Here is a 57671-nt window from a genome sequence, read left to right on the forward strand (position 1 = left end):
GCAGGAAGACCACAACGAGGATCTTGTTGTCGAAGGGATTGTTGCCAACCAGTTCCAGCCGCGGGCCAGCCTGCCCAAACAGCTGGTTAGGGAGCTTACCGAGGAGGGCTTGCCGGTTCTGCCTGTGCGTCTCTCGAGTTCCGTGAAGATGAAAGAGTCCCACCAGAGCCGGCAGCCCCTGATTCACATGGCACCCAAGCACCCACTGACGCGCCAGTACGAGGACCTGTTCCGGGTTCTGCATGGCGAAACCGTGGAGCTTGAGCCGCTTAACGATTGAAGCGAGACTGATATGACCGAATCCGGTAACCCGGTCGGGCAGGTTGCGGACTGCCTTCTGAACATTGAGATGGAGTTGCGGCAGCTGGGGCTCTGGGAGTCAGAGCCGCCACCGGACGAGGCGTTCCAGAGTGCGCAGCCCTTTTGCATCGATACGCTGGAATTTACCCAGTGGCTGCAATTTGTTTTTGTGGAAAGAATGAAGATCATCATCGAAAACGACCACCCGTTGCCCTCGGCCTCCGGCATAGCGCCGATGGCCGAAGAGCATTTCCGGGGGCGACCGGAGTCCGGTAACAGGCTGGTTCGGGAGCTGGAGGTGATCGACCGCCTGCTTAGCGGGGAGTGATCAGTCCAGTCTCATTGACAGGTCGACAGCCTTTAAATCCTTGGTCAGCGCGCCAATCGAGATGAAGTCCACGCCGGTTTCGGCGATCGGCACCAGGGTGTCGGCATTGATTCCCCCGGATGCCTCCAGCTTTGCTTTGCCACCCGTGGTAGCGACCGCGGTCCGCATGTCTTCAAGTGAGAACTCATCCAGCATGATGATGTCTGCACCCGCTCGAAGGGCTTGTTCCAGCTCGTCAAGGTTCTCGGTTTCCACCTCCACCGGTTTGCCTGGCGCAATCCGGTGGGCGGCTTCAATGGCCTGGGCAATGGAGCCGCAGGCGGCAATGTGATTTTCTTTGATCAGGAAAGCATCCCACAGCCCGATCCGATGATTGAAGCAGCCGCCACAGGTTACAGCGTATTTCTGGGCCAGGCGCAGACCCGGCAGGGTTTTACGGGTATCCAGCAGTCGAACACCGGTGTGCGCAACCCGGGCGGCATAGCCGGCGCAGGCGGTCGCAACGCCAGACAGGGACTGGAGCCAGTTCAGAGCCGCGCGTTCGGAGCTCAGCAGGCTTCGTGCCGAACCCTGCATGGTAAACAACACCTGATCCGGTGACACGGTCTCGCCATCGGCCACCTGCCAGTTGAGCTCAACGGCCGGATCCACCTGTCGGAAAACCTCGTCCACCCACTCCCTGCCCGCGATGGTGGCGGTTTCCCGCGTAATTACCCGCCCTGTTGCGTGTTTGTCGGCGGGTATCAGTCTGGCCGTGATGTCGCCATCGCCGATGTCCTCCCGCAGACTCTGGGCAACATTTTCAATTCTGGCCTGGCGAAGGAGTTCAGGGGGGATCATAGGGCAAAAAGTCCGGTGCAGTGGGTTGTCGGCGTTTCAGGCTGCCAATTCTAAAGCGCCGCTGGTGAATCGCCAAACTCTTGGGGCAGGGCTGCTAAACTGTGATGCACGTCAGGTCTACACAAAAGGTGACAAAATCTGACACAACCTGACGTGGGCAGCTCGTATCATGTGAAGTGGAGAAATAAACAGGCAATTGTGTAAGACAGGGCGGAGCAGCGAGATGGTGCACGATAACAAGGTTGTCAGCTTTTCAGGCCAGAAACCGCCCGCCCGGTTTTCTTTGCCTGCGTCCCTCGTGCGCCTTCGTGACGCATCGGGTCAGTCCCTCAAGTCCGTTCTTGCCAGTTTTTTCGATCGTGCCGATGATGCCCTGTTTGAACTCGCCGACAGAGCCGGCTCCAACCTCGACCAGACCGCCTACTTTGATGCCATGCGGGAGCTCAGGCTTCGTCGCAAGGCCATGGTGGTCTCGATCCTCCAGTACGTCAGCCAGGCTTTCAATGAAATCGGCAGGTTCCAGCCCCAACAAAGTGCCAGGTCCCTGGATGAAGTTGACGAGGACTCTCTCAGCCTCGTTGATCATTCCCAGCTTGAGCAGCAGGTGGCAGTCGACAATCTCATAAATAAACTCCGGAACCGTTATACCGAACAGATCCGTCTGCTTACCGTCCGGGTCGGGCATCTGGTGCCGGGCATCGAGCTGAAAGACGCACAAATGCCGCTGAGCCCTGAAATCATCTGTGGCGGTGTTGCCGAGGCCTGTGCAGACCTCGACATTGATATCCGGGCCAAGCTGGTGGTTCTGAAGCTGTTTGATCGCCTGCTTGCCGATACCCTCGGGGATTTCTACAAAGAAGCCAATCGCACCTTGATCAGTGAAGGCGTAATGCCTGACATGAAACGACCGCCCACCGGCAAGGTGCCCTCCCGCTCTGGTCAACGTGGGTCAGGAGAGAGTTCAGTGCCGACCAGTGCCAGCGGTCAGGCGGATTCTGCCAGCGAGAGTCAGGGTATGTCTCAGTCACAGGCCACTTTCTCGGAGCTCAGCGCGCTGTTGCATCGCGGTGAGTCCAATGCTGTCACTGGTGGATCCCCGGTCGGCGAAAGCTACATTGACACCGACAGGCTCATGGCCCGTTTGACTGAAGCGCAGTCGAGTAGCAGGCAATGGGGTGAAGGTACCGTTGTACCTCTGAACGAGCAGCTTCAACCCATCCTGCGTTCCGGCGACGGCAACAGCCTGAGCGTTGGGCAGGTCGACAGTGACGTGATCAATCTGGTTTCCATGCTGTTCGACTTTATTCTGGAAGATCGCCAACTGCATCCGGTGATGAAAGCATTGATCGGGCGCCTGCAGATTCCGGTGCTGAAAGTGGCGCTGAGTGACAAGAACTTTTTCAACCGGGGCGGTCACCCGGTTCGAAAACTGCTTAACGAGCTGGCACTCTCGGCCATTGGCTGGACCGAGAAGAAGGCCGGGCAAAGAGACCCGCTTCGGGACAAAATCGAATCAGTGGTAGATCGGGTTCTGTCTGAGTTCACTACCAACGTCTCCCTGTTCGAGGAGTTGCTGAAAGATTTCAGCCACTTCATGGATCTCGATCGCCGACGTCGTGAGCTCGTCGAGCAACGTCTTCGGGATGCTGAAGAAGGGCGTGCTCGTCAGGAGCGGGCGTCCCAGGCGGCGGAAGGCCTGGTTCAGGAGCTGACAGAACAGCGGGACGTACCCGAACCGGTTGCCGGCCTCCTGAGCGAAGCCTGGACCCGGTACCTGCAATGGGTTGTCCTCCGGGAGGGCGAGGAAAGCGACCGGTGGCAGCACGCCCGGAACCTGACCGAGCAGCTGGTCTGGAGTGTGGATCCGCGCCCGGTCACTGATACCACCAGGTCAGATTTGCTGAGGGCAATACCGGCCATTGTGGACGACCTTCGCAAGGCACTGCAGGATATTTCCTGGGACCCGTTTGCCACCGATGCGGCCATTCGCGACCTTGAACTTGCCCATGTGGACGTTTTCCAGCGATTGGTGACGGCTCCGTCCAGGCCGGAATCACCTTCGGAACCAGAGGATCTGCTCGTTCCGGAACCCGCTGCTGAGCAGCCCGTCGAGCCCCCTGAGCCGGCGGCCGAAGACGCTGTCAAAGCAACGCCCTCGCCGGCCGAGCCTGAAGTGCCTGTTTCTGTGGTCAGCGAGACTGCCTCCCAGGCTGACGCTGAAACGCAGACTGCTTCAGTATCTCCAGAGTGGCTGTCAAAGGCCGAAAGCCTGCGTGTGGGTTCCTGGATTGAGCTTACCCGCGACGAAACCCGGGTGCGCTGTAAGCTTGCGGCCTTTATCAAGGCTACTGGCAAATATATCTTTGTGAATCGCAGTGGCGCGAAGGTGGCAGAGTATCTGCGTCAGGAACTGGCCGCCGACATGGAATCCGGGAAAATCAGCATGCTGGATGATGGTCTGATCTTCGACCGGGCACTGGAGTCGATCATCGACAACCTGCGCAGCAGCCGCAAGGACTGATTCGTAGCAACCGTGGCAACTTTGTGATTCAATCAGAGGCTGTAATGCTCTGAAACTTTTGGAATTACTTTGCCCGATTCAGACGTTTTTTCCGAACGCCCTACCGCCTCCGGTATCGATGGAAATTCGCTTCGCGAAACCGGGCGGATTTCCTTCGCCCGCTGGACCCCTTCGCCGAATTTCGGGCCTCGTCCGGATGGAGCGGGCATCTCTCTTCTGGTCGTCCACAATATCAGCCTGCCTCCGGGCCAGTTTGGTGGCCGCGAAATAGAAGACTTCTTCTGCAACCAACTCGACCATTCTGCGCACCCCTACTTCAAGACTATCGAGGGCGTCCAGGTGTCTGCGCACCTGCTGATTCGCCGCGATGGCGCGCTGGTGCAGTTTGTCAGCCTGCTTGATCGGGCCTGGCATGCCGGCCGATCGTGTTTTGAAGGGCAGGAGGAATGCAATGATTTTTCCATCGGGATTGAGCTGGAAGGGACCGACGACACCCCTTACACCACCGAGCAATATCGCATGCTGGCGAAAGTGGCGGACCTGATTATGACGGCCTGGCCGGATATCACGGCCAATCGGATTACCGGGCACTGCGACATTGCGCCCGGCAGGAAGAGCGATCCCGGCCCGGCTTTTGACTGGCGGTATTTCCGGTCAGCCCTGGAAATAGTCCGAGGATCGGGGAGGAACGTCTGAATGGTATTTGTTGTGTTTCTTCTGGCCTACATGGTACGCAGGCGTCTGGATTCCCTGGACATGCTGTCTGGCGATGAGGTCTGGCGTCGTTGGTTCCGCTACGGCAGCCGGGTCAGGGCGGGCCATGAATCGGGGATAGCGACCGGGCTGGCACTGGTCCTGTTTCCGGCCCTGATACTGGGGCTTGCGGAATACCTGCTGGTGTCTTCTGGCTGGAGAATGGCGGCTTACCCGCTGGAGTTCCTGGTGCTGGTCGTCCTTATGGGAACGCCGGGCTGGCGACAGGTACTGCGGGCCTATGCGGAGGCGTGGCACCGGGGAGACATGCAGTCGGCCTGGCATCATGTGAAAGACCTTCTTCCGGCCGATGAACGGGGAGCCGCAGTGTCTCCCGAGGCCATGCACCTCTCCCTGTCCAAGGCACTGATGGTTTCGGTGTTCCAGCGCTTTTTTCGGTGGCTTTCTGGTATGTGGTTGGCGGTATCGGTCTCGCGGTCCTGGCGCGTGGGCTGGTAGCGCTCGCCGAGCAATGGCCGCAGGCGCCGGCCAGGCCGAGGTTTGCAAAGATGTCTGACCTTGCCGGCTGGATTCCTGCCAGGCTTTTGTCGTTAACGTTCGGAATTGCCGGAGATCTGGCCGGCTGGCTGCGTGAAACTCGCCAGACTCTGACCGGAACCTCCAAAAAAGCGGGCGAGGTACTCATGATTTCGGCCAACGGGTCGTTAACCGGGTATGCACTGGATCCAGCGAGGTTTTCCCGGATTCACCCGGATGAGTGGACAGCGTTTGGGGGAAGGAGTCTGCGAGCGGTAAGGGATCTGCTGAACAGAAGCATGCTGGTATGGATATGCATACTCGCCCTGCTGGTTATTTCCGGCGTCGTTTAGCCCGGATTTTATAAAACATTACAGTTTAACAACAAATAAAGCTTAAGTTTTTAAGACTTTAGGCGACAATAGAAGAAAAGAATTAACGTTCAGTGGTTATTTGCCAGCACGAGGGTCCCTGTGAAGCAACTCATTAATCCTGCCATTGCCCTGATGAACCGGCTGCCGATGGTCTACAAGTTCAGTCTCATCAGCATTCTGTTTCTTTTACCAATTGGTGGGCTGTCCTGGCTTGCCATTTCCGAGCTGAATCGCTCGGTTCAGACCATGACCCGGGGTGTCGAGGGGCTGGAGCAACTCCAGCAAGTGGATCGGCTGGTGGATGCGGCGATGGATTATCGAGACTATCGCTCACCGGCGATCATCAAGGATGAGAGTGCCATTACCGCAGTTTCCGAAGAAGCGGCCACTGAGATTGATAGCCTTTTGGCGGCTCTGACCGCAGAAGAGCGCTCGTTCGATACGACTGGCTCCTGGGCCGATCAGGTTGAAGGCCTTCGCCAGGAGTGGGAAGCATTGCGGGCCGATGACAATTATCAGGGCAGCTTCGATCCTCAGTTCAAGTATTATCAGGAATTCGTCCAGAAGGCACAGGCGCTGCTTTCGGCCACCATTGAAATCTCTGGTTTGGGGCAGGGGGCCTCAAGAGAAAACCAGTTGATTCTGGGCCTGGTCCAGGACTCTCTCCCGGCTGCACGCACCGTGATCGGTCGGGCAAAATCCTACGGAATCTTCGCATTGGTCGAGGGGCAGGTAGGTTACGCCCTGAGCGAAACCCTGAACGAAATCTATGACCAGTTGACTAATCGCACCTCCTTGCTTTCACCGGCCTTGGCTCTTGCTTCTGAAGCATCGCCGGCCCTTGCCAATCAGGCAGGCAACGCCATTCAACGGGTTGACGAGAGTTTGATGGTGGTTCGGGATCATCTGGATCTGAACGTGATAACGCCCATGCGTCTGGAAATGCCCTGGACCGAATACGACGATCTGATGTCCGGGCAGTTGGCCCACTACGACGACGTCAAGACGGCTGCCTTCAGCGTGGTCGACTCGAACCTTCGCGCACGGCTCGAGAGTGAGATCAACCAGCGTCGCCTGATCGTGGTTGCCCTGATCGCCGTGCTGCTTGTGGTTGTCTATCTCTACATCGGCTTCTTCATGTCCGTACGTACTGCCATCAACCGCTTCAGCGAAGCCGCGCGGAACGTTGCCGCCGGCGACATGACCACGCACATCAGTTTGCGCAACCGCGATGAGCTGGGCGAGTTGACGACGGAATTCAATAACATGACCGACCGGATTGCCGAGCTGATCCGCTCTGTCAGCCGGACGACGGCGGACGTAGACCAGCAGGCCACCCGGGTCAATGACACCGCTGCGGCCAACAGCGAAGCGGTTGCGCGTCAGATGGAAGAAAGCGGCCAGATCAATGAAGCCATGAACCAGATGGTTGAGGCGGTTCATGAAGTCACCGAAAGCGCGCACCGGGTTGCGGACAGCGCGAGCAATGCCGAACAGGACACAGAAACCGGCCGGGGCGTGGTGGCCGACACGGTTGAAACCATCAACAAGCTGGCGGGTGAAATCTCAGGCGCGGTGGAAGTGATCAACCGGGTCAGCAAGGACAGTGACAACATCAGTCAGGTGCTGGTCGAGATCAAGGCCATCGCCGAGCAGACCAACCTGCTCGCCCTGAACGCCGCGATCGAGGCGGCCCGAGCCGGGGAGCAGGGGCGTGGTTTCGCGGTGGTTGCCGATGAGGTTCGCTCGCTGTCACAGCGCACGCACAAATCGACGGAAGAAATCGAAGGCATGATTTCCCGGCTCCAGAGCGGCGTCAAGGACGCGGTGTCGGCCATGACCAACAGCCGGGACGTGACCGAGGCAACGGTGCAGAAGTCCGGAGAGGTGACAGAGGCCCTGGATAGAATCGCCAAGGGCATCTCCGTGATCGTGGATATGAGTCACCAGATCGCCCAGGCCGCCGAAGAGCAGTCTGCCGTCGCGAAAAACGTGAACTCGAACGTTGAGCAGATTGGCGAGCTGGGCCATAAAACAGCCGCCAATGCTGAAGAAACCCTGGGTTCTTCCAGAGAAATGTCGCAACTGACAGCGTCGCTTCAGCGTCTGGTGGAAGCGTTCAAGGTCTGACCAGCGGACCTTTGCGCGCGATCAGGCGCATAAAAAATCCGGCCCTCAGAGGCCGGATTTTTTTTGTTCCCAGAGAATCTCTTCGCCACCCTCGCGCCGGGCCAGTACGCGGGCGATGACAAACAACAGATCCGATAGACGGTTCAGGTAGTGTCGGGAAGCGGTGTTGATCGAGTCCTCATGGCCGAGGGCGACGACAACCCGCTCTGCACGACGGCAGACCGCCCGGGCAAGGTGACATTGGGCGGCGCCGGGACTGCCGCCGGGCAGGACAAAATTCTTCAGCGGTGGCAGGCCTTCGTTGTGCCGGTCCAGGGTGCCTTCCAGCCATTCGATGTGTTCGTCACCAATCACACGGCTGCCGGGGATGGCAAATTCGCCCCCCAGGTCAAACAGATGATGCTGAATGCGGCGCAGGCTCTCCACCAGTTCGTCGTCGCTGTCCAAGGTTTCGATTAGCAACCCGATATGGCAGTTGAGTTCATCAGCGGTGCCCATGGCTTCAACTCGCTGGGCATTCTTGGCAATCCGGTTGCCATCGGCCAGGCCCGTGGAGCCATCGTCTCCGGTGCGGGTGTAAATCTTGGAAAGGCGGTTGCCCATCAGTCTGCTCCTGTTAATGTGACGACAGTTGTTGTACCCGTTCGGTCAGCATTTGGTTCACCGGCGTGTCGATACCGAGTTCTTTTCCGAGTTTTGCCAGATACCCGTTGATAAAGTCTATCTCGGTTTGGCGTTTCCGGAGAACATCGGCACGCATCGACGATGTGTTGCCGGCGGTGTTTTGAGCGACCTGTTCAATGCGTTGGCGCAGGGAATCCGGTGTTTCCGTAATCTGGACGGCGGCGCTCATCAGCTCTGACAATTCCCGGCAAAGTTCCTCGATGGTGTCCTGATATAGCCCTGCAGACAGGATGTCGCCATTGGGGCAGTTCAGGATCGCGGTGTAGGGATTGATGCCCGCATTGATGATCAGTTTCTGCCAGAGTCGCTGGAGGATGGCCGGCTCCCGATGAATGGCCAGGCCGGAGTCTTCCAGCATGGCGACCGCGCGGTCCACCGAGAATCTGGCCTGCTCCGTCAGCGGACCCACCCAGGTATCGCCGGTACCGGCATGGACGAGAAGCCCCGGTTCAGGTCGATTTGCGCCCTCGGTGGTGCTGGCGGCCAGGATCGGGCGCTCCGGCCACCGCTCGGCGACAGATTGCTGGCTGCCCAGTCCGTTCTGGAAAAGCAGGATGGGGGTGTCAAAGGGTAATTGGTCGATCACGCCTGCCACGGCGCTCAGGGTATCACCGGCCTTGGTTGTTACCAGCATCAGGTCCGGCGTGTCGCCGGTCCTGAGGAAGGGAATCTGTATGGAGGATTCCGGCCCCTCAAAGGGCCGGAAACGGTAATCGACGCTTGAGTCGGTGGTCTCGCCCGGTCTGGCCACGAAGGCAACGCAACCGTTGGGTAGCATTGCGCCCCAGAGCCTGCCCAGAGAGCCTGCACCGAGAATACCGATCATGCCGGTTACATGGCCTCGATATCGGCCCTTTGCTGGCTCAGGCGGGCCTGGCTGCTTTGGGCGTCCCGGAGTTTTTCCTGTTCCTTCTCGACCACCTCGGCTGGAGCCTTGGCCGTGAACTTCTCGTTACCCAGTTTACCCTCCAGGCGACCGATCTCTTTCTGCAGGCGTTCCAGCTCCTTGTCCAGACGCTTGAGTTCGGCATCCTTGTCAATCAGGCCGGCCATGGGGACCAGTACTTCCATGTCCCCCACCAGTTGAGTGGCAGACATGGGGGCTTTGTCACCCTCAAACCAGTCGAGGCTCTCCAGCTTGGCCAGGGAGCTCAGGAACTGGCGATTGTCATTCATGCGGCGCTGATCCTCGGCGTCTTTGCCGCGCAGCAATACCGGAATCTTCTTCGCCGGCGAGATGTTCATTTCGCCCCGGATGTTCCGCACGGCAACGATCACGCCCTTGAGCCATTCAATATCAGCGGTAACCGCTGAATCCTGCTTGGTGGCATCCGGTTGCGGGTAGGCCTGCAGCATGATGCTGTCGCCGGTCTTGCCGGCCAGGGGCGCGATCCGCTGCCAGATTTCCTCGGTGATAAACGGCATCATCGGGTGCGCCAGGCGCAGAACGGATTCCAGTACGCGCACCAGGGTGCGACGGGTGCCACGTTTGGCTTCGGCACTGGCGTCTTCATCACTGAGCACAGGCTTGGACAGTTCCAGATACCAGTCGCAGTATTCGTTCCAGATGAACTCATAGAGCGCGTAGGCCGCCAGATCGAAGCGGTACTGGTCCAGGTGACGGATCACGTCCTGCTCGCAGCTTTGCAGCTCGCTGATGATCCAGCGGTCTGCCAGAGACAGTTCCACGGGCTCGTCATTCACACCACAGTCTTCGCCTTCGGTGTTCATCAACACGTAGCGGGCTGCGTTCCAGAGCTTGTTACAGAAGTTGCGGTAGCCTTCCAGGCGCTTCATGTCCCAGTTGATGTCGCGGCCGGTCGTTGCCATGGCGGCAAGGGTGAAGCGCAGGGCATCGGTGCCGTGGGCGGTGATACCCTCCGGGAATTCCTTTTTGGTGCGCTTGCCGATTTTCTCTGCCAGCTTGGGCTGCATCAGGTTGCCGGTTCGTTTCTCCAGCAGGTCATCCAGGCTGATGCCGTCGATCATGTCCAGCGGGTCGATCACGTTGCCCTTGGACTTGGACATCTTGTCCCCGTGCTCATCACGGATAAGGCCGGTGACATAGACGGTATGGAAGGGTACCTGGGGGGTGCCGTCTTCGTTCTTCATGAAGTGCATGGTCATCATGATCATCCGGGCGACCCAGAAGAAAATGATGTCGAAGCCGGTGACCAGCACGTCGGTCGGATGGAAGGTTTTCAGGCGCTCGGTGATCTCTGGCCAGCCCAGGGTGCCGAACGTCCACAGGGCAGAGCTGAACCACGTATCAAGAACGTCTTCATCCTGCTCGAGGGCGACATTGGCGTCCAGGTTGTGCTTCTGGCGCACTTCATCTTCGCTGCGGCCCACGTAGATATTGCCGTCGGCGTCGTACCAGGCCGGAATGCGGTGGCCCCACCAGAGCTGGCGCGAGATGCACCAATCCTGGATATCGCGCATCCAGGCGAAGTACATATTCTCGTACTGCTTGGGTACGAACTGGATACGACCGTCTTCCACCGCTTCAATGGCCGGCTTGGCCAGGGTCTTGGCATCGGCAAACCACTGGTCGGTGAGCATGGGCTCGATAATCAGGCCCGACCGGTCACCGCGGGGGACGCTGAGCACATGGTCCTCGATATTCTCGACCAGCCCCTCGGCCTCCATATCGGCAACAATTTGCTTGCGCGCCGCCTCGCGGGTCAGACCAGCGTAGGCACCCGGCATGGTGCCATCGAGTTCGGTGTTTTCGGTGCCGTCGGCATTGAACACCTCGGCCACGTCGCGGATGTTGGCGTTCTGGGTCATGACGTTAATCATCGGCAGGTTGTTGCGCTTGCCCACGGCATAGTCGTTGAAGTCGTGGGCCGGCGTGATCTTCACGCAACCGGAGCCTTTCTCCGGATCGGCGTGATGGTCGGCAACGATGGGGATACGACGGTTCACCAGCGGCAGCATCACGTGCTTGCCAATCAGGTGCTGATAACGCTCGTCTTCTGGATGCACGGCCACGGCCGTGTCACCGAGCATGGTTTCCGGCCGGGTAGTGGCTACGATCAGGTAATCCTTGCCATCCTGGGTTTGCGTGCCGTCAGCCAGCGGGTAACGCAGGTGCCAGAAAAAGCCCTTTTCTTCCTTGTTTTCCACTTCCAGATCGGAGATGGCGGTGTGCAGTTTCGGGTCCCAGTTCACCAACCGCTTGCCGCGATAGACAAGTCCCTCGTCGTACAGGCGGATAAACACTTCCTGAACGGCTTTGTAGAAGCCGTCGTCCATGGTGAAGCGTTCGTTGTCCCAGTCCACGGAATTGCCAAGGCGGCGGATCTGGCGGGTGATGGTGCCCCCGGAGTGCTCTTTCCAGTCCCAGATGCGCTTGATGAATTCTTCCCGGCCCAGATCGTGGCGGGTCTTGTCTTCTTCCGCAGCGAGTTTGCGCTCAACCACCATCTGGGTGGCAATGCCGGCGTGGTCGGTACCAACCGTCCACAGTGCGTTACGGCCCTGCATACGCTTGAAGCGGGTGAGGGTGTCCATGATGGTGTGCTGGAACGCGTGGCCCATGTGCAGGCTGCCGGTTACGTTGGGCGGCGGGATCGCGATGCTGTAGGACTGGCCTTCACCGCTGGGGCGGAAGTACCCTTTGGATTCCCAGTTTTCGTACCACTGGCGCTCGATGTTTTCTGGCTGGTAGGTTTTTTCCATGGGGTTCTGCAGTGACCGTTGGTTGATTCACAAGGGAAAATTGAGACGCACGATTATACATGGTCGCCCTGTTTGCGGCGAACCTAACGCTTCCTCTGATCATGCATCCGGGGTTCAATCCCCAGTGCCCGCAATTGCTTGAAGTGTGACCGCGCCTGATTAAGAACATTCGGGTCGTTATGGGCAACCAGGGCCAGTCGCTTGAAACGGTCGGCATCCGCCGGCAAGGTTGCGGAGAGAATGATCACGGTATCCCAATCCTCTGGCGCCGGCGGGCAAAGCAGAATGCCAACGGGGTCGGAGCAGGTTGTGGCAGAGTCCGGAACAACGCTATGGGGGATGAATGCGTCCGGGCTGAAGTTCCAGAGCAGGTCGTCCAGCTCTTCTGCGTGTTGCATGGTATCGCACACGACGCACACGCGGTCGCCTTGCTGCCAGGCTTTGTCCACGAGTTTTGCAGCGTGGAGATTGCGGGCGGCGGGCGTGTTCTGGGCAAGGATGTGAAACCAGTAGCGCTGGTTCCGGTCTTCCTGTCCGGAGTGGCCGGCAGCTGGGCTGCCGGTCTCCGAGGAGCTGGAGGGCTTACTTTCCTGCATGGGACATCAGGTAGTCGACCAGCATGGGCACCGGGCGACCGGATGAGCCCTTGGCTTTGCCGGAGTGCCAGGCGGTGCCGGCGATGTCCAGGTGCGCCCAGCGATAGTCCTTGGCAAAGCGGGAAAGGAAACAGGCCGCTGTTATGGTCCCTGCAGGGCGGCCACCGATGTTCGCCATGTCGGCAAAGTTGCTGTCGAGCTGGCTCTGGTATTCGTCCCAGAGCGGCAGGCGCCATGCCCGGTCACCGGCACGCTCGCCGGCGGCAAGGAGCTCATTGGCCAGCTCATCGTTGTTGGCCAGCAGTCCGGTGGCGTGATTGCCAAGAGCAATGATGCAGGCGCCGGTCAGGGTTGCCAGATCGATGACGGCGGCCGGGTCAAACTTCTTCACATAGGTGAGGGCATCGCACAATACCAGGCGCCCCTCGGCGTCGGTGTTGAGGATTTCAACAGTCATGCCGGAGAGCGTGGTCACAATATCGCCAGGGCGGGAAGCGCCGCCATCCGGCATGTTCTCTGCTGCGGCAATCACAGCCACCACGTTGATCTTGGGTTGAGTTTCGGCGAGCACTTTCATGGCGCCGAAGACACTGGCGGAGCCGCCCATGTCGTACTTCATTTCATCCATGCCCTCGCCGGGCTTGAGGCTGATACCGCCGGTGTCGAAGGTGATACCTTTGCCCACAAGTACGTGGGGCTTGTCCTTGGCCTTGCCACCACGGTATTCCATCACGATCAGTCGCGGCGGTTGGGTGCTGCCTTTGCCCACGGCCAGGATGGTGTTCATGCCCATCTTTTCCATCTGCTTTTCGTCAAGCACTTCGGTCTTGATGCAGTCGTAATCCTTAGCCAGCTTCTTGGCTTGCTGAGCCAGCCATTCCGGGTGGCAGATGTTGGGCGGCGTGTTGCCCAGATCCCGGGTGAGATTCATACCACGGCCGGTGGCCAGACCGAGGTTGAAGGCATCCTTGAGGGCCTTGCCGGCACTGGAGGCATGCACAATAGCTTTGTTGAGCTTCCGGGCGGCGGGTTTTTCGCTCTTGAAGTCGCTGAAGGTGTAAAGCTGATCTTCAAGGGTCCGGCCAATCAGGCTGAGGCGGGCTGCTTCAGAACTCACAGCTTCTTCGCCGGTTACAGGGGTATCTGCGAGGGCGATCGCGACGCTTTTGGACGGACCGTCCTTGAGCGCGGTCATCATCGCGATCAACGCTTTACGGTAGTTGGCGGGGCTGCGATCTTCATCCTTGCCAGTACCAACCACAAGCAGGCGAGTCCAGGGCTGATCGGTCAGGGGAATGGTCAGCGTCGTGGCATTCTTGCCGGACAGGTCACCGGCCTTCTGGAGTGTCTTGATCATCCCGCCCAGAGCCTCATCGGCCTGATTCGTCGAATCGGGCCAGGTGCCTTTCTCAGGCAAGCCAACTACGAGACAGTCTGCTTTGGTGCTGGCGATGGCTTTACTGCTCAGGCTGAAATTCATGGCAACTCCTGTTGATTGTTCACGAGGCTCCCGCCGGCGGCGGGAATCGTTCTTGATTGTGATCTAGTCTAGCATTGGGGCTTGCGGGGAAATTATCAAGCGATTGGCGCCGCTTCCGTGCCTGTATGTGCCTTCATGCCGGTGTAATGCCGCTACTCTGTCATTCGGCACCAAGGTTACATAGAATACGCGCAGTTCCCAGCGACCTCCACGTTTCAGCGGATACCGCCAGAGAGACCGATTTGAGCATCATTTTCCGTTACCTCATACGCCAGATCATGATCAGCATGGTTGCCGTTTCGGGCATCCTGCTGCTGGTGTTTATGAGCGGCCGTTTCCTGAAATATCTCGACAGTGCGGCCCAGGGCAGCATTTCGGCCGGTGTGCTGCTGGAGATCATGGCCTTCCGGTTTCCGGGTTTTCTTGAGCTGATTCTGCCCCTCGGGTTGTTCATCGGCATCCTGCTCGCCTATGGGCGTATGTATCTCGAAAGCGAAATGACGGTCCTGTCCGCCTGTGGGGTGAGTGACAAGGCACTGTTGGGAAAAACGCTTCTGGGCAGTCTGCCAGTGATGATCATTGTCGGTGCCATGAGTCTTTACGTGTCGCCCTGGGGAATGAATCAGGTTCAGGAAATTCTGAACGAACAACGAAAGGCAACCGAGTTTGAAATGCTTGCGCCCGGGCGCTTCCAGGATTTTTCCTCTGGCGGACGGGTGACCTACACCGAGGCTTTGAGTGAAGATAAACGCCAGTTGCAGGGCGTTTTTATCGCCGAGTACGCACCGGACGGGCGTGGCCTGACGATCATAACCGCAGATTCCGGCTCCCAGCTGATCGATCCGGAAACCGGCAGCCGTTTTCTCATTCTGGAAAACGGTGGTCGCTTTGAGGGCGCCGCGGGCCAGTTGAATTACAATGTGATCGATTTCGAAGCCTACGGTCTGAAGATCGAGGGCGGCGAGGCTGGCACCAAGCAGCGGGAAGAGGGCGCCAGTACCTGGAGCCTGATGCAGTCAGACCGCCTGGAAGATCGTGCGTTGCTGCACTGGCGATTTTCGCTGCCGCTCATCGTGCCAATCGTAACGTTGCTGGCAGTGAGGCTGAGCCGCGTGAATCCGCGCCAGGGCCGGTTCTTTCATCTGTTACCGGCAATGCTTGTCTACATTACTTATCTGGGCCTACTCATTGTAGCCCGGGACTGGCTGGCGGCCGGCAAGGTCCCGGAATGGCTGGGCATGCTCTGGGTCCACGCGTTGTTCCTCGGCTTCGGGCTATGGCTTCAGTTCGGCCCCGCGTGGTTGTACCGCCGGCGCCTGATTCGGGATGGGGGTGCTCGTGCGCAAAATTGACGGGTATGTAATGCGCTCGGTTGGCGGCGCGATGTTCCTCGTGATGATGGTGGTGTTGTCCCTTGATCTCATTTTTGCGTTCATCGCCGAACTGGATGACATCCGCAACAACTACCAGATCCTGGACGCACTCTGGTATGTCTTTCTGACCCTGCCAAGACGAATCTACGATTATCTGCCGCTGGGTGCCTTCATGGGTTGCCTGGTGGGCCTGGGTTCTATGGCCAGTTCCTCGGAGTTGACGGTTGTACGGGCTGCCGGCGTATCGCTCAAGCGTATTGTCTGGTCCGCAATGAAGCCGGCGCTGGTTATCGTGGTTCTGGGTGTATTGATAGGCGAATATCTGGCTCCGCCTGCCGAGCGTGTGGCCCAGAGTTACAAGGCGGTGGCATTGGGCGCCGGTAGCAACGTGGCGTCGGCTTCGGGGGTCTGGCACAAGGAAGGGGATTCATACATCCATCTGAATGCCGTGCAACCGAATGGCGTCCTGCATGGGGTGTCGCGTTTCCAGTTTGATGATGATCGGCAGCTGCTGGCCGCAAGTTTTGCGGAGCGAGCGATTTATCAGGGCGACCACTGGTTGCTCGAGAATGTTCGCACCACGAGCTTCGAGGATGATCGGACAGTGCGGGTTGACGACCGGACCCTGCGCTGGGAAACCGGCCTCTCGCCCGGCGTTCTCAGCGTGTTGATCGTGAAGCCCGAGAATCTTTCGATGACCGGACTCTACACATACGCCACCTATCTTGGCGAGCAAAGCCTGAACGCCTCCCGCTATTGGCTGGCGTTCTGGAAGAAGGCGCTCATGCCTCTGGGAACGGCGGTCATGGTGCTGGTGGCAATATCCTTCATCTTTGGGCCATTGCGCTCGGTCACCATGGGATTCCGGGTGTTTACCGGGCTGTTGGTGGGGCTTCTGTTCAAATATATGCAGGATTTTCTTGGGCCAATGAGCCTTGTATACGGGTTCAACCCAATGCTTGCGGTGCTGGTGCCCATCGCGGTAAGCGCCGTGGCTGGTGGCATCCTGATGCGGCGGGCTGGTTGACCAGCCCTGCTATCCCACCGGCTAAACCATTACTTTTTGGTCGCTTCTTTGGGTATGGATACAACCACGCTGTCAGAGAGGCGGTCGGTAATGGACAGACCATTGATCGGATAGAACAGCGCAACAATAGCCGGGATGCCCAGAAACAGGGTGGCAGCTCCGAGGTAGTAGCTTCCCAGAAGTGTCAGGAAGATCACAGCCGCCGCCGTCACGTAACGCCTGAGCGCCTTGCTCCAGCTCACCGAAGTACCATCAATGTTTTCAATGCGAATCCGCCAGACCTGCATCCCCAGGGTCTGGCCAATGCGCGTCCAGAAATAGGCAAAGAACAGGTAAAGGATGAGGAACAACGTGAACGTCAGCCCCGGGTCCCCGGAAAGCTGGCCTGCCTCGGCCATCTGTTCGTACCTGTCCCAGCCGGTGATCCAGCCGGCCACCATGGTGTATCCCCAGGTAGCGACAAGCAGCACGGCAATGCTGATCAAACCGTCGTAAATAATGGCAAGGGCACGTTTGAGGGCGGTGGCTGGTGGGAATAGTTCCTCGGCGTCATGGAAGCGTCGGGGCATGGAATCTCCTGTGATGTTTCACGTTTTTCCTGTTCTCGGCGTGTGCTAGAGTAGCGGATTTGCACAAGCATGTAAGTATCCGTATTCAATCGCGGACCGGGCGGCATTTCCGTCGGGTTTCTGGAAAGGTATCAAAGGGCTATGAAAACCGCAGAGTTGCGACAGGCATTCCTCGATTATTTCAAGCAGCAAGGTCACACCATTGTTCCAAGTAGTTCGCTGGTACCTGCGGACGACCCCACATTGTTGTTTACGAATGCGGGAATGAACCAGTTCAAGGACCTGTTCCTGGGTCGTGAAGAGCGCGACTACACCCGGGCAACCTCGTCCCAGAAATGTGTCCGCGCTGGCGGCAAGCACAACGACCTCGAAAACGTCGGTTACACCGCCCGTCACCACACCTTCTTCGAGATGCTGGGCAACTTCAGCTTCGGTGATTACTTCAAGCGGGAAGCCATCAACTACGCCTGGACATTCCTGACAGGCGAGAACTGGCTGAACCTGCCCCAGGAGAAACTCTGGGTTACCGTTTACGCGGAAGACGACGAAGCCTTCGACATCTGGAACAAGGAAATCGGCGTGCCGGCAGACCGTATCGTCCGTATCGGCGATAACAAAGGCGGCCGTTACGCCTCAGACAACTTCTGGCAGATGGGGGACACCGGTCCCTGCGGTCCCTGCACCGAAATCTTCTACGATCACGGCCCGGATGTCGCTGGTGGTCCCCCCGGATCACCGGAAGAGGACGGTGACCGCTACATCGAAATCTGGAACGTGGTGTTCATGCAGTACAACCGCACCGCTGACGGTGAGATGTTGAAGCTGCCCAAGCCGTCTGTTGACACTGGCATGGGTCTGGAGCGCATCACGGCGGTTCTGCAGGGTGTTCACAGCAACTATGAAATTGATCTGTTCCAGGATTTGCTGGCAGCTGCCTCACAGATTCTGGGCGGTGCCGCAACCACGGAAGCATCTTTGCGCGTGGTCGCGGACCACATCCGTTCCTGCGCCTTCCTGATCGCGGACGGCGTCATGCCCTCAAACGAGGGGCGCGGTTTTGTGCTGCGCCGTATCATTCGCCGCGCCGCCCGCCATGGCAACAAGCTGGGTGCAACCGGGCCGTTCTTCTACAAACTCACCGGTGCACTGTGCGAGCTGATGGGCGAGGCCTTCCCGCAGCTGGTCAGCAGCCGCAAACAGATTGAAAAGGTTCTGTTGCAGGAAGAGGAGCAGTTTGCCAAGACGCTGGACAAGGGTTTGCGTCTGCTTGAGCAGGATATTGCCGAACTCAAGGGTACCGAGATTCCGGGTGAGACAATCTTCACGCTTTATGACACCTATGGTTTCCCGGTCGACCTGACCAACGACATCGCTCGCGAACGAGGCCTGACGCTGGATTACGAAGGTTATGAGAAGGCGATGGAAGGTCAGCGCGAGCGCGCCCGGGCAGCCAGCAAATTCGGGATCGACTACAACGCCGCGGGCCTGCAGCTTGAGGGCAAGACCGAGTTCACCGGTTACGAGCACATTGACGGCCACGAGAAAATCCGTGCAGTCATCGTGAACGGCGAGGAAAAGACCGCCGAAGCCGGTGATGAGGCCGTTGTGGTGCTCGAGCGCACGCCGTTCTATGCCGAGTCTGGTGGCCAGGTCGGCGATACTGGTCTGCTGACCTGGAGCGGCGGCCGGTTCAAGGTAACGGACACCCGAAAGGAAGGGGATAACCACCTGCACCTTGGCACCCTGATCGAGGGCGAGCTGTTTCCGGGGCTGGAAGTCGATGCGCGGATTGATCACGCCCGTCGCGAGCGAACCAAGCGTAACCACTCCGCTACGCACCTACTGCACGCGGCCCTTCGCAAGGTACTGGGTGAGCACGTTAGCCAGAAAGGTTCACTGGTGGATCCGGATAAACTGCGTTTCGATTTCTCCCATTTCGAGGCCGTTACTCCGGAGCAGCTTCGCGAGATTGAGCGCCAGGTGAACGAGCAGATCCTGGAAAACAGCCCGGTCCAGACCGAAATTACCGACATGGAAAAGGCCCAGGAAAAGGGTGCCATGGCGCTGTTCGGGGAAAAGTACGGTGATGTGGTTCGGGTACTCAGCATGGGTACCGACAATTACTCTGTCGAACTGTGTGGTGGTACGCACGTTTCCCGTACCGGGGACATTGGTCTTTTCCGTATTACCTCTGAAAGTGGCATATCATCCGGCGTCCGTCGTATCGAAGCCGTTACCGGCATGGGCGCGCTGGACTGGATCGACGGCACCGAGCGTACCCTTCGCGAGGCGGCCCGCCTGGTGAAAGGCTCCCGCGAGTCGGTCATTGAAAAGGTCCAGCAGACGATTGACCGCAACCGTCAGCTTGAGAAGGAAGTGGACGCGCTGAAGGCAAAACTTGCTTCCTCGGCCGGTACCGATCTGGCCAGCACCGCTGTCGACGTCGGCGGGCTCAAGGTGGTGGCTTCCGAGTTGGAAGGTGCTGACCGCAAGGCCCTGATGGAAACGGCCGATCAGCTGAAGAACAAGCTGGGCGAGGGCGTTGTGGTTCTGGCCAGCGTGGAAGATGGCAAGGTGACTCTGGTTGCCGGTGTTACAAAATCGGCCACGGGCCGGATCAAGGCCGGGGACCTCATGAAGCATCTGGCCGCCCAGGTCGATGGCAAGGGCGGGGGGCGACCCGACATGGCTCAGGGTGGTGGCAACGATCCATCCAAGCTGGAGGATGCCCTGGCGGGTGTTGCCGGCTGGGTCGAGAAAAATATCGCTTAAGCAACTGTTTTTGTCGGCGGGCTGGGGTTTATAATCCCGCCCGTTTCTTCTAAGTGGCGGAGTGTCACTCCGCTGTGAGTCCCCGTTTCGGATATTGGGAAAATAATGGCTCTGTTGGTTCAGAAATTTGGTGGCACATCGGTTGGAACAACCGAGCGTATTGAAGCGGTAGCCGAGAAGGTGAGCCGTTTTCGGAAGGAAGGTCATGATGTTGTTGTCGTGGTTTCCGCCATGAGCGGTGAAACCAACCGGCTGATCGCCCTGGCCAACAACATCATGGAGGAGCCGACACCGCGTGAGATGGATGTGCTGGTATCCACTGGTGAGCAGGTAACCATTGCGCTCCTGTCCATGGCGCTGCAGAAGCTCGGTTGTGAAGCACGGTCCTACACCGGTTCTCAGGTGCGCATCCTGACCGACAGCAGCCATACCAAGGCGCGGATCAAACAGATCGATGAGCAGCGCATGCGCGAAGATCTGGATGCTGGTCGAGTGGTTGTGGTTGCCGGATTCCAGGGCATCGACGAGAGTGGAAACATCACCACGCTCGGGCGTGGCGGCTCCGATACCACAGCGGTGGCTCTGGCGGCAGCGCTCAGGGCAGACGAATGCCAGATTTATACTGACGTTGACGGTGTCTACACAACCGACCCAAGGGTTGTCGACACTGCGCGCAGGCTTGAACGGATTACGTTCGAGGAAATGCTTGAAATGGCGAGTCTGGGTTCGAAAGTGCTCCAGATCCGCTCGGTAGAATTTGCAGGTAAATACAACGTTCCATTAAGGGTTCTTTCCAGCTTCCAGGAAGGCGAGGGCACCCTGATTACTCTTGAGGATGAAAACGCCATGGAACAACCGGTTGTTTCCGGCATCGCTTTTAACCGTGATGAAGCCAAACTGACCATTGCCGGCGTACCGGACACCCCGGGCAGCGCGCTGCGTATTCTGAAGCCGGTGAGTGACGCCAATATCGAAGTGGATATGATCGTGCAGAACGTGGGTGAGGATAACCGCACAGCCTTCACGTTCACCGTCCATCGCAATGATTTCAAGCGTGCGAAAGAAGTGCTTCAGCGTGTTGCTGACGAACTGGGCGCTCGTGAAGTGGCCGGCGACAGCAAGATTGCCAAAGTCAGCATCGTGGGTGTCGGTATGCGTTCTCACGCTGGTGTGGCAACTCAGATGTTCGAGGCGCTGTCCAACGAGGGAATCAATATCCAGATGATCTCCACATCAGAAATCAAGATTTCCGTGGTGATCGACGAGAAATACCTTGAGCTTGCGGTTCGCGCGCTTCACAGTGCATTTGAACTGGACAAGCCCGCGGTATCGGAAGAGGCCTGAAAACCGCAGATAAAAGGTCGGTCTGCGGGGCCTCCGAAAAAAGGGCATCATATACTGAGCCTATGACAAACGTGCACCGTATAAGGGAATGTGCGTCTACAGATCAGTAAGTGATCCCACTATAAAAGCAATAAATAGATCAAAAAACCATTTATCGGAACAGGTAGCTCTGGATAGGGAGTAAGGGATATGTTGATTTTGACTCGCCGCGTGGGCGAAACTCTGATGGTCGGCGACGATATCACCGTCACCGTCCTGGGAGTGAAAGGCAATCAGGTGCGCATTGGCGTCAATGCCCCGAAAGAAGTCGCGGTACACCGTGAAGAAATCTACCAGCGGATTCAGTCGGAAAAAGGCTCTGAAGAGCCCGAGCCCGGCAACAGCTGAGAGACAGAAAGCCGTTCAAGGGAAACCTGAACGGCTTTTTTGATGGTGTGGGGAAACGGGCCCGAAAAATCTCGTGTCAACCCTATGAAAACAGAAAAATTATGGTAGTATACGCCCCGTTCTCAAGGAGAGGTGGGTGAGTGGCTGAAACCAGTTCCCTGCTAAGGAACCGTACGAGCAATCGTACCGAGGGTTCGAATCCCTCCCTCTCCGCCATTTCCTTTTTTGAGGAAAGCGAGACAGGTTGAAGTAGCACTCAACCACAGCAAGTGATCAATGTGCGGCTGTAGCTCAGCTGGATAGAGTACCTGGCTACGAACCAGGCGGTCGGAGGTTCGAATCCTCCCAGCCGCGCCATCGATCAACCTGCCACAAGTTTTAAGCGGCTGTAGCTCAGCTGGATAGAGTACCTGGCTACGAACCAGGCGGTCGGAGGTTCGAATCCTCCCAGCCGCGCCATATTAAGATCAAGACGCCTCAGTTTGTGAACCTCACAGGCTGAGGCGTTTTGCTTTGTATAGCTGGGAGGATTTGAACCGATAAGAGGTTCGACCGAAACCCACGCAGTGGGTTGAGGAACGCCGGAGCCACGCGACGGCGACCCCGAAGGGGTGAGGGCCTAAGGCCCGAATAATCCTCCCAGCCGCGCCATATCAAATAAAGAACCCCGCCTCGTGCGGGGTTTTTTATTTGCATCTCCTGCTGACCCATGGACAGCATAACCTCGCCTGACTACTTTATTTAGTAAAACCTCCTTGCCCATCAACCTCTCGGCGTGTGCGTCTTGAGAGGCCATTTGAGCGGGCATTGACTCAATGAGTCCCTGATTGGCTGACTGGATTTATGTCCAAAGATTGGGATCCCCACAAGTCCGTACCGCCCCCCGTTCATCGAGTCGAACGAAAGGAGCCTTTGCCCTGGCAAACGCCAAAAGCGGCGGAGGACGACCCGGAAGCACTTGAGCGCGTTCAGGCACTGATTGCGAGTCCGGGTTATCGTCAGGCGGACCGCGATGTTGAGTTTCTCAACGAGGAAGACACCCGTGGTGTTCGCCTGCAAATTGACTATCTGAAACCCGAACTTTTGCTTAAGAAGCATGGAATCGAGCACACCATCGTAGTGTTTGGTAGCACTCGCCTGCATCAACCCGAGGCGGCACGCCGTAAAGTTGCAGCTCTCGAGGAGGCATCGGCGGGCAGCCCTGAAAACGAGGACCTCCAGTGTCGTCTGCAAGTGGCAAAGGCGATTGAATCGAAAAGCCGTTACTACGAGGAAGCGAGGAGATTGGGAAGGTTGGTTGCGGAATGCGGGGAGGGCCCCGAGGATTCTCGTGTGACGATGGTTACGGGCGGTGGGCCGGGTATCATGGAGGCGGCAAATCGGGGCGCTTTTGACGTGGGGGCCAAATCTGTCGGTCTAAATATTACGTTGCCCCATGAGCAGTTTCCCAATCCCTACATTACCCCGGACCTGTGTTTCCGGTTTCACTATTTTGCCATGCGTAAACTCCACTTTCTGAAGCGGGCAAAAGCACTCGTTGCCTTTCCAGGGGGCTATGGCACGCTGGATGAGCTGTTCGAAACGCTGACACTCGTGCAGACCCGGACCATTGCGCCGTTACCGATCGTTCTGGTAGGTGAATCGTTTTGGCGCCAGGCAGTGAATATCGATTTCCTTGTCGCTGAGGGTGTGATCGACGAAGAGGATCGTGAATTGTTCTGGTATGCCGAAACCGCTGAGGAAATATGGGACGGAATCCGACACTGGCATCGGGCCAGCGGCAGCCCTCTGCCTAACAACAATTAAGGGAAACAGGCTGATGGAAATTTCATTTCACGGAGCCGATCTGGGCGTAACCGGATCATGTCATCTGGTCCAATGCGGCGGCCAGAAGATATTGATCGATTGCGGCCTTTACCAGGGAGGGCACGAACTGAATGAAGAAAATCGGGCGCCGCTTGGTTTTGATCCGGCTGATATAGATTACCTTTTGCTCACTCACGCCCACCTCGATCATTGCGGTCGAATACCGCTTCTGGTGAATCGAGGTTTTCGGGGCGAAATCATCACCACCGCTGCAAGCAGAGAGTTGGCCAAGCTGGTTATGCTGGATGCGGCAGGGCTTCAGGAAGAAGAGGCTGAGAGACAGGCCCGAAGACATGCTCGACACGGGCACAATAAAGAAGAGCTGACTGGCCCGCTATACACAACGCTTGATGCGCTCAACAGCCTCGATCATTTTGGGCGCACAGCGACGTATGGGGAGGCTATAGCCCTTGGAAAGGGCGTTCAGGCGACTTTTTCTGATGCCGGGCATATTCTGGGTTCCGCATCTGTTTTGCTGGAACTTGAAGAGGAAGGAAGAAAGAGGCGGGTGTTGTTTTCCGGGGACCTTGGCTACCAGGGGCGCGCTATACTGCGGGATCCGAATCCGCCTTCAGATGTGGATGTGGTCGTGATGGAAACAACCTACGGCGATCGTCTGCACAAGTCGCTGAGGCCATCCGTTGAAGAGCTCTATGAGGCAATCAACAGCACGTTCGCAGCTGGCGGAAATGTCATCATCCCTACCTTTGCCCTGGAACGAGCCCAGGAGATTCTTTATTACCTTCGGGAGGGTATCAAGGCTGGAAGCCTCTCTGGATCAATTCAGGTGTTCCTGGATTCCCCGATGGCAATCTCTGCGACAGAGATCTTTCGACGTCACCCGGAGTGCTATGACAAAGACGCCTGCGAACTGTTCAGTGAAGGACACGATCCTTTTAATTTTCCCGGCCTCCACTTCGTGCGTCAGACGTCCGAGTCGATGGCTCTGAATCGGCTGGGAGGTGGGGCCGTCATAATGGCAGGTTCCGGGATGTGCACGGGTGGCAGGGTTCGTCACCACCTCAAACATCACTTGTGGCGCAAGGACTCCAGTATCGTGTTCGTGGGCTTTGCCGCCAGGGGCACGTTGGCGAGGCTCATCGTGGATGGCGCCAAAGAAATTCGACTGTTCGGCGAGGAGATTCCGGTACGAGCCAACATCCATACCATTGGAGGATTTTCCGCCCACGCCGACCGCGATGAGCTCTTGGCCTGGCACCGTCGAACCGGGAGTCCGGCTCGAACGTTCCTGGTCCACGGCGAGCAAGATACGATGGAGTCGTTTGCTGCGCAGTTGAGTAACACGGAGGTCATCATGCCAGGCCTACACGAGGAGTATTCCCTCTAGTTTGCTGGCCACTGCCAAGTGCAAGAAAACCAGGGGGGCGAGGTGAGCGTGCCCCTTTTTGTTATCAGGAACCTACAGCCGGAATCGCGCGACCAGATTCTGCAAATCGCTGCCGAGTCTGGCCAGTTCGCTGCTGGAGCTGGCGGTCTGGTTCGATGAGGCGGCGGACTGATCGGTAACATCCCGAATGCTGGTAATGTTCTGGTTGATTTCCTCGGCCACCGAAGTCTGTTGTTCGGAAGCTGTGGCAATCTGACTGTTGTACTGTTTGATCTCCTCCACAGCACGGGCAATGCGCTCAATGGTCGTTCCGGTTGCCGTGGCACGTTCAAGGGTGTTCGAGGCCATGGTGGTGCTGGACTCCATCGCGGACACCGAGTCACCGGCGCTGTTCTGAAGTGACGTTACCAGAGTCTCGATTTCCTGGGCCGATGATTGTGTCCGCTGTGCGAGAGAGCGCACCTCATCGGCCACCACGGCAAAGCCGCGGCCCTGCTCACCAGCCCGGGCTGCCTCAATAGCGGCGTTCAGCGCCAGCAGGTTGGTCTGTTCGGCGACGGATTTGATCACATCCAGAACGGTCCCGATGTTGGCGGTTTCTTTCTGGAGTCCCTGGATGGTCTCCATGCTCTGGCTGACTTCGCGTGCCAGATTGTTGACCTGATCCACGGTCGCGCGGACTTCCCGCTCGCCGTCGCTGGCCTGGCTGGCCGCATCGGCGGCCACGGAAAAGGCCTGTTCGGCGCTGCGGGCGATCTCACTAACGGTTGCGGTCATTTCGTTCATGGCGGTAGCAACCTGATCGGTTTCCTGCTTCTGACGATTGATGCCATCGCTGGTCTGGCTGGTAACAGTTGAGAGTTCTTCTGCCGAGGCTGCAATATTGGACGCCCCCGACTCAATACTTCTTACCAATTCCCGGAGGCTGGTCACCATGGTAGCCAGGGCAGCCATCAGTCGTCCGATCTCGTTGGTACCGCTGGCCTTGATATCTACGGTCAGGTTGCCGGAAGCCACCTCGGAGGCGATGTTCACTGCCTGGTTAACGGGGGAGACGATGGCGCGGGTAATGAGCAGGGCCATCAGGATGCCAAGAATAAGAGCGATACCGGTTGCGCCGAAGATCAACCAGGAAGCCTGCTCACGATCAGCCTCCATTTTCTGAGCCTGGAGCGCCCGTAGGCCATTAGCCTGCTCGATGGCATTTCTCGCAGTGCTGACCATATCATCAGACAGCTGCTCTCCCGTGTTGGTCAGATCCACAACCGCTCGAAATTCGCTGACGTAAGTGTCGAGCGCTGCATTGATCTGCTTTTTCTCGTCGTCAGTGATTGCCGCTGATTTCAGAGGGCCCTGGACTCTTTTCGCGTCCTCAAGATACGCCTTCACACTGGCGTCGTCCTGCTCGATGAGGAATTTGCGTTCCGAGCGGCGCATGTCTTCAAAAATGGCGGAGGCAAAGAACAGAGAGCTGTGGGCCTTCAGGGAAGATCCGAAGATGCGGGCACTGGTTTCAAGGCGTTCGAGCGCTGCGTCCCGTTCATCAATGTTGGTTTCAACCTCGCCCATGAGCCGCTGGTATTGTTTTACGTCTGTCTGAATCTGTCCCAAGGTTTCAATATCTGCGGGTGCAACGAGTAGTGGCTTGATCTTACTTATCAGGTCCAGAACCCGGTCGCCCTGGGCCTGAGTTCGGGCAACAGCCTGCGCCTCACCGGTCAGCAAGAAGTTCTTCTCCTCAACCCGGGCTTCGGTCAGGTTGGTGTTTACCTGCCCGAGCATGGCAACAATGTTCGAACGTTGGCCATAGCTCTCCAGGGCCCGATCACCTACCAATCCAACTACGATGGTCAGCAACAGGAGAACCGCAAAGCCGCCAGCCAATCTGGTCCGGATGGTCATGTTGGTGAAGAAGCTCGAGACTGTCATGGTTGTCCTTACTTGCTTGAGGGCAGCATCAAAGCGTGGTTTTGCCTCATTTTTAGCACGAGGCAGCAAACGAAATTGATACACCGAGGAAATTTGGAATCTTTTATTTGCAACTATTAAGGCCGCTTTTATCAAAAGAATCCAGAGGCATACCGTAACAGATAGTTTCTGGACGAGTTTATTTGATACGGAAATGCAGTCATTCGCCGAAATAAAAAATCATTAAGCAGTGAGCCTACAAGGACTCGAGGGTGAACACTGCCTGATTGGTATTGAGGTCTGCTCGACTTTGAGCGTGCGACAAAAAGTCACACCTATCGATTTGGTGGCTAGACAGGGACGACTGGCTGCAACTGCGAGTGGTGTTATGGAGTTTTCTTTCACAGGTAATTGTCATGAGACTCCTGTTGGTGGGGGTCTCATGGCTGAGTATACGGCCGATCGCGATGTTGCACCTTTGCGCTTCTGGCAAAAGCATGAGAACTGTTCGTGCTAGATTGTTCTACTAGTTGTAACTAAAAAGCATTTGCTTATCAGTTTTTGTGCTTTACGATTGTGAATGAACGGTAATCTTGAACTGCTCTATGTTTTGGATTTTCTGAACTGCATTAGGGAAAGCATTATGACTACTACAAAAAATGATTTTGCGAGAAATCGACTTGCTAGCGCCGTGTTTTGTTCCATGATTGGCCTGCCGTGTGTGGCTGTTGCGGCAACGATGGAGGGAGTGAACGAAGAAAACCTTGCGGTTCCACCGGTTGAAGGTAAAACCCTGGTGTATACCGATACAGAGGGAACTGCCAGCTTTGGGTGGCTCGATCCGGTTAACGATTTTGGCAATGTAGGGTTGGGGATCAAGGTCTATAACGAGCCGTTCACCGCCCAGCAGACATACGATTTTGCCGGTTGCCTGATGGCCCAGCCCGATCGTGCCCCCGGCGACAACTGTACAGCCCCGCCTGATTCCGGAAAGCGTTTCAAGCTCAAAACAACCGAAACCAATGGTCCCATCGACATCGTTGTCGACGTGTCAGCCGATGATTCTGTAAGTCTCTACCGGGTGATTGGCAAGTTTTCCAATCTTACCGACGCCTCCAATTCGGTTGGCGGTGATTTGAATGCGATCCGTTTCGAGCTCGGTTTTGGGGTTGGAAGCGAGTTTATGCGTTCATCTGTTGGTGATGGCCTCGGCTTTGGTTTCGCTGGTAATGACAAGCTTAGCATCGGGCCGGTTGGCAAATACCCCGGTGGTCTTTTTGGCGGAAGTAAAGTGGAAGGCCTTCCGTTCTTCAGTACCGAAGTTGCGCCTTTCACGGAATCGGTAGGAACGGCTGCCGATGGAGATGTGCTTGAAACCAATGGCACCATTGCCACGCAGTACAGTTCTTTGTTTGGTGATTGGCGGACGCTGAGCGAAACGCCCACGGGATGGTTTATTGATCACGACGGTAATCCGGCCAACGACTCGATCCTTCTGGCTTATAACGCCGGAACGGCTTCCGCGCCGGATTGGCAGACTTATGAAAAAGTCTTTAGTACGACAGTTGAGGTAGATGCCGATGGCGACAATACGGTAGATACTCTCGCTGATCGATGGGATCCCAACAGCATTAACTTCGACCCGAGCGTAGCCGATGATGTAGGGCCAATTGTGGATACCTTGGGTGAGGGGGATGCCCAAGATACTGTACCTGATGCAATTTCATTGAATCAGTCTTCTGCTGCTGGCCTGTATGTTGCCGATTACAACAATACGGGCGAGGGTTTCAAAGTCCTGATCGATGGCGAGGCTGTAGCCATTGATGCCTTCGCCGAGTGGGCTAATCAACCTCCGAAAGTGCTCAATACTTCAGACGGCTCCCTCTACGCTACATGGAGGTCTGATGAGGGTGAGGATGGGTTGTATGAGTTGGCAGACGGCTCGTTCGAAACTCTTGAGGCTGTAAACGCGACGATTCTGGCTGATGAAGCGGCATATGAACGCGTTGCCGGTTATGTTCAAGGCCCGATTGAAGATCTCGCCAACGTCAATATCAACCCCACAATTTCAGTGGGCGCGGCTGCCAATTGGCCAACCTGTACTGGTGATGGTGTGAGTACGACTTGTAGCTTCACGTTCAGGGTTACCGGTCTGAATGGTGCAGTTGATGATCCGATGATTCCAGATACTCCGGTTGAACCCGAGCCTGAAGAGCCCACTGCAGCGTCCAGTAGTGGCGGCGGTACCATCTTTGGTTGCACCGCAGGCAAACCAGGTGCTCCGTTCGATCCGGTTCTGCCGGGCCTGGTGCTGATGGCGATGGGCGGCTTGTGGGCGCGTAAGCGTCTACGCAATGCCTGAATAATCTCGAGGTAAAAGGCGCAAATAAAAAGCGGGGCTGACAATCAGCCCCGCTTTTTTGTGGCCCGGAACAGCAATGTCCGACTACTGGCTGTTTGATCCTTTCATCTTATACTGCTGATTCTTGCCGTTACCGCCACCCCCGGCGCCTTGCCCATTTTGCTGGCCCATACCCTGGCCCATGCCTTGCCCGTTCTTCTGGCCCATGCCCTGGCCTTTACCCATGCCTTGTCCGGAACCCTGTCCCATGCCGTTCCTGAGCTCAACGCCACGCTCTCTGGCTCGTTCCATCATCCGTTCATGGTGGAGCTGGCGGTACTTCGCACGCTCGGCGTCGGTGTTCAGGTTGCGCATGGTTTCCCGGTGCTGTTGCAGCTCTTGCTGGGTCATCAGTTCCCGTCCGAAAACCTGGTCGTCCGATTGGGCGGCAACCGGCATACTGGCCAAAGACGCCAGTAACGTGGCGCCAGCTATCAAGCTCAATGATTTTTTCACTCTCATGGTTAATCCCCTTCGTTCTATGGATATAACTAAAGTATAGGCCAAGTCAGAAGTTTTGGGGTTATGAGTAGTACCTATGTATTTCCCGGGTGCATGTAGTACCAAAAGGGTGTATCTGCGGTTGAGTAGTGCGTTACCACATCAGATCATCAGGGATTTCGTAGCCTGCGTAAGGATCATCCTCGCCTGCATCGTCCTGTTTGCGATCATGAAGTACCACCACGGCGCTCTCATCCCGCTCCATGATTTTTCGGGCAACACCTTCCGCCACAATCTCGTAGTTATCGTTCACGAAAACAATTGCCAGGCGGCCGCGGGATAGCTGATCGACCATAGTGTCGTCTACGAAGAGCTTCTTGATCTTTTTGTCATGAACAAACTGATAGGAGGTTTCGCCGCGGCTTCGGTCCAGCCGGTTGGTTTCTACCAATTGCCGGATCTGGGCCTGGATGGCTTTCTTTTCGGCAGCGCGCTGGCGCTCCAGGTTGAGTTGGCGATCCCGCTCTGCTTTTTCCTCACGGGCCTGACGTGCACGGATCTCGGCCTCGTTAACTTCCACAGCCCCCTTGGGTTGCTGCTTTCTTTTCTTCCGTTTTTCGCTGCGAATGGCCTTGGCTTTTTTCTCGTCGGCAAGGCCGGCCTTCAGCAATTGATCCTGCAGGGATGCCATCAGTAACTCCGTTCTTTCGTTGCATATTCTGGTATCATTTCGGCCTAGTATACGCCCTCATTATTGCCTTCATAACCAGCTTCCGCTGAATCCGGGATTTTCTTCTATGTCTTCTTTTAACGACTTTGGCCTGTCTACCGCCATGTGCTCGAACCTTAACCAGCTGGGGTTTGCCCAACCCACGGAGATTCAGGCGAAGGCCATTGCCCCGGGGCTGGCGGGAAAAGACATCATTGCCATGGCCAAAACCGGTAGCGGAAAAACGGCGGCGTTTGGCATCAGCCTGGTTGAGCGGCTCAATCCCCGTCTGTTCGCGGTTCAGGCGCTCGTGCTGTGCCCGACCCGTGAGCTGGCAGACCAGGTCGCCAAAGCTATCCGTGAGCTGGCGAGGGCCCGGGACAATATCAAGGTGCTGACTCTGTGTGGTGGTGTTGCCATCGGCCCCCAGATCGGGTCCCTGAGCCATGGCGCTCACATTGTTGTGGGTACCCCGGGCAGGATTCAGGACCACCTGCGAAAGCAGACCCTCTCGCTGGTGCGGCTTAAAACCGTGGTGCTTGATGAGGCGGACCGAATGCTGGATATGGGGTTTCAGGAAGCGATGGAAGACATCCTGTCCCAGACTCCGCCATCACGCCAGACCATGATGTTTTCGGCGACCTGGCCGGCGCCCATCCGTGAATTGAGCAAGCAGTACCAGAAAAGCCCGGTAGACGTTCGGGCCGAGGACACCGGTGACAACCCGGACATTGAAGAGCTGTTCTACGAAGTGTCGCCACAGTCCAAATCGGATGCCATCGTAGCGCTGCTTTCCGAGCGTCAGCCCGAGTCCTGCATCGTTTTCTGCACCACCAAACAGCAGTGCGACGACATGGCGGCGGAACTCGGTGAGCGGGGTTTCTCTGCGCTGCCTTTGCATGGCGATCTGGAGCAACGGGATCGAGACAGCGTGCTCGTGCGCTTTGGCAATCAGAGCTGCTCCATCCTGGTTGCCACCGACGTGGCTGCCCGTGGCCTCGACATAAAGTCTCTGCCCCTGGTTATCAACGCCGAGCCCGCGCGGGATCCTGAAGTTCATACCCATCGGATCGGGCGCACCGGCCGGGCGGGGGAGCAGGGTCATGCCGTTACCTTCTGCACGCCGGCCCAGGGGCACAAGATTACCCGCATTGAGTCCGAAAGAGGCCGCAGCGTGACATGGGGAGACACAGAGAAACTCCTGGCGACGCCGCTGAAATCTGTCGTGCCCGCCATGAAGACCCTGTGCATTGCCGGTGGTCGCAAAGACAAGGTCCGTCCTGGCGATGTCCTGGGTGCCCTGACGGGCGAAGCAGGCCTGCCTGGCAAAGCTGTCGGCAAGATTGATCTGTTTGATCATCAGTGTTTTGTCGCGGTAGAGAAGTCGCTTGCAGCTAAGGCATTGGCCAGGCTCGAAAGTGGCAAGGTCAAGGGGCGGAAAATACGCGTTCGATATGCCTGAATGAGAATTGCTTCGTCTGTATAAATGCGTGTCTTTTCGGGCCGCGACGCTCGGAAACCCCGTATAGATTTTTGCATTCAGGTTGCCCGGGCACCCTGAAAACGGTAAATTACGCAGGATTTTGCCCCCCGAATTGTCGCGGAAGCGTGTTAGACCTTAGTCTAACTGGTCAGTCCGGGCACAGATCGGGAGAAATATAAATCAATACAGGTAGCTGTTCGATATGAATGACCTGATGTCACAAGCCGTCGATCTGATGATTGCCGGAATGGGGTTTGTATTCGTGTTCCTCATTATTCTGGTGTTCGCGACACTCCTCATGTCCAAGCTCATAGGACGGTTTGCGCCGCCAGAGCCGGCAACCCCGGCCAAAACGCCACGTGCCAAGCCGAAGGCGCCCGCGTCGGTTGACCCTGACACCGCCGAGGCCATCAAGAAGGCGATTGCACAATTCCGGTCCCGCCACAAGAAGTGAACCGGTAAAAGACTAGAACCTTTAAACAGAAGGCTGACACGATGACTGACACAAAGAAACCGCTGGGGATTACGGACGTTATCCTGCGTGACGCCCACCAGTCCCTGCTTGCCACCCGTATGCGGCTGGATGACATGCTGCCAATTGCCGAGAAACTCGACAAGGTAGGTTTCTGGTCCCTGGAATCCTGGGGTGGCGCTACCTTTGATTCCTGCATTCGCTACCTGGGCGAAGATCCCTGGGAGCGCATCCGCGAGCTGAAAAAAGCCATGCCCAACACCCAGCAGCAGATGCTGCTGCGCGGTCAGAACCTGCTGGGCTATCGTCATTATGCGGATGATGTGGTGGACCGTTTCTGTGAGCGTGCCGCTGAAAATGGCGTTGACGTATTCCGTATTTTCGATGCGATGAACGATCCCCGTAACCTGGATCGTGCCATTAAGGCCGTACGCAAGACCGGCAAGCATGCCCAGGGCACCATTGCCTACACCACCAGCCCGGTGCACACCATCGAGATGTGGGTAGAGCTGGCGAAAGAAGTTGCCGACATGGGTGCGGACTCCATTGCGATCAAGGACATGGCCGGTATCCTCAAGCCGTACGTGGCCTATGATCTGGTCAGCCGTCTGAAGAAAGAGCTGGACATTCCGATTCACATGCAGTGCCACGCCACTACCGGCATGTCGACTGCCACCGCCATCAAGGCGGCGGAAGCCGGTATCGATAACGTGGATACCGCGATTTCCTCAATGAGTATGACCTACGGCCATTCGCCCACTGAAGCCGTGGTTGCGATTCTTGAGGGTACAGACCGTGATACGGGCCTGGATCTGAACCTGCTGGAAGAAATTGCCGCTTACTTCCGCCAGGTGCGTAAGAAGTACGCGAAATTCGAAGGCAGCCTGCGTGGCACCGATTCCCGCATCCTGATTGCCCAGGTACCGGGTGGCATGCTCACCAACATGGAAAACCAGCTGCGTGAGCAGAACGCCAGCGACAAGTTCGATCAGGTTCTGGACGAGATTCCCAAGGTTCGAGAAGACCTGGGCTTCATCCCGCTGGTAACCCCGACTTCCCAGATCGTCGGTACCCAGGCGGTACTGAACGTTCTGACCGGCGAGCGCTACAAGTCCATCTCCAAAGAAACTTCTGCGATCCTGAAAGGCGAGTACGGTGCTGCACCGGCGCCGATGAACAAGGAACTGCAGGAGCGTGTTCTGGATGGCAAAGAGCCTGTGACCTGTCGTCCGGCGGATCTGCTTGAGCCGGAAATGGACAAGCTGACTGACGAGCTCAAGAAGCTGGCCGACGAGAAGGGCATCAAGCTGTCTGACAACGTTGAAGACGACGTTCTCACCTACGCGCTGTTCCCGCAGATCGGCCTGAAGTTCCTGGAAAACCGTGACAACCCGGATGCGTTCGAGCCGGTTCCGACCGCTGAAAGCGCTGCTCCGGCCGCGAAGTCTGAAGGCCCTGAGACCTACACCGTTGAAGTGAATGGCAAGAAGTTTGTGGTTGCCGTTTCCGAAGGTGGAGAGATCAGCCAGATTCAGGGCGAGGGCGGTGCCGCTTCCGCTCCGGCTGCTTCCTCAGCTCCGGCACCCGCAGCGGGTGAAGGCGAGCCTGTGGTTGCACCGCTGGGCGGCAACATCTTCAAGGTTCTGGTTTCTCCGGGTGAAACCGTGGAAGAGGGCGATGTAATGATTATCCTCGAGGCCATGAAAATGGAAACCGAGGTTCGCGCGCCGAAAGCCGGCACAATCGGCGAAGTCTTCATCAAGGTCGGTGATGCCGTCTCTCCTGATGATGAAATGCTGACAATCGCATAAGGGCCAGCATTCCATGGATAAATTAATGACGCTCTGGACAGGCAGTGGCCTGTTCAACATCGAGATCGGCCAGGTGATCATGATCGCCATCGGTCTTCTTCTTCTTTTCCTTGCCATTCGCAAGGGGTTTGAGCCATTGCTTCTGGTACCCATCGGGTTCGGCGGCATCCTGGCGAATATTCCGGAGGCAGGCCTTGCCCTGACTGCGGCGGAAAATGCTATCCACTTTGCCCTGAAGAATGAGGCAGGCCAGATTCTGGCCGCCCTGGCCGCTCCTCTGGATGTTGCCTATCAGGCCGGGCAGGCAGTAACGCCCGAGCTGAAAGAAGCCTTCAAGGTGGCCGTAAAAGAGGCCAGCTACTCCGAAATGGCGATGGCCAACTCCCTGGCCCAGGATTTCGGTTACGGCAATGGCATGCTGTATAACTTCTACTCCGTGGTTATCGGCAGTACCGTTGGCCCGCTGTTGATCTTCATGGGCGTGGGCGCCATGACCGATTTCGGTCCGCTGCTGGCTAACCCCAAGACGATGCTTTTGGGCGCTGCTGCCCAGTTCGGCATCTTTGGTACCGTAATCGGTGCTGCCCTGCTGGACTGGACCGGTGTTCTGGATTTCAACATTCTGGAAGCGGCTGCCATTGGCATCATCGGTGGTGCTGACGGCCCAACCTCCATCTATGTTGCCAGCGTTCTGGCGCCGCACCTGCTGGGTGCGATTGCGGTCTCTGCCTATGCCTATATGGCCATGGTGCCGATGATCCAGCCGCCGATCATGAAGGCGCTGACCTCTCCTGAAGAGCGCAAGATCAAGATGACGCAGCTGCGTCCGGTCAGCAAGAAAGAGAAGATCGTCTTCCCGCTGGTGGTTCTGATTGCGGTCGTTCTGTTCCTGCCGGATGCGGCACCGCTGCTCGGTATGTTCTGCTTCGGTAACCTCATGCGTGAGTGTGGCGTGGTCGAGCGTTTGAGCGACACGGCCCAGAATGCTCTGATCAACATCGTGACCATTTTCCTTGGCCTGTCCGTTGGTTCCAAGCTGATGGCAGACAAGTTCCTGGACGCCCAGACCCTGGGTATCCTGGGCTTGGGTATCGTGGCCTTCGGTGTGGGTACTGCCTCGGGTGTTCTGATGGCGAAGCTGATGAACAAGCTGAGCAAAGAGCAGATCAACCCGCTGATCGGTTCTGCCGGTGTATCTGCGGTGCCGATGGCAGCGCGGGTCTCCAACAAGGTGGGCCTGGAAGCCAACCCGCAGAACTTCCTGCTGATGCACGCAATGGGCCCGAACGTGGCCGGCGTTATTGGCTCTGCGGTTGCTGCTGGTGTGATGATAAAGCTTTTGAGCTGATTATCGGCCCGCAGTACAAAAACCCCGCCTCTGTGCGGGGTTTTTGTGTCTAATGGAAATTCCTGGAATTCACGGGTAACGACTGAATCAGGTGGCTGAGGTCCGAAAGCCGCCCGGCCATCACATGAACAATGTCCCCCTGTCGCTCCAGAACTCCCTTCACATGCAGCAATCGCGCAGTCAGTAACGGCTTGCGCTGCCGCCGTGCTGTTTCCAGCCAGACCACCACGTTCACGTTGCCGGTTTCGTCTTCCAGAGTGACGAAAGTGACGCCGGAGGCGGAGCCTGGACGCTGGCGGCCAGTGACCAGGCCAGCAACCTGCACCGGAATGCCGGCTTTGGTACTTTTCAGTTGTTCGGCACTGAGGCAGAACTTCAGATGGCCCTGGTCCCGCAGTAACGCCAGAGGGTGACGCTGCAGGGTGAGGCCCTGGCTGGCGTAGTCGGCCAGCACATTCTGGCCTTCGGAGGGTTCCGGTAATTGCTCACAGTAGTCCGGTTGATAGTCGACAGCGGTCTCTTCAGCGAACAGTTCCGTGGGCTGCTCGTGATCAAGCAGTTGCCAGTAAGCCTGGTGGCGATTGGCGGTGAAGCCCGGCATGGCGTTGGCCCCGGCCAGCAGCTCCATATCCCGCTGGTTCAGGGCGGCCAGTCGGCGAAGCTCGCTGGCAGAGCGGTAGCCCTCTGCTGGCCGGTTCTGGTGGATACGCTCGGCGCCGTAAACGGACAGGCCCTGAATAATTCTCAGGCCCAGGCGCAGATGGCGGTTTTCGCCTTGCAGGGTGTGGTCCCACTGGCTGGCATTTACATCCGGCGGTAGCACGGTGACATTGTGCCGGCGGGCATCCTGCACCAGTTGTGACGGGGAATAGAACCCCATGGGCTGGCTGTTGAGCAGGGCGCAGTAGAAGGCTGCCGGGTAGTGCCGTTTGATCCAGGCCGAGACGTAGACCAGCAGGGCAAAGCTGGCGGCGTGGGATTCGGGGAAGCCATAGCCGCCAAAGCCGCAGATCTGCTGGTACAGCCGTTCGGCGAAGTCGGCATCGTGGCCACGCTCGAGCATACCGGTGACCAGCTTTTCCCGGAACGGGGTCAGGTCGCCATGGGATTTCCAGGCCGCCATGGCCCGGCGCAACTGGTCGGCTTCGCCGGCGGAGAAGCCGGCCGCCACCATGGCCAGTTTGATCACCTGTTCCTGGAAGATGGGCACACCGAGGGTGCGCTCCAGCACCTTGCGCACGGCATCGTTCGGGTAATCCACCGGCTCCAGGCCGTGCTTGCGGCGCAGGTACGGGTGCACCATGTCACCCTGGATGGGGCCCGGCCGCACGATGGCCACTTCGATCACCAGGTCGTAATAGGTTTCAGGTTTCAGGCGGGGCAGCATGTTGATCTGGGCCCGGGACTCCACCTGGAAAACCCCGATGCTGTCGCCTGTCTGAAGCATGGCGTAGGTGTCACGGTCTTCCTGGGGAATGTCCTGTATCCGGAAAGGCTGGCCTTTCTCATCGCTGATCAGTTCCAGCGCTTTTCGAATGGCGGAGAGCATGCCAAGGGCCAGCACATCCACCTTCATCAGCCCCAGGCTCTCAAGGTCGTCCTTGTCCCACTGGATTACAGTGCGGTCGGTCATGGCAGCGTTCTCTACCGGCACCAGTTCGGCCAGTGGCCCGGCGCTGATCACGAAACCGCCCACGTGCTGGGACAGATGCCGGGGGAAGCCCAGCAGGGTATTCACCAGGGTGAAGAACTGGTCCGCCACCTGTGGGTTGCGGGTGATTTTCTTGTCGAGAATCTGCTGGCGCCAGTTGGTGGCCTTGTCCCGCCAGTCGATGCCTTCCAGCAGCTGTTCCACCAGGGCCGGATCAAACCCCAGGGCCTTGCCAACATCCCGAATGGCGCTTTTGGGCCGGTAACGGATCACCGTGGCAGCCAGGGCGGCGCGCTCACGGGTATAGCGCCGGTAGATATACTGGATAACCTCTTCACGCCGCTCGTGCTCGAAATCCACATCGATATCGGGCGGCTCGTTCCGGTCTTTCGAAATAAACCGCTCGAACAGCAGTTCCACCCGGGCCGGGTTCACCTCGGTTATGCCAAGGCAGTAGCAGACCGCGGAGTTGGCCGCCGAACCCCGGCCCTGGCAGAGAATCCCACGGCTGCGGGCAAAGTCCACGATATCGTGGATTGTGAGGAAGTAATGCTCGTAGTTCATCTCCGAGATCAGGCCCAGCTCCTTGCGGATCAGGCTCTGAACCTGCAGTGGTGTGCCATCCGGGTAACGCCGGCGCTCGCCTTCGCGGGTCAGCCGTTTCAGGTAGCCGGCCGGAGTTTCACCCTCCGGCACCAGATCTGGCGGGTACTCATAGCGCAGGCTGCCGGGCTCGAAGGTGCACTGGCTGGCAATGGCCAGGGTTTCATGCAGCCAGGCTTCCGGAAACAGCCGTTGCAGAACGGGCAGGGGACGCAGGTATCGCTCGCCATTCTGGAACAGGCAGTGGCCGGCATTCTCTAGATTGGTGTGATTGCGCAGGGCTGTCAGTACATCCTGCAGCGGCTGGCGCTCCCGGCTGTGCATGTGCACCTCGCCCACGGCAGCCACGGGAATGCGCAGCTGATCGGCCAGCCAGTGTATCCGCGCCAGCCGCTGCTCCTCGCCGGATTCCAGGGTGCGGGCCGCGGCAATCCAGATCCGGGGATCAAACAGGCGGGCCAGCCACTCGCCGCAGGCCAGCGCTTGATCGGAATCCGCTTCGGTAGGCGATGGGGGCAGCCACAGGCACAGGCAGTCATTCAGGGTGTGGGTTTCAATGTCCCGGTAAAACAGCTGGTAATGGCCTTTCTCAGCCCGACGGCGGCCGGTAGTGATCAACTGGCAAAGCTGGCCATAGCCTTTGCGCGTGCGGGCCAGAAGGATAAAGCGGGGCTGAGTGGCGCCGGCGGGGGCATCCGACAACTCAAACCAGCTGCCGGTAATGAGTTTTACAGGACTTTCTGCCAGCGCCGCCCAGGCCCGGGGAATGCCGGCAACGGAGCAGGCATCGGTGATGGCCAGGGCGGTGTAGCCCAGCTCATGCGCTCGCTCAGCCAGTTCGTGGGGGTGAGAGGCCCCGGTGAGGAAGGTGAAATTGCTGAAGCAAAACAGCTCTGCATACTGCTGCACGGACATCAGCCAAACCACCCATGCACAAACCAGCCTTCCCGGGCATCCCGGAAGACCCAGGCCAACTGGCCGCTGCTCAACTGGGCAATGTAATAATCCCGGTGCACGCGCTGGCCATCCCACCAGCCACCGCTGATGCGCTCAGGCCCGGAAAACCAGGTAACAGGCGCCTCGGTCAGCGGTTGCGGGCCTTTTAACAACCAGAGCGGCCGCCTGGGCAGTTCTGCTGCCGGTACTAGCGGCGTTCCGGTTTTACGCAGAACTTCCGAGGCCGACCAGGCCCGTTCGGGACGATGATCCGCCTGGGGCGAGAGCTGCCTGAGAGCCTGATCGCCCAGACGCGCCTGCAGCCGGCTGATCAGGGTATGCCAGGCTTCATTCAGATCCTGGGTTTCACCCAGCAGATCCTGCCCGGAGGGTGCTTCCCGTGACAGGAAACGCTTCACCAGCAAAACCATGGAGATAACCGGGGCGCTCAGGGAATGTTGCTCCAACCGCAGACGAACCAGGTTCAGGAAATGATCGGCCCGGTGCTCCGGCCCGGATGTGCGAATCTGCAGCCGGGTTGGTTCCGCATGCCGGTGCTTAAGAACCAGCCGCAGGCTGTCGGTATCCTGCTGGCGCCAGCACAGATCCTCTTCCAGTTCGACAAGCATGCGCTGGAGCGGAAACAGCAGCCCCTGGGTGTGTTCTATTTCCTGCACAAAATCCGCCTGTTGCCGGAACGAGTGGGGCGGCTGCCAGGGCGTGCGGGGATCTGGCCGGGTGCCCTGGATTTTCTGGATGTAAGCCAGTAACTCCGGAGACAGGCGCCGCGCCAGTTCGCCGGGCGGTAAATCAAACACCTCTCCCAGCGTGTTCAGCCCCAGGCGCCGCAAACGGGTACAGGCTTTCTCGTTGAATTCCGCTGCCAGCAGGGGCATCTGGCTCAGGCTTCGAAGAATGTGGCCTTTGTCTGCCGTGCATTCCCCCTTGCCGGCGCGGGCAATCAGCCGGGCCGCCAAAGGGGTATAGCCAATACCGATCCAGGCATTCAGCTGGCGCTCATTCAGCCCCTGTTCCACGGTTTGCCAAACGGCGGGCAGCCCGCCATACAGTTTTTGAAGGCTGCCAATTTCGGCTAACAGACCATCGGGCGGCACCAGCACAATATGGGCCGCATAGCGGTACAGCCAGCGGGCCTGATCTTCCAGAATCCTGGCTTCCTGGGTTTCATCGGCCCGCACCATGCCCAGATCCGGCGCCAGGCTGATGGCGGTTTTCAGGCGCATGCCGCTACGAATACCCTGGCTCCTGGCGTCCGGGCAGGCCTGGATCACCTTCTGGCCAGAGCCTTCAACCACCACCAGGGCGCCCTCATCTTCACGGGTGCGCCGAATATGGTCCAGCACCAGGTGCGGGAAATGCAGATACAGCCAGAGCATGGAGCGTTATTACCCGGTTGAACCCGACCATGGGCCCCGGACAACCCGGGTGGTTTCACGGAAGGAGAGATCGGCCCGCTGGGCCATGGCCAGTGAACAGCGCTGCCCGGGCCAGCTCCCCCGGCGCTTGAGCACATTCACCTTGAGATCCTGCTGCTCCCCCGGTTCCAGCTCCAGCCGCAGGGCAGCCGGAGAATTCTGCCCGGCGTAACGTCGTTCCCTGAACAGCACACACACATTGCTCCCGGCTTCGGCGGCCAGTTGCAGGCGACGGACTTCCCGTGAGGCCAGCTTTCCCGGCCAGGCCATCACCAGGCCGGTTACTGGTGAGCGCAGGCAGTTCTCCAGTGTCCACAGAGAGTCGCCTTCATCGTCGGTATGGATCAGTACCACCTGGTCCAGATTGACGCCTTCCCGGGCCAGGGCAGGGGCATAAGGCGTATGTGGCGGATTCAGCCAGAACACGCTTTTGCCCTCATTGCACACCCGTTGCATAAGAGGCAGCAGCAAATGCAGCTCGCCAATACCCGGTGCATCCAGCAGGCATTCGCTCAGTGCGCCCCGGGGCCAGCCCAGGCCGCCGAGCTGGTTATCCAGCACCTGGTAACCGGTTGATTCCGCAGGCTGTGTAGTCTGGGTGTGGCGGTGCCCCTGCCAGACACGGGCATCCTGCATCAGCGTGTTCAGAAGCTCGCTCATGATGAAAACTCTCGAAATACTGTTTAAATATACAGTATTCGGAAAGCGGCCGGATTTCAAGAGAAGGGTTGATAAAGCGAAGGGCACGACCCACGCTTGTAATACAGCCATCAACCATGGAGGTTGAAATGAGTGACCTGAAAGCACACAGCTGTGAAGCCTGCAGCCCGAACGCAAGCAAGGCGACCGAGGAAGAAAAGCAGCAGCTGCATAAAGAGGTTCCAGACTGGGAAATTCTGGAAATTGACGGGGAAGAACAGCTTCATAAGGTCTACAAACTTAAAAACTTTGTGAAGGCCCTGGAACTCACCAACAAAATTGGCGAACTTGCCGAAGAAGAAGACCATCACCCCGTGGTTGTTCTGGAGTACGGCAAAGTTGCAGTGAGCTGGTGGAGCCACGAAATCGGCGGTCTGCACAAGAACGACTTTATCCTGGCAGCGAGAACCGACGCTGCTTTCAACGACATGCAATAATCCCAATCGCGGCGGAACCCGGCTTCCGCCGCGCTCCTTCCGGACCGGAGACCACCAGACGAATGGTTGAAAACCGCACCGATAACCCCCTGACCCTGAAGCTCGGCAGGGAAGAGCTCATCATCCGGCGCCGCTACGAAGTGGTCAGCATCATCAACGACTTTTTCATCGCCATCTGGTTTCTGGTGGGGAGCATCCTGTTCCTCTTCCCGGAATACGAGAAAGCGGCCATCTGGCTGTTTATCATTGGCAGCTTCCAGTTCCTGATCCGCCCCACCATCCGGCTTATCAGCCACATTCACGTTAAGCGAATTCCAGCCAGTAACTGGGAGAGTTAGAAGCCTTCGTCAACCGGGCTGCGCACCCCAAAAACAGTTCAGGAGTTTGACGACGAATTTGTCGCTGCCGCACAACTCCAACAATCACATGAGAAATGACGGTAACTATCTGATAGGTTTGAGAAGTTAGAAAAGGAAAGGCGGAGTTATACGGCTATGGCGGGAGCCGGAGTGACTCAGGGGAGGGCGTATAACTCCGACGGTAACCGTGGTAAATGATGCTCAAGAAATTGTTTTTAATAGAGAAGTTTGTTTTTCTTGAGCGCGTTTGAATGGAGTTTTACGAACGCGTTCGTATAATTAGCTGTTAAGTGTTTTCAGGGAGGAAACTGTGAGTAAGTATCAGATTGCCCAGCTCAACATTGCCACACTAATGGCTCCAATCGATTCGCCTCAGCTTTCAGATTTCGTCGCGAATTTGGACAGGATCAACGCGTTGGCTGAGGACTCCCCTGGTTTCGTCTGGCGCTTGCAAACAGACGAAGGTGATGCCACCGGCATTGATTATTTCGGCTCCGATAAGATCGTAAATCTTTCTCTCTGGGACTCAGTTGAGGCTTTGCATAATTACGTGTATCGGTCTGCCCACGTCGAGATCATGCGACGCAAGAAAGAGTGGTTCCTCAAAATGGGAGAGGCATACATGGTTCTTTGGTGGGTGCCTGCCGGTCACATTCCCTCAGTCGACGAAGCGGCGCAAAAGCTGAACATCTTGCGAGAGCACGGACCAACCGCCGAGGCTTTCACGTTCAAAAAAGCGTTCCCGGCTCCCAGTGAATTGGCCAGTGTGCCGACCGATACTTTGGATGGTGAATGTCCAGCCACTTAACAAATCAATTAAGTTTGTTGCGGCCTACGGCCTCCACCGGACGGCCCTGTCGGGCCGCCGCTTTTTTTCGGCGTTATGTGGCTACTGAATGAGCATTGAGATCGTTCTTGCAATATCAGCCTCCCTCTTGATCCTTCCGGTTTTGATCACCCGCTGGCTATGGTTTTGGGTTTTCTCGTTGGTATTGGGGCTCCCGATGATTGGAGTTTGGGCGGTGTATTTTTACCAAACATCGCAGCCTGAATACTCTGGTTCTCCACAGGAGTTTTTTCGGCATTCTCATAATGGTGCTGATCTCAGGATCCTTAGCATTGGGAATGTTCCTGCGGTACATTCGGTGGGTAATTGGAATTAAAGTACACGAAATTAAGACCGCAAAGGCGTTGGACTCCGGCGGCTCAGGGAGCAACACATAACCAACTGTTGTAGTTCGTTCCCGGCCTGGCGGGCGTCTACCGGGCGCCCTAGTCGGGTGCCGTTTAATATTGGCATTAACTGTCACTGAAAAGGAGTTCACATGGGCTATCAGGCGATTAATTTTAAAAACAAGCTCGGCCTCTTCGATGAGCAATGGTCACCGAAGGTCATCGCTGAGATGAATGACTATCAGTTTAAAGTCGTTAAAATCCAGGGCGAGTTTGTGTGGCACGATCACAAAGACACAGACGAGACTTTTATAGTCCTTGAGGGCAGCCTCAGAATCAATTTCAGAGACGGGCATGTGGACCTATCTGAAGGCGAAATGTACGTGGTCCAGAAGGGCGTTGAACACAAGCCTTTTGCGGAACATGAGGCAAAGGTTCTACTTATCGAGCCACGTGGAGTCGTGAACACTGGCGACGAAACTGGTACCCAGACGGCAGAGAATGACGTTTGGATCTAAATTGGTAAACACAAAGTCATCAAGTTCGTTCCTGGCCGAAGGCCCTTCAACGGACGTGCATTACATTGCGACTTCGGCTCCATTACATGGGCGCGCATTCTGCAAGCGTTAGTTACCAAAGGAAATCGAGCATTGTGATGTCGAAACTTATCCTCTTTGCCATAAGTGTAGAATCGAGAAAATCTGCTAAAAATTGGCTTTAATGCGACCGATTTTCGGCCCCTTCGCGGCGCCAAATCGGAGTTTGAGCCAGGCATTAGCTGCAACTAGAAGGGAATCAGAGAAGAATAATGGGAACAGAGTTTTATATAACCCTCTTGGCTGTCGGGTTGGGGATTATCGCTCTACTATGGTTGCCGGTCTTATGGGCCTACATTTATGCGCGATGGCAAGGCATTTCTGAACCGGTACGATTTGCGTTTTATAGTGGTTGTGTCACGTATGGCATTCCGATGCTCGTTGGAGCAATAACTGTGATACCTCTGCTGCTGGTGCTGGCCAAGGTTGCACCTCAGCAATGTTTTGATGCTCCGGGCAGTTGGGTTTGTGCAACCTATGATTCTATCGACGATTGGTTGGAGACAATTGCAACGTTGATGACCATTGTGATTGCCATCTTTTGCCCGGCTTATTTTAACCGGCATGTTTGGTCAAGGAGTGAAGGTAGTTAAACAGTCGATCAACCGGACACGAAAAGCATACCGCTTGTGCTTCCCTCCGCTGGTGTTCCGGTAGCGGTTACCTTGGCATTATCTGTAAATACGAGCTGTTCTTAGTCGGTCTCCATAGGATTCCCAAGCCATGAAATTCTCGAAGTATAGCCAGTCTGATCGTCAGGAAATCGAGGCCCTGTTTACCCGGACATTCTCTGATTCAGAAGGTGAGTCCGAGGGAAAGCTGATTGGGCATCTGGTGCATGAGTTGATGAATGGGGCCGAAACCGATGACATTTTCGGGTTCATCGCTACCGAGCAAGGGCAGATAGTCGGCTGTACCTTTTTCACGAGATTGTCGTTCGGCTCCCGCGTAAACGCTTTCATGTTGTCACCGGTAGCCGTTGATATAGACCATCAGGGGAAAGGCGTTGGTCAAAAACTGATTAACTTTGGCATTGACCACTTGCGTGAACGGGGTGTCGAACTCATTTTTACCTACGGTGATCCGAACTACTATTCAAAAGTGGGTTTCGAGCACGTACCTCAAGAGGTTGCGGAAGCGCCATTTAAATTAACCCATCCAGAGGGGTGGCTGGGGCAGTCGTTGGATGGCGGCAGTATTAAGCTCCCACTGGGGCAGGCGTGTTGCGTTGAGGCATTCAACGATCCTCAATATTGGTAGATCCATCGACCGCACCGAGAATCACATATCAATTCGCGTAAGACGGAAGTCCGTGACGAGCCGCCGCTTCGCTTGGCGTCAAAAAATGGCTCCCCCGTTGCCTTGACCGCATAAAACAGGCAGTCACTCTTCGCAATAACCGGGTTGGTGGTAATCATAAAGGTCCTGAGGGCCTGGGCGGGGTAGATCTTCCCATCCCTGACCTGAAGTACCTGTGTCATGTTCTCTTTTCGGTTGTGGCCGATCGCGGTGAGTATGCCGAGGCCTTTTTTGCCAACCCACCCCAGGGGCTCATCCGGAGACACGATTCCGAAATTACGATGTTCAATGTCGGGGGGGAAGGTCAGGTCGGCGTGGCCGGTGGGCTCGAGGCGGTATTCTATGGTTGCTTCAGGCGCCAGTTCCACCCGGATCGGATTGCGCAGTACGGTGACGTCCCAGTCCGCTTTTTCCAGTGACAACACATCTGGCCTTGAGCAATACCGGACGAGTCCCTCATAGGCCAGTTCATGTGCCTGTTCGTCCTGGGAACCACCACACTCGATGGTTACTGTGGGCACCTCCTGCTCGGAATATTCCATCAGCGCCCCCAGGCGTAGATCCGTTATGATCAGGCGGTCGGTAAAGAGCGATGTCAGTGCCTGATGCGCCGCGTCATTGGTGATGGACACGGCGAACGCAGGGCCTGAACCTGAGGTGTTGTGAACATCCAGCAGGCATTCGGGCTTCGCGTTATGGAGCTCTACCAGCATGGCCCTGGCAATCGCCCCTTCTTCTCCCTCGAACGGTTCCTTGAAACATCGGTTGAGGTCACGTCCGTCAGGAAGCTGTCGCCATGAGAGTGTGGGAGGAATCTTCGCAGGGTAGATACCGCCCAGAAGAAACAGCATGTTAACTGCCGGGGTGTGCTGTTCGAGCAGCCATCGATGAAGCGCAAGCAGGCCAGAAGGCTCATTGCCGTGAAGCAGCGTTGCCATGGCTCGGGTCCGGGAGCGATCACGACCAGCAACACGAATAATCGTGGGCTTTTGTAGCTGGTCCAACCACTCAAGGGCGGAGCGGCCCAGGGTCCGGGGGGAGGGATCATTCAAATAATCGAGGACGTTCGAGTTACTCACGGCGACAATGTCCATTCATGGAGCGGCGTATTTGTCTTCTGGTTGGCTATGTACAGGGAGAGCATGGTCTGGAAGGCCTCATCGGGGCTCAGGGATTTGAACAGGGATTCGGTGATTTGGCGTTGCCACCGGGCGCCCGACATGGCGGTTTCAATGCGGCCTTCGATAATTCCCAGCAAGCGGTGAATTTCTGACTCGTCCACGGCTGTTTGTGCCAGTGCGTCCCGGGCGCGGGGTAGCAGATCCCGGGCCACGGTTAACAGGGGCGTATCCTGCAACTGAACCTGATTCTTGTGTGGCCATATGATTTCTGCGCCAACGCCATATTTCGCGGCGCGGTAGAAGTTGTGCTCCGTGTAATGGAAGGGAAGTATCGACGTCAGATGATGAATATCATCAAGGACTGCCAGCGCAGCGCCAATTATGAACAGCCCGTTCGCACACATATCAGCAGCCGTAGGGCCTGCGGGCATTGAGCGAATCTCGATGCGCAGGTGGCCGCCTTCGGTATGGTCGTAGATGGCACGGTTCCAGGGCCAGGTGGTTCCCTGGTGCAGTCGCAGTTCAGCCAGTTTCGGCACATCACCGCGATCAATCACCGCCATCGGGTCTTCCTCCGACATCAGTGGAATGATGGGCGGATAGAGCGATGCCGAGGCGGCAAAGAGTTCCCAGGCGCTGCGTGTCCAGCCATTGCCGTAGTATACCCGTGGCGGATGGCGCCAGGTTTTATGGTTGGGCGATCGGCTGTCGATGGATTGCTTGAACAGGGCAATGCGGGTTTCGTCCCACAGGTGGTGGCCAAACAGGCTGGGTGAGTTGCTGGCCAGAGCGAGGACAACCGGCGTGACCAGTTGGACCGCATTGAAGTAATCGGCAAAACGGTGTGCGGGCACCCGCCAGTGAAGCTGGAAGGAGGTGTTTGCTCCTTCCATGTAGACGTCGTCAGCTTCCAGATTGATAACGTCGTTGCCACCAATATGGATGCTGAATGGCTCTCCCCGTTGCTGGATCAGCGCTTTGGATAACGCATGATAGCGGGGCTCGTCTGTCATTGCCTTCGCACCCATATCAGACTGGCGAAGCGTGGGCAGAATGCCGATCGGCACCAGTTCTCCATCCAGTGATGCGGCGTGCTGGTTGATCCGTTGGATCGCAGAGAGCAACTCCTGCTCTGTTCTGGCGAAGGGAGAGCCCTTGAAAGCCTGGGGGCTGAGATTGTATTCGAGATTGAAGCGGTTAAGCTCAACCGTCAGTTGAGGGTCCTGAACGCGGGCGGCGATTTCCGTGTTGATGGGTTGAACGCGCAGGTCCGGGTTTACGATGTAGAACTCTACCTCCGCTCCGATAGAGCTTGCGCCTTCGCCAAAGCCGGGCCGGTTCAGAAGACGAGTAAGTGCTTTAAGATCCGTCCTGACCTTGGCGGCAAAACGTTCAAACTCTTCCGGCGCAAACTCTGTTGTCTTGATCGACAGTCCCACGTCAACGTCATCCTCGCACCCACTTATCTTGATAGTAGTGGAAGATGTGCGCCAACGTTAACTGCCGAGTCAGTGCCGGTTGAGAAACTCAAACACCGACGCAAAATCCTTGCGGCCCCAGCCACTACTGCTGGCACTGCCGTAGACTTCTTTGGCCAGGTTGGCCAGATACAGCGGCTGACCCACTTCGTAGGCCGTTTGCTCCAACAAGTGCAGGTCCTTGTGCATCAGCTCGAGCGGGAACTGGGCGTCAAAGTCCCCATTGCGGATCAGCTCGGCCTTGCCGCCGATAAAGGGCGGAGTCACAGGTAAGTTTGGCAGTGTGTCCATCAGGAAATCTCTTGAGAACCCCAGTTTCTCGCCCAACAAAGTGGTCTCGGCAAAGGCGAGCATGGACTGCGCCAGCATGGCATTCACCAGCATTTTGAAGGCGGTTCCGCGACCGACCTGGCCCACGTGCACAATTTTCTTGCCCATGGTTTGAAGGAGCGGCTCTACCGATTGAAAGTCCTCGTCGTCGGCGCCAACCAGGAAGGTCAGTTCGCCGCTTGCAGCCGGCTCACGGGTGCCGGCAACCGGGGCATCCATGAACCGAATGCCTTGAGCTCTGGCGACTTCTCCGGCGTACTCGGTGAACGATGGGTTCACAGTGGAGCAATCCACCCAGAGGGCATTCTCCGCCATGGCGCTGACAAATCCATCCTCGCCGAGGGCCATGTCCTGAACAACGGGAGGAGAGGCGAGCATTGAGAAGACCACATCCGCCTGCCGAACGGCGTCGGCCGCCGAATCGGCGACTTTTGCGCCTTTATCTTTCAGAGATTTTTCGGCTTCAGTCGATCGGTTGAAGACGATCAGGTTGACGTCGCCCTTGTCCAGAAGGTTCGCTGCCATACGCGAACCCATGATGCCAAGTCCGATAAAAGCTAATGTTTGCGTCATCTGTGTCTGCTCCGGTTAATGCATACCCAGGCTCTATTCTCTTTACCTGTGGTCGTGATGGTTCAATTCAAGGCTGGTTACTCCCAGGCGTTATAACCAAACGCTTTTAAACCAGTCGGAAATTATCTAGTCAGGGCATTGTTGTTCATAGACTCCTACCTTATCTTTGCGTTCTAAGAAAGCGCCGACCTATTCCTCTGGCGTATATAAAGATTCCGAGTTAACTGGGAGCTCTGCCGACTATGCCGAATTCGATTTTTTCTGGTTCCAAAGCCCGTAAGGGCCTGTGGTTCAGTGCGCTGGCGCTGGCGTTCTCGCTGACAGGGCCGGCTTCTGCCCAGGAGCGTGAGCTTCTGAACTCATCCTACGACATTGCCCGCGAGCTGTTTGCCGAATACAACGTTCTTTTCCAGGACTATTGGAAAGAAAAAACCGGCGAAACCGTCGATATCCAGCAGTCACACGCTGGCTCTTCCAAGCAAGCGCGCGCCATCCTGCAGGGGCTGGGTGCGGATGTGGTTACCTACAACCAGGTCACCGACGTAAACATTCTGGCCGAACGCGGCAATCTGATTCCCGAGGACTGGGCATCACGCCTGCCAAATAACAGCTCTCCGTACTATTCCACCATGGCGTTCCTGGTGCGCGAGGGTAACCCCAAGAATATCCAGAACTGGGATGATCTGATCCGCGAAGATGTCGAACTGATCATGCCGAACCCGAAAACCTCCGGTAACGGCCGCTATACCTACCTGGCGGCGCTGGGTTTTGCCCAGGACAAGTTCGGTGACGACCAGGAGAAGATTGATGCTTTCCTCAGCGACCTGCTGGGCCAGGTTAAGGTATTCGACTCCGGCGGTCGTGGTGCCACCACCACGTTTGTGGAACGGGGCCTGGGTGATGTGCTGCTGACCTTCGAATCCGAAGTGAACAACATTCCGGCCCTGAACCCGGACAAGAATTTCCAGGTTGTGGTCCCGAAAGTGAGTTTCCTGGCCGAGTTCCCGGTGACCTGGATCGACAAGAACATCGAGAAGAAGGGCACCGAAGAACTGGCTCAGGCCTACTTGAAGCATCTGTACTCCGAAGAAGCCCAGCGCATGCTGGCTGGATTCAACTACCGGGTGCACAACGAAACCGTGAAAGCGGAAGTGGCTGACAAGTTCCCCGAACTGAAGCTGATGCCGATTCAGGACATCGCCGGCAGCTGGGAAAATGCCATGGAGACCCACTTTGCCAGTGGCGGCAAACTGGACCAGTTGCAGCGTCGCCGCTAAGGGATGCGCAGCTGATTCATGGCCACCACCGACGTTTCGGAGCGCCCGTCAAAGCGGCTGAGCGCTCCCGCCACCAAACGCGTTTTGCCGGGGTTCGGACTGAGCCTCGGCATTTCGCTTTTCTTTATCAGCCTGGTGCTGCTTCTGCCCATCAGCGGCCTGTTCATTCGTGCCGCCGGCATGGGGTGGGAGCAGTTCTGGTTTGTGATCACCGATCCGCGGGTGGTTGCGTCCTATAAAGTCACCGCGCTGGCAGCCCTGGCAGCTTCCCTGTTCAACTGCGTGTTCGGCCTGCTGATGGCCTGGGTGCTGGTGCGTTACGAGTTTCCCGGGAAGCGGCTGCTGGATGCGATCATGGATCTGCCGTTCGCGCTGCCAACCGCCGTGGCCGGCATCACGCTGGCAACCCTGTTTGCCGAGAATGGCTGGTATGGGCAGTATCTCGCGGACCTGGGTATTGAAGTGGCATTCACACCGCTGGGTATTGTGGTGGCGATGGCCTTTACCAGTGTGCCGTTTGTGGTGCGCACGGTTCAGCCGGTACTGGAGGAAATGGCGCCGGAGGATGAAGAAGCGGCCATGAGCCTCGGTGCTTCCGACATGACGGTCTTTCGGAAGATCCTGTTCCCGACACTCTGGCCGGCTGTGGTGACCGGGGGTGCGCTTTCGTTTGCCCGCAGCCTTGGGGAATACGGCGCGGTTATTTTTATTGCCGGCAACTCACCCTACATCAGTGAAGTGATCAGTTTGATGATCTTTGTTCGTCTGGAGGAATACGATTTTCCGGCGGCCAGTGCCATTGCCGCAGTGGTGATGACGGTATCGCTGTTGCTGCTCCTGGCGATCAACGTCTGGCAGGGGCGCTATCTCAAGCGCCTGCACGGAGGTTAGGGTATGGCTGCGCGCAAACATCGCCGCGTTGGCGACAGCCCTCTGGTTCGTCGCACTCTGATCGGAATCGCCGTCGGCCTGACGGTGCTTCTGCTGTTTATGCCCCTGGTGCTGATTTTTGTGCAAGCGTTTGCCGAGGGCTGGGTCGGTTACGTCAGCAATATTCTCAACGAGTACACGCTTCATGCTATTGGCCTGACGCTCGTGGTTGCGCTGCTTACGGTCCCGTTGAATATGGTGTTCGGCGTGTTCCTGGCCTGGCTGGTGACCCGCTTCCGGTTCCCCGGGCGCAAGTTGCTCACCACATTGATTGATATTCCGTTTGCCGTATCTCCGGTGGTTGCCGGCCTGCTTTTCCTGCTGCTCTACGGTAGCAATGGCTGGGTGGGGCGGTGGCTCGGTGAGTACGACATTCAACTGATGTTCTCCTGGCCCGGCATCGTGATGGTAACCGTGTTTGTGACCTGTCCGTTTGTGGCCAGGGAGCTGATTCCGCTGATGCAACAACAGGGTCGGGAAGAGGAAGAGGCCGGTGTGGTGCTGGGCGCGTCCGGCTGGCAGCTGTTCCGACGCGTGACCCTCCCGAATATCCGCTGGGCGCTCCTTTACGGCGTGATCCTCACCAACGCCCGGGCTGTAGGCGAGTTCGGTGCCGTGTCGGTGGTCTCCGGCAACATCCGGGGCGAGACCAATACGCTGCCGTTGCAGGTAGAGCTGCTTTACCAGGATTACAACACCGTGGGCGCCTTTGCAGCTTCTTCGCTGCTTGCAGGCATTGCGCTGATCACGCTTGTCGTCAAGGCCATCGTTGAATGGCGTCAGAGTCGTAACTAAGGGTTTCCAATGAGCATCGAGATACAGGGTATCAACAAGTTTTTCGACAAGTTCCAGGCCCTGCATGACATCAATCTGACCATTCCGGATGGCCAGCTCACGGCGTTGCTGGGCCCTTCCGGTTCGGGCAAGACCACGCTGCTGCGGATCATTGCCGGCCTGGAAACTCCCGAAGAGGGCAGAATCCGGTTCAGCGGCAAGGATGTGACCGATCTGCATGTGCGGGACCGGCGTGTGGGGTTTGTGTTCCAGCACTATGCGTTGTTTCGTCACATGACAGTGGCCGAGAACGTGGCCTTTGGCCTCAATGTGCTTCCGCGCAAGGAGCGTCCCGGCAAGCCGGAAATCCGCAAGCGGGTAAAAGACCTGCTGGAAATGGTTCAGCTGGAACACCTGGCCGACCGTTACCCCGCGCAGCTTTCAGGTGGGCAGAAGCAACGCATCGCCCTGGCGCGGGCCATGGCCATGCGCCCGGAGATTCTTTTACTGGATGAGCCCTTCGGGGCGCTTGATGCCAAAGTGCGAAAAGACCTTCGCCGCTGGCTGCGCAGCCTCCACGATGAGCTGCATTTCACCAGTGTGTTCGTGACCCACGATCAGGAGGAGGCCCTGGAGCTCTCCGATCAGGTGGTTGTGATGAGCAATGGCCGGATTGAGCAGGTTGATACACCCCTGGAGCTCTATGGTCGCCCGGACAGCCGGTTTGTATTCGAGTTTCTGGGGCAGGTGAATGTGCTGTCTGGCAAGATCCGCGATGGTGTCATGCGCCAGGGTGACGCCTGGATTCGACTGCCCGAAGGCTGTGAAAACGATGACGCGCAGCTCTACCTGAGGCCCCACGAAGTGCGCCTCACCCAGTCGGCCAGTGACGATGCCCATCTGCCTTTCCGGATCGAGGCCATCAACCTGATCGGTGCGGAAGTACGCATCGAACTCAAACCCGATGGCTGGGAGTGCGAGGAGCTTTGGGAAGTTGGCATCAGCCATACCGAGTTCAACGCCCGTCAGCCCCAGCGGGGTGACCGCTGCTTCGCCGTGCCGGATGTGGGGCATCTGTTCTGCGAACACTCACAGGAGCCCAAGACGCTCGTCTGGTAGACCTGATGGCAACTACCCGGTGATTGATGAGCCGGGTACTTGCCCCAGATCATCTCTGGATTCTGTCCCTTGCCTATAATTCTCTGCATCAGAGAGTTTGCTGCCATCATTTCCCTCAAGGCAGGGGTAAAACCGGGATGAACTGGACATGACCGAAAGTTCGCCAACGCCTCCTTCTCCAGAACTTCGACACCGCATCATGGCGGGTTTTATCGGTAATGTCGTGGAGTGGTACGACTTTGCCGTTTATGGCTATCTGGCCGGAGTTATTGCTCCGGTTTTCTTTTCGTCTGCCAATCCAACGGCAGCGCTTATCGGCACCTACGGCATATTTGCTGCCGGCTTCATCATGCGGCCCCTGGGGGCGGCGGTTTTCGGCTGGTTTGGGGACCGGTACGGGCGTGCTCGTACCATGCAAATCTCTGTAATGCTGATGGCATTGCCGACCCTGCTGCTCGGGATGCTTCCCTCCTATCAGCAGGCCGGCTTACTCGCTCCAGTCTTGCTGGTTCTGATCCGATTGCTTCAAGGCCTTTCTGTTGGCGGCGAATTTTCATCCTCGGCGACCTACCTGGTTGAGACGGCTCCCGATGGTAAACGAGGTCTGACGGGCAGTTGGGCCAACATCGGCTCGATGACGGGCTCTTTGCTGGGCGTTGCTGCGGCGGCACTGGTAACCAATACCCTGGATGAACAAACATTGAGTGACTGGGGCTGGCGCCTGCCGTTTCTTGGAGGCGCCATTCTGGGCATTGCCGCCATCGCGATTCGCCGGAACCTGCACAACTCAGAGCGATTCAGTCAGCACCATGAGAATCGCGACGAAACATCGCCGCTTCTGCAGGCGTTTACAACCAATCGGCGGGAAACCCTTCTTGCACTGGCCTTCGCTTCAAGTTACGGGACGTGCTACTACATTGTGTTTGTTTATCTGCCGGAATGGCTCTCGGCCCAGGAACTGCTGTCTCGCGGAACAGCTTTGTTGATCAACACGGGCATGATGCTGCTTGTCATCCCGGCGATGCCGCTGTTTGCGATCGTGGGTGATCGATGGCTTCGTCGAAGGAGCTGGATAGCCATCTCTTTGTTTCTGCTTACCGTGGTCGCCTGGCCGCTTCATGCCTGGATGCTAAGCTCCGGCGGTTCACTGTATGTGGTGGTATTGGCACACGCTCTGGTGTTCTTGCTGCTGGCCATTCCATTGGGCTCCGCACCCGCACTGTTTGTGGAGATGTTTCCGGAGAGCGACCGTTTATCCGGCTATTCTGTAGCCTTCAATCTTGGCCTGGGTGTATTCGGCGGACTCACACCGATGATTGCCACGTCGTTGATTGCAACAACCGGTGTTGTGACGGCACCGGCCATGTATCTGGCAGTAACCGCCTTCATTGCCGTGCTGGCTCTCATCGCCATGCCGGATCGAAGCCGGGAGCCGCTGCGATGACTCGCCCATCGCAAAAGAGGGTAAGTAACGTGATACGCCTTGCATTGGTTCTGTCTTTTCTGGCTATGGCAGCCTGCGATGGGAGTTCCGGCAATCTGGCTCTGGGGACGCTTGAGCGGGATCGAATTGCCCATACCGCAACCGCCAGTGAAGTTGTTGTTGAGCTCCCTGTCCCGCCCGGCTCGCCGGTTGAAAAAGGGAGTGTGTTGGTAAAACTCGACGATACGCTGCAGCGGGCGGAGGTTGACCGGGCCTCAGCCCAGTTGTCAGAGGCCGTCGCCAATCTTGAAAAACTCCGACACGGAGCACGACCGGAGGAAGTGGCGGCAGCGAGAGCGAATGTGGCCGGGGCCCGGGCGGAACTCATCGAGAGTGAGGCCAATTATTCACGCATCCTCAACCTCAGGAATCAGAATCTGGCCAGTCAGGCCGACCTGGACAAGGCGATCGCCTTGCGCGACGCCAATCATGCGAAGCTGCTCAATGCGCAGGAAGCCTTGCTGGAATTAACCAATGGCGCTCGTGAAGAGGATTTGAGAGCGGCCGAGTCCAGAGTGGATGCGGCAAGCGCGATGCTCGCCCGTGAAAAAAAACACCTCGCCGATCTGACCGTTGTCGCGACACGGGATGGTATTCTCGACAACCTTCCCTGGAATCTGGGGGAGCGAGTAACCGCAGGCAGCCCTCTGGCGATTGTTCTGGCCGGCAAGGCGCCGTTTGCCAGGGTTTATGTGCCAGAGCCCTATCGGGTAAAGCTGGCGATTGGTGACGAGCTGACTGTGCGTGTGGATGGTCTTGGCCGAACCATAAAGGGCCGTTTGCGTTGGATTGCCACGGAGCCTGCATTCACGCCTTACTTTGCGCTTAATCAGGAAGAACGTGCGCGGCTGATGTACCGGGCAGAGGTCCAGCTTCCTGAGGCAGAGGCTGCTTTACCGAACGGAGTGCCGGCCCAGGTTGAGTTGCCATGAGTGAATGGGTCATCCGCGCGGAAGGGCTTAGCCGGAATTTCGGCGATACCAGGGCTGTTCAGTCGCTGGATCTGGAGGTCGAGCGAGGCCGCATTTATGGTTTTCTGGGGCCAAACGGCAGTGGCAAGACCACGGCCATCCGAATGTTGATCGGTCTGTTAAAGCCAAGCTCCGGAACCGCGGAGGTGCTTGGTTATGGCTTGCCAGCCGGTGCCGAGAAACTCAGGCGGCGGATCGGGTACATGACCCAGAAATTCTCCCTGTATGATGATTTGACCGTTCAGGAAAATCTCCGGTTTATCGCCAGCATTTACAGCTTGTCTGCGAACCAGCTGCGCTCAAGGGTTGAGGATCTGCTTGTTATCTATGGGCTGCGTGACAGCCGGCATCAGTTGGCAGGAAGCATGAGCGGCGGGCAGCGCCAACGCCTCAGCCTTGCTGCGGCAACACTGCACAAGCCAGATCTGCTGTTCCTGGATGAACCCACTTCGGCGGTGGATCCCCAGAGTCGCCGGGACTTCTGGGAGCAGTTGTTTGATCTCAGTGATGCCGGAACGACGATCATGGTCTCAACCCATTACATGGACGAGGCGGAGCGTTGCCACAAGTTGGCCATTCTCGAGACGGGGATCAAGCGAGCCGATGGTGCACCGGATGAGTTGATGAAGAACATGGGCGCCAGGGTTGTTGAGGTCAGTTCTGCAAATCTCCGCGTGTTAAAGCATCGGCTTCTTGAGTTGCCAGACGTGATATCCGCAGCGCAACTTGGCGCGCGGCTTCGAGTGCTGGTGAAGAACCGGGTTAGCAGTCCGGTTGCGTATCTTTCGGGGCAACCTTTTATCGGAACAGGGGACAGTCTTACCGAGGTGCGCCCAAGCCTGGAGGATGTTTTCGTAACCAGTACGGGAAGAGGCCGACAATGAACAGCCTCCGACGCATCCGAGCCATTTTTGGCAAGGAGTTGATTCAGCTCCGGCGGGACCGGATGACGTTCGGCATGATCGTTATGATTCCGCTGCTCCAGCTGTTGCTATTCGGCTATGCCATCAATACGAACATCCGCCATATCCCGGTAGGCATTGTCGATTTCAGCCAGAGCGGCCTGAGTCGGGAGATCGTGCAGATTGTGAAAGCCACGCAAGTGGTTGAGATCAGATCCTACTTTGAGAGCGTAGAGAAAGCGCAGGCGGCCATTGCCAGTGCTGAAGTCAGGGCCGTCCTCATCATCCCTGAAGATGTTGATAACCGCTTGGCGCGGCACCAATCATTGGGCTTTGGTTCGCCCCCTGCCACCGATGAAGAAACCAGCCAACCCATCGCCCAATGGATTGCCGATGGCTCCGATACGATCATTGCCTCTGCCATCAAGAGTCTGCGTGGCATGCCGCTGGCCGAATTGCTGGACCGTCCTGTCAATCGCGTTACACCCACCTTTGAAGTGACGCTGCTCTATAACCCCGAGCAACGCACAGTCGTCAATATTGTGCCGGGTCTGGTCGCGATCATTCTGACCATGACCATGATCATGTTTACCTCTGCCGCAATCGTCCGCGAGCGGGAGAGGGGCAACATGGAAATGTTGATATCGACGCCGGTGCGACCGATTGAACTGATGATCGGGAAGATCATTCCGTACATTTTTATTGGCGTGATTCAGGTCAGCATCATCCTGGGGCTGGGCCGGGTGTTGTTCCATGTTCCGGTAGAAGGCGGGTTGGCCCAGCTCGCAGGCGTCACCTTCCTGTTCATCACCGCAAGCCTGACGCTTGGGCTGGTCATTTCAACGATTGCCCGGAACCAGCTACAGTCAATGCAGATGACGGTGTTTGTTCTGATGCCCTCGATTCTGTTGTCGGGGTTCGTATTTCCCTATGAGGGCATGCCTGTCGCAGCCCAGTATATTGCAGAGGCACTGCCCGCGACGCATTTCATGCACCTGGTTCGCGGAGTGGTTCTGAGGGACGTTGAGGTAACGAATATGGCGTCGGATGTCTACTGGCTGGCGCTGTTCACCCTTGGCGGCCTGCTCGTTGCGTCACTCAGGTTCAAGAAGCGTCTCGAATAGTTGTGCCCAGGTAATGCCGACACGATCAGGAGGATGTAATGTCACTACCCGCGCCATTGACCGAAAACCAGGTCTATCACGGTTGCCCGGAAGACAAGCTGGATTTCCAGACCACCGAAGACCTGCAGGACCTCGAGCGTCCGTATGGTCAGGACCGGGTACTGCGGGCGCTGGAATTTGGTGCCGGTATTCAGGCAGACGGTTTCAATCTCTTTGTTCTCGGACCCTCCGGTGCCGGCAAGCACGAGCTGGTCGAACGCTTTCTTTGCCTGCATGCGGCAAGCCAGCCGGTCCCGCCGGATTGGTGCCATGTCTACAACTTCCAGTTTTCAGAGCGGCCACGCGCCATTCGACTGCCGGCCGGTGAAGGGCGGCAATTCAAGAAACACATGAATGAACTGGCAGAGGAGCTCCGAACAGCAATCCCTGCTGCCTTCGAAAGCGAGGAATACCAGGCCAGGTTGCAGGAACTCCAGGAAGAAATGGCCAAGCGTCAGCATCAGGGCCTGTTTGATATCCAGGAAGAGGCGAGCCGGAACAACATTGCCATGATCACCACGCCGGCCGGCTTTACCTTTGCCCCGATGCGCAAGGGCGAGGTGATCGACCCGGAGGAATACAAGAACTTCTCGGACGAGGAGAAAGCGCTGGTCGAATCCAAGGTTGAGGAGCTTCAGAAAAAGCTTCAGCAAACCATCCAGCAGATACCCAGGATGCGGAAGGAGGTCAGGGAAAGAGTCCATGCCCTGAATGAAGAAATGGTGCAGCTGACCCTGGGCGGTCCGATTGGGGAGTTGAGGGAAAAATGGTCCCACCTGCAGGATATCGTCGAGTACCTGGATGCCGTTCGCGAGGATGTGGTTGAGCACGCCGAGGCCTTTCAGGATACCGATAACGGGCCTCCGGCGGGCCTGTTGGCAAGGTACAAGGTCAATTTGCTGGTCGATAATGCCGAGACGGCCGGCGCGCCCGTT

At 57.2% G+C, this 57671-nt stretch carries 50 protein-coding genes, 3 tRNA genes and 1 other RNA gene (2 of these 54 cut by a window edge); 38 read left to right on the forward strand and 16 right to left on the reverse strand.

Going from position 1 to position 57671, the window contains the following annotated elements:
- Positions 1-280, forward strand: partial view of a ParA family protein gene (locus HP15_RS06535; protein ID WP_008172831.1) — the final stretch only. Its footprint begins 518 nt before the window's first position; 280 of the gene's 798 nt are visible here — the last part of the coding sequence; the start codon falls outside the window, past its left edge; it ends in the stop codon at positions 278-280.
- 12 nt (positions 281-292) lie between these two features.
- A complete protein-coding gene (locus HP15_RS06540) occupies positions 293-628 on the forward strand; it encodes a YqcC family protein (protein ID WP_014576737.1) in 336 nt (111 codons plus the stop codon).
- On the opposite strand, the gene nadC is transcribed toward HP15_RS06540, so the two are convergent.
- Positions 629-1468 carry a carboxylating nicotinate-nucleotide diphosphorylase gene (gene nadC / locus HP15_RS06545; RefSeq protein ID WP_014576738.1) on the reverse strand — a complete coding sequence of 280 codons (840 nt, stop codon included), beginning with the start codon at positions 1466-1468 and terminating at the stop codon, positions 629-631.
- A 223-nt stretch (positions 1469-1691) separates the two neighbouring features.
- Here nadC and HP15_RS06550 point away from each other — a divergent pair, with 223 nt between their 5' ends.
- The 5 genes from HP15_RS06550 (at position 1692) to HP15_RS06565 (ending at position 7723) form a co-directional block, all read left to right on the forward strand.
- Positions 1692-3989 (forward strand): DUF1631 domain-containing protein, encoded by a 2298-nt coding sequence (locus HP15_RS06550; protein WP_014576739.1) that lies wholly within the window; start codon positions 1692-1694, stop codon positions 3987-3989.
- 114 nt (positions 3990-4103) lie between these two features.
- On the forward strand, positions 4104-4685 hold the full coding sequence (gene ampD, locus HP15_RS06555) for a 1,6-anhydro-N-acetylmuramyl-L-alanine amidase AmpD (protein ID WP_228732831.1): 582 nt from the start codon (positions 4104-4106) through the stop codon (positions 4683-4685).
- A complete protein-coding gene (locus tag HP15_RS22590) occupies positions 4686-5201 on the forward strand; it encodes a CobD/CbiB family protein (protein WP_014576741.1) in 516 nt (171 codons plus the stop codon). It begins immediately after the preceding gene.
- Between the two features lie 50 nt (positions 5202-5251).
- On the forward strand, positions 5252-5572 hold the full coding sequence (locus HP15_RS22595) for a hypothetical protein (RefSeq protein ID WP_014576742.1): 321 nt from the start codon (positions 5252-5254) through the stop codon (positions 5570-5572).
- Between the two features lie 120 nt (positions 5573-5692).
- Positions 5693-7723, forward strand: coding sequence for a methyl-accepting chemotaxis protein (locus HP15_RS06565; protein ID WP_008172823.1), 2031 nt, complete (start codon positions 5693-5695; stop codon positions 7721-7723).
- A gap of 45 nt (positions 7724-7768) precedes the next feature.
- On the opposite strand, the gene HP15_RS06570 is transcribed toward HP15_RS06565, so the two are convergent.
- The 5 genes from HP15_RS06570 to HP15_RS06590 all read right to left on the reverse strand — a co-directional run bounded on the left by HP15_RS06570 (position 7769) and on the right by HP15_RS06590 (position 14167).
- Positions 7769-8326, reverse strand: coding sequence for a cob(I)yrinic acid a,c-diamide adenosyltransferase (locus HP15_RS06570; RefSeq protein ID WP_014576743.1), 558 nt, complete (start codon positions 8324-8326; stop codon positions 7769-7771).
- 13 nt (positions 8327-8339) lie between these two features.
- Entirely contained in the window at positions 8340-9233 is an 894-nt protein-coding gene (locus HP15_RS06575; protein WP_014576744.1) for a ketopantoate reductase family protein, read from the reverse strand.
- A 5-nt stretch (positions 9234-9238) separates the two neighbouring features.
- The gene (locus HP15_RS06580) at positions 9239-12091 is read right to left on the reverse strand and encodes a valine--tRNA ligase (RefSeq protein WP_014576745.1); all 2853 of its coding nucleotides are present in this window, start codon (positions 12089-12091) and stop codon (positions 9239-9241) included.
- Positions 12092-12174: 83 nt separating this feature from the next.
- Positions 12175-12687, reverse strand: coding sequence for a DNA polymerase III subunit chi (locus HP15_RS06585; protein WP_014576746.1), 513 nt, complete (start codon positions 12685-12687; stop codon positions 12175-12177).
- Complete coding sequence (locus HP15_RS06590) at positions 12674-14167, reverse strand: leucyl aminopeptidase (protein WP_014576747.1); 1494 nt, start codon at positions 14165-14167, stop codon at positions 12674-12676. The genes HP15_RS06585 and HP15_RS06590 overlap by 14 nt, the downstream gene beginning before the upstream one ends.
- Before the next feature lie 242 nt (positions 14168-14409).
- Between HP15_RS06590 and lptF the strand changes: the two genes are divergently transcribed.
- Both lptF and lptG read left to right on the forward strand, forming a co-directional pair.
- The gene (lptF, locus tag HP15_RS06595; RefSeq protein ID WP_014576748.1) at positions 14410-15519 is read left to right on the forward strand and encodes an LPS export ABC transporter permease LptF; all 1110 of its coding nucleotides are present in this window, start codon (positions 14410-14412) and stop codon (positions 15517-15519) included.
- Positions 15506-16567: an LPS export ABC transporter permease LptG gene (lptG, locus tag HP15_RS06600; protein WP_008172816.1), complete on the forward strand. Its 1062-nt coding sequence runs from the start codon at positions 15506-15508 to the stop codon at positions 16565-16567. The genes lptF and lptG overlap by 14 nt, the downstream gene beginning before the upstream one ends.
- A 29-nt stretch (positions 16568-16596) precedes the next feature.
- Here the strand turns inward: lptG and HP15_RS06605 are convergent, their stop codons facing one another.
- On the reverse strand, positions 16597-17136 hold the full coding sequence (locus HP15_RS06605) for an RDD family protein (RefSeq protein ID WP_008172814.1): 540 nt from the start codon (positions 17134-17136) through the stop codon (positions 16597-16599).
- A 141-nt stretch (positions 17137-17277) separates the two neighbouring features.
- Here HP15_RS06605 and alaS point away from each other — a divergent pair, with 141 nt between their 5' ends.
- The 9 genes from alaS to HP15_RS06645 all read left to right on the forward strand — a co-directional run bounded on the left by alaS (position 17278) and on the right by HP15_RS06645 (position 24853).
- Entirely contained in the window at positions 17278-19908 is a 2631-nt protein-coding gene (gene alaS / locus HP15_RS06610; protein ID WP_014576750.1) for an alanine--tRNA ligase, read from the forward strand.
- A gap of 105 nt (positions 19909-20013) precedes the next feature.
- Entirely contained in the window at positions 20014-21252 is a 1239-nt protein-coding gene (locus HP15_RS06615; protein ID WP_014576751.1) for an aspartate kinase, read from the forward strand.
- 189 nt (positions 21253-21441) lie between these two features.
- A complete protein-coding gene (gene csrA / locus HP15_RS06620) occupies positions 21442-21639 on the forward strand; it encodes a carbon storage regulator CsrA (protein ID WP_008172808.1) in 198 nt (65 codons plus the stop codon).
- Between the two features lie 126 nt (positions 21640-21765).
- A tRNA-Ser gene (locus HP15_RS06625) sits at positions 21766-21855 on the forward strand.
- A 64-nt stretch (positions 21856-21919) separates the two neighbouring features.
- Positions 21920-21996 (forward strand) — tRNA-Arg (locus HP15_RS06630).
- 25 nt (positions 21997-22021) lie between these two features.
- A tRNA-Arg gene (locus HP15_RS06635) sits at positions 22022-22098 on the forward strand.
- A 49-nt stretch (positions 22099-22147) separates the two neighbouring features.
- A non-coding RNA gene (locus tag HP15_RS21885) (RtT sRNA) lies at positions 22148-22290 on the forward strand.
- Between the two features lie 192 nt (positions 22291-22482).
- Positions 22483-23445 (forward strand): LOG family protein, encoded by a 963-nt coding sequence (locus tag HP15_RS06640; RefSeq protein ID WP_041645149.1) that lies wholly within the window; start codon positions 22483-22485, stop codon positions 23443-23445.
- A 13-nt stretch (positions 23446-23458) separates the two neighbouring features.
- Entirely contained in the window at positions 23459-24853 is a 1395-nt protein-coding gene (locus HP15_RS06645; RefSeq protein WP_041645150.1) for an MBL fold metallo-hydrolase RNA specificity domain-containing protein, read from the forward strand.
- A gap of 72 nt (positions 24854-24925) precedes the next feature.
- Here the strand turns inward: HP15_RS06645 and HP15_RS06650 are convergent, their stop codons facing one another.
- Positions 24926-26782, reverse strand: coding sequence for a HAMP domain-containing methyl-accepting chemotaxis protein (locus HP15_RS06650; protein WP_041645151.1), 1857 nt, complete (start codon positions 26780-26782; stop codon positions 24926-24928).
- Between the two features lie 559 nt (positions 26783-27341).
- Here HP15_RS06650 and HP15_RS06655 point away from each other — a divergent pair.
- Positions 27342-29123 (forward strand): choice-of-anchor F family protein, encoded by a 1782-nt coding sequence (locus HP15_RS06655; protein WP_014576757.1) that lies wholly within the window; start codon positions 27342-27344, stop codon positions 29121-29123.
- A gap of 84 nt (positions 29124-29207) precedes the next feature.
- Here the strand turns inward: HP15_RS06655 and HP15_RS06660 are convergent, their stop codons facing one another.
- Both HP15_RS06660 and HP15_RS06665 read right to left on the reverse strand, forming a co-directional pair.
- The gene (locus tag HP15_RS06660) at positions 29208-29624 is read right to left on the reverse strand and encodes a hypothetical protein (RefSeq protein WP_146162220.1); all 417 of its coding nucleotides are present in this window, start codon (positions 29622-29624) and stop codon (positions 29208-29210) included.
- 133 nt (positions 29625-29757) lie between these two features.
- On the reverse strand, positions 29758-30294 hold the full coding sequence (locus HP15_RS06665; RefSeq protein ID WP_014576759.1) for a DUF2058 domain-containing protein: 537 nt from the start codon (positions 30292-30294) through the stop codon (positions 29758-29760).
- A gap of 106 nt (positions 30295-30400) precedes the next feature.
- Here HP15_RS06665 and dbpA point away from each other — a divergent pair, with 106 nt between their 5' ends.
- The 4 genes from dbpA to HP15_RS06685 all read left to right on the forward strand — a co-directional run bounded on the left by dbpA (position 30401) and on the right by HP15_RS06685 (position 35426).
- The gene (gene dbpA / locus HP15_RS06670; protein WP_014576760.1) at positions 30401-31774 is read left to right on the forward strand and encodes an ATP-dependent RNA helicase DbpA; all 1374 of its coding nucleotides are present in this window, start codon (positions 30401-30403) and stop codon (positions 31772-31774) included.
- 223 nt (positions 31775-31997) lie between these two features.
- On the forward strand, positions 31998-32249 hold the full coding sequence (locus tag HP15_RS06675; RefSeq protein WP_008172126.1) for an OadG family protein: 252 nt from the start codon (positions 31998-32000) through the stop codon (positions 32247-32249).
- Between the two features lie 41 nt (positions 32250-32290).
- Complete coding sequence (gene oadA, locus HP15_RS06680) at positions 32291-34078, forward strand: sodium-extruding oxaloacetate decarboxylase subunit alpha (RefSeq protein WP_014576761.1); 1788 nt, start codon at positions 32291-32293, stop codon at positions 34076-34078.
- Between the two features lie 13 nt (positions 34079-34091).
- Positions 34092-35426 carry a sodium ion-translocating decarboxylase subunit beta gene (locus HP15_RS06685; protein WP_081449825.1) on the forward strand — a complete coding sequence of 445 codons (1335 nt, stop codon included), beginning with the start codon at positions 34092-34094 and terminating at the stop codon, positions 35424-35426.
- Positions 35427-35475: 49 nt separating this feature from the next.
- On the opposite strand, the gene HP15_RS06690 is transcribed toward HP15_RS06685, so the two are convergent.
- Genes HP15_RS06690 through imuA form a run of 3 tightly spaced genes read right to left on the reverse strand, consistent with a single transcriptional unit; the run spans position 35476 to position 40712 of the window.
- Positions 35476-38595, reverse strand: coding sequence for an error-prone DNA polymerase (locus tag HP15_RS06690; RefSeq protein WP_014576763.1), 3120 nt, complete (start codon positions 38593-38595; stop codon positions 35476-35478).
- Positions 38595-40013 (reverse strand): Y-family DNA polymerase, encoded by a 1419-nt coding sequence (locus HP15_RS06695; protein WP_014576764.1) that lies wholly within the window; start codon positions 40011-40013, stop codon positions 38595-38597. The genes HP15_RS06690 and HP15_RS06695 overlap by 1 nt, the downstream gene beginning before the upstream one ends.
- A gap of 9 nt (positions 40014-40022) precedes the next feature.
- Positions 40023-40712: a translesion DNA synthesis-associated protein ImuA gene (gene imuA / locus HP15_RS06700; protein WP_014576765.1), complete on the reverse strand. Its 690-nt coding sequence runs from the start codon at positions 40710-40712 to the stop codon at positions 40023-40025.
- 128 nt (positions 40713-40840) lie between these two features.
- Here imuA and HP15_RS06705 point away from each other — a divergent pair, with 128 nt between their 5' ends.
- From HP15_RS06705 to HP15_RS06730, 6 genes are all read left to right on the forward strand, one after another.
- Positions 40841-41188 (forward strand): 4a-hydroxytetrahydrobiopterin dehydratase, encoded by a 348-nt coding sequence (locus HP15_RS06705; RefSeq protein ID WP_041645152.1) that lies wholly within the window; start codon positions 40841-40843, stop codon positions 41186-41188.
- A gap of 62 nt (positions 41189-41250) precedes the next feature.
- Positions 41251-41526: a YrhK family protein gene (locus HP15_RS06710; RefSeq protein ID WP_014576767.1), complete on the forward strand. Its 276-nt coding sequence runs from the start codon at positions 41251-41253 to the stop codon at positions 41524-41526.
- A gap of 331 nt (positions 41527-41857) precedes the next feature.
- Entirely contained in the window at positions 41858-42355 is a 498-nt protein-coding gene (locus HP15_RS06715; protein WP_041645153.1) for a DUF3291 domain-containing protein, read from the forward strand.
- Between the two features lie 517 nt (positions 42356-42872).
- The gene (locus HP15_RS06720; protein ID WP_014576769.1) at positions 42873-43238 is read left to right on the forward strand and encodes a cupin domain-containing protein; all 366 of its coding nucleotides are present in this window, start codon (positions 42873-42875) and stop codon (positions 43236-43238) included.
- Between the two features lie 290 nt (positions 43239-43528).
- Entirely contained in the window at positions 43529-43909 is a 381-nt protein-coding gene (locus HP15_RS06725) for a hypothetical protein (RefSeq protein ID WP_041645154.1), read from the forward strand.
- A 130-nt stretch (positions 43910-44039) separates the two neighbouring features.
- On the forward strand, positions 44040-44576 hold the full coding sequence (locus HP15_RS06730; RefSeq protein WP_014576770.1) for a GNAT family N-acetyltransferase: 537 nt from the start codon (positions 44040-44042) through the stop codon (positions 44574-44576).
- Here the strand turns inward: HP15_RS06730 and HP15_RS06735 are convergent.
- The 3 genes from HP15_RS06735 to HP15_RS06745 form a co-directional block, all read right to left on the reverse strand.
- Positions 44564-45694, reverse strand: coding sequence for a M14 family metallopeptidase (locus tag HP15_RS06735; protein WP_227499719.1), 1131 nt, complete (start codon positions 45692-45694; stop codon positions 44564-44566). The genes HP15_RS06730 and HP15_RS06735 overlap by 13 nt on opposite strands.
- Positions 45691-47175, reverse strand: a complete 1485-nt coding sequence (locus HP15_RS06740) for a glutamate--cysteine ligase family protein (RefSeq protein ID WP_014576772.1) — start codon at positions 47173-47175, stop codon at positions 45691-45693. The genes HP15_RS06735 and HP15_RS06740 overlap by 4 nt, the downstream gene beginning before the upstream one ends.
- A gap of 69 nt (positions 47176-47244) precedes the next feature.
- Positions 47245-48117 carry an NAD(P)-dependent oxidoreductase gene (locus tag HP15_RS06745; RefSeq protein ID WP_014576773.1) on the reverse strand — a complete coding sequence of 291 codons (873 nt, stop codon included), beginning with the start codon at positions 48115-48117 and terminating at the stop codon, positions 47245-47247.
- 242 nt (positions 48118-48359) lie between these two features.
- On the opposite strand from HP15_RS06745, the gene cysP reads away from it, so the two are divergent.
- From cysP to HP15_RS06790, 9 genes are all read left to right on the forward strand, one after another.
- A complete protein-coding gene (gene cysP, locus HP15_RS06750) occupies positions 48360-49394 on the forward strand; it encodes a thiosulfate ABC transporter substrate-binding protein CysP (protein ID WP_014576774.1) in 1035 nt (344 codons plus the stop codon).
- Positions 49395-49412: 18 nt separating this feature from the next.
- The gene (gene cysT / locus HP15_RS06755; RefSeq protein WP_008172088.1) at positions 49413-50285 is read left to right on the forward strand and encodes a sulfate/thiosulfate ABC transporter permease CysT; all 873 of its coding nucleotides are present in this window, start codon (positions 49413-49415) and stop codon (positions 50283-50285) included.
- A 3-nt stretch (positions 50286-50288) separates the two neighbouring features.
- Complete coding sequence (gene cysW / locus HP15_RS06760) at positions 50289-51119, forward strand: sulfate ABC transporter permease subunit CysW (RefSeq protein WP_014576775.1); 831 nt, start codon at positions 50289-50291, stop codon at positions 51117-51119.
- Between the two features lie 9 nt (positions 51120-51128).
- Positions 51129-52217, forward strand: a complete 1089-nt coding sequence (locus tag HP15_RS06765; protein WP_014576776.1) for a sulfate/molybdate ABC transporter ATP-binding protein — start codon at positions 51129-51131, stop codon at positions 52215-52217.
- A gap of 148 nt (positions 52218-52365) precedes the next feature.
- Entirely contained in the window at positions 52366-53661 is a 1296-nt protein-coding gene (locus tag HP15_RS06770; RefSeq protein WP_156484280.1) for an MFS transporter, read from the forward strand.
- Positions 53658-54632: an HlyD family secretion protein gene (locus HP15_RS06775; protein ID WP_049784463.1), complete on the forward strand. Its 975-nt coding sequence runs from the start codon at positions 53658-53660 to the stop codon at positions 54630-54632. The genes HP15_RS06770 and HP15_RS06775 overlap by 4 nt, the downstream gene beginning before the upstream one ends.
- Positions 54629-55555 (forward strand): ABC transporter ATP-binding protein, encoded by a 927-nt coding sequence (locus HP15_RS06780; RefSeq protein WP_014576779.1) that lies wholly within the window; start codon positions 54629-54631, stop codon positions 55553-55555. Before HP15_RS06775 ends, HP15_RS06780 begins: the two co-directional genes overlap by 4 nt.
- Positions 55552-56697 carry an ABC transporter permease gene (locus HP15_RS06785; protein WP_014576780.1) on the forward strand — a complete coding sequence of 382 codons (1146 nt, stop codon included), beginning with the start codon at positions 55552-55554 and terminating at the stop codon, positions 56695-56697. The genes HP15_RS06780 and HP15_RS06785 overlap by 4 nt, the downstream gene beginning before the upstream one ends.
- Positions 56698-56735: 38 nt before the next feature.
- A protein-coding gene (locus tag HP15_RS06790) for a Lon protease family protein (protein WP_014576781.1) crosses the window boundary here: on the forward strand, positions 56736-57671 show its 5' portion. The gene runs 1464 nt beyond the window's last position; the window shows 936 of its 2400 coding nt (coding positions 1-936); it begins with the start codon at positions 56736-56738; its stop codon lies off the right edge, out of view.

Source organism: Marinobacter adhaerens HP15 (assembly GCF_000166295.1).
Classification (GTDB): Bacteria; Pseudomonadota; Gammaproteobacteria; order Pseudomonadales; family Oleiphilaceae; genus Marinobacter; species Marinobacter adhaerens.

Excerpts from the sequence above, each read along its gene's own strand:
- HP15_RS06775 (WP_049784463.1), top strand. The coding sequence starts at position 53,658 with ATGACTCGCCCATCGCAAAAGAGGGTAAGTAACGTGATACGCCTTGCA.
- HP15_RS06665 (WP_014576759.1), bottom strand. The coding sequence starts at position 30,294 with ATGGCATCCCTGCAGGATCAATTGCTGAAGGCCGGCCTTGCCGACGAG.
- cysT (WP_008172088.1), top strand. The coding sequence starts at position 49,413 with ATGGCCACCACCGACGTTTCGGAGCGCCCGTCAAAGCGGCTGAGCGCT.
- HP15_RS06765 (WP_014576776.1), top strand. The coding sequence starts at position 51,129 with ATGAGCATCGAGATACAGGGTATCAACAAGTTTTTCGACAAGTTCCAG.
- HP15_RS06770 (WP_156484280.1), top strand. The coding sequence starts at position 52,366 with ATGACCGAAAGTTCGCCAACGCCTCCTTCTCCAGAACTTCGACACCGC.
- HP15_RS06575 (WP_014576744.1), bottom strand. The coding sequence starts at position 9,233 with ATGATCGGTATTCTCGGTGCAGGCTCTCTGGGCAGGCTCTGGGGCGCA.
- HP15_RS06675 (WP_008172126.1), top strand. The coding sequence starts at position 31,998 with ATGAATGACCTGATGTCACAAGCCGTCGATCTGATGATTGCCGGAATG.
- HP15_RS06605 (WP_008172814.1), bottom strand. The coding sequence starts at position 17,136 with ATGCCCCGACGCTTCCATGACGCCGAGGAACTATTCCCACCAGCCACC.
- HP15_RS06550 (WP_014576739.1), top strand. The coding sequence starts at position 1,692 with ATGGTGCACGATAACAAGGTTGTCAGCTTTTCAGGCCAGAAACCGCCC.
- HP15_RS06745 (WP_014576773.1), bottom strand. The coding sequence starts at position 48,117 with ATGACGCAAACATTAGCTTTTATCGGACTTGGCATCATGGGTTCGCGT.
- HP15_RS06590 (WP_014576747.1), bottom strand. The coding sequence starts at position 14,167 with ATGAATTTCAGCCTGAGCAGTAAAGCCATCGCCAGCACCAAAGCAGAC.
- HP15_RS06720 (WP_014576769.1), top strand. The coding sequence starts at position 42,873 with ATGGGCTATCAGGCGATTAATTTTAAAAACAAGCTCGGCCTCTTCGAT.
- HP15_RS06725 (WP_041645154.1), top strand. The coding sequence starts at position 43,529 with ATGGGAACAGAGTTTTATATAACCCTCTTGGCTGTCGGGTTGGGGATT.
- HP15_RS06705 (WP_041645152.1), top strand. The coding sequence starts at position 40,841 with ATGAGTGACCTGAAAGCACACAGCTGTGAAGCCTGCAGCCCGAACGCA.
- HP15_RS06570 (WP_014576743.1), bottom strand. The coding sequence starts at position 8,326 with ATGGGCAACCGCCTTTCCAAGATTTACACCCGCACCGGAGACGATGGC.
- cysW (WP_014576775.1), top strand. The coding sequence starts at position 50,289 with ATGGCTGCGCGCAAACATCGCCGCGTTGGCGACAGCCCTCTGGTTCGT.
- HP15_RS06645 (WP_041645150.1), top strand. The coding sequence starts at position 23,459 with ATGGAAATTTCATTTCACGGAGCCGATCTGGGCGTAACCGGATCATGT.
- alaS (WP_014576750.1), top strand. The coding sequence starts at position 17,278 with ATGAAAACCGCAGAGTTGCGACAGGCATTCCTCGATTATTTCAAGCAG.
- dbpA (WP_014576760.1), top strand. The coding sequence starts at position 30,401 with ATGTCTTCTTTTAACGACTTTGGCCTGTCTACCGCCATGTGCTCGAAC.
- HP15_RS22590 (WP_014576741.1), top strand. The coding sequence starts at position 4,686 with ATGGTATTTGTTGTGTTTCTTCTGGCCTACATGGTACGCAGGCGTCTG.
- HP15_RS06785 (WP_014576780.1), top strand. The coding sequence starts at position 55,552 with ATGAACAGCCTCCGACGCATCCGAGCCATTTTTGGCAAGGAGTTGATT.
- HP15_RS06615 (WP_014576751.1), top strand. The coding sequence starts at position 20,014 with ATGGCTCTGTTGGTTCAGAAATTTGGTGGCACATCGGTTGGAACAACC.
- HP15_RS06690 (WP_014576763.1), bottom strand. The coding sequence starts at position 38,595 with ATGTCCGTGCAGCAGTATGCAGAGCTGTTTTGCTTCAGCAATTTCACC.
- HP15_RS06730 (WP_014576770.1), top strand. The coding sequence starts at position 44,040 with ATGAAATTCTCGAAGTATAGCCAGTCTGATCGTCAGGAAATCGAGGCC.
- HP15_RS06640 (WP_041645149.1), top strand. The coding sequence starts at position 22,483 with ATGTCCAAAGATTGGGATCCCCACAAGTCCGTACCGCCCCCCGTTCAT.
- cysP (WP_014576774.1), top strand. The coding sequence starts at position 48,360 with ATGCCGAATTCGATTTTTTCTGGTTCCAAAGCCCGTAAGGGCCTGTGG.
- HP15_RS06580 (WP_014576745.1), bottom strand. The coding sequence starts at position 12,091 with ATGGAAAAAACCTACCAGCCAGAAAACATCGAGCGCCAGTGGTACGAA.
- HP15_RS06650 (WP_041645151.1), bottom strand. The coding sequence starts at position 26,782 with ATGACAGTCTCGAGCTTCTTCACCAACATGACCATCCGGACCAGATTG.
- HP15_RS06780 (WP_014576779.1), top strand. The coding sequence starts at position 54,629 with ATGAGTGAATGGGTCATCCGCGCGGAAGGGCTTAGCCGGAATTTCGGC.
- HP15_RS22595 (WP_014576742.1), top strand. The coding sequence starts at position 5,252 with ATGTCTGACCTTGCCGGCTGGATTCCTGCCAGGCTTTTGTCGTTAACG.
- HP15_RS06710 (WP_014576767.1), top strand. The coding sequence starts at position 41,251 with ATGGTTGAAAACCGCACCGATAACCCCCTGACCCTGAAGCTCGGCAGG.
- oadA (WP_014576761.1), top strand. The coding sequence starts at position 32,291 with ATGACTGACACAAAGAAACCGCTGGGGATTACGGACGTTATCCTGCGT.
- HP15_RS06660 (WP_146162220.1), bottom strand. The coding sequence starts at position 29,624 with ATGAGAGTGAAAAAATCATTGAGCTTGATAGCTGGCGCCACGTTACTG.
- HP15_RS06685 (WP_081449825.1), top strand. The coding sequence starts at position 34,092 with ATGGATAAATTAATGACGCTCTGGACAGGCAGTGGCCTGTTCAACATC.
- HP15_RS06540 (WP_014576737.1), top strand. The coding sequence starts at position 293 with ATGACCGAATCCGGTAACCCGGTCGGGCAGGTTGCGGACTGCCTTCTG.
- csrA (WP_008172808.1), top strand. The coding sequence starts at position 21,442 with ATGTTGATTTTGACTCGCCGCGTGGGCGAAACTCTGATGGTCGGCGAC.
- HP15_RS06585 (WP_014576746.1), bottom strand. The coding sequence starts at position 12,687 with ATGCAGGAAAGTAAGCCCTCCAGCTCCTCGGAGACCGGCAGCCCAGCT.
- imuA (WP_014576765.1), bottom strand. The coding sequence starts at position 40,712 with ATGAGCGAGCTTCTGAACACGCTGATGCAGGATGCCCGTGTCTGGCAG.
- HP15_RS06695 (WP_014576764.1), bottom strand. The coding sequence starts at position 40,013 with ATGCTCTGGCTGTATCTGCATTTCCCGCACCTGGTGCTGGACCATATT.
- nadC (WP_014576738.1), bottom strand. The coding sequence starts at position 1,468 with ATGATCCCCCCTGAACTCCTTCGCCAGGCCAGAATTGAAAATGTTGCC.
- HP15_RS06655 (WP_014576757.1), top strand. The coding sequence starts at position 27,342 with ATGAACGGTAATCTTGAACTGCTCTATGTTTTGGATTTTCTGAACTGC.